Here is a 42,112-nt window from a genome sequence, read left to right as displayed (position 1 = left end):
GATCGGACGATTTTTTTTTGATCCCCCCCCCCGTCGTTGTAGTAGTTGTGGGGGGCGCGGGTGCCGGGCCGCGGGGGGCCCCCCCCCCGGGCGGGGTCAGCCGCAGCGGGTGCCCCCGGCCGGCATGGTGCCGTCGGTCAGGTAGGCGGCCATGGCCTGGTCGATGCAGGTGTTGCCCTTGCCGAAGGCGCCGTGGCCCTCGCCCACCCGGGTGAGCAGGGTGGCCTTGGCGAAGCCCTGGGCCAGCTTCTCGGCGGAGGAGTACGGGGTGGCCGGGTCCCCGGTGGTGCCGACCACCAGGATCGGGGCGGCGCCCTCGGCGCGGATGGTGTGCGGCTTCTCCTGGGTCTTGAACGGCCAGTAGGCGCAGCCGGGCTCGGCGTAGTCGTCCACCGTGACGCCCTTGGAGAGCAGCGGTGCCTCGGCGAGCAGCCGGTCGACCGCCTGCCGGGCGTGTTCGGGGGTCGGCGCGGGGCGGGCCGCGTCGGCGCAGCTGATCGCGCCGTTGGCCTCGTCCATCGGGCTGTAGTGGCCGTTCTCGTCGCGACCGTTGTAGTCGTCGGCGAAGGCCATCAGGTAGTCGCCCTTGCCGCGCTTCATCGCCCAGCCGAGGCTGTTCCGCAGGTACTGCCAGGAGGTCTTCTCGTCGCCGTAGAGCAGCGAGACGACGCCGGTCCAGGCCAGGTCGCGGCCGAGCTCGCGGCCGTCCTTGGCGGTCAGCGGCTCGTCGTGGAGGCCGTCCAGGAAGTCGGCGGCCTTCTTGGCGGCCTTGGTCCGGTCGGTGCCGAGCGGGCACTCGTCGGCGTGGTTGTCCACGCAGTCGGCGGCGAAGCGCTCGAAGGACTTCTCGAAGCCGACCTGCTGGTCGACGCCGTGGTCGAGGGTGTCCTGGGCCGGGTCGACGGCGCCGTCCAGGATCAGTCGGCCGGTGTTCTGCGGGAACTCCTCGGCGTACAGGGCGCCGAGGTAGGTGCCGTAGGAGATGCCCAGGTAGTTGAGCTTCCGGTCGCCGACGACGGCGCGCAGCACGTCCAGGTCGCGGGCGGTGTTGCGGGTGCCGACGAAGGGCAGCAGCCTGCCGGACTTGGCCTGGCAGGCGGCGGCGTGGTCGGTGGACTGCTTGACGTGGGCGGCCTTGCGCTCGGCGGGGTCGTCCGGGGAGTCCAGCTGGTTGACGGCGTCGAGCTGCTTGTCGTCGTAGCAGACCACGGGGGAGCTGTCGCCGGTGCCGCGCGGGTCGAAGCCGATCACGTCGAAGCGGTCGTGCAGGGTGCCGGCGAAGTCCTTGGCGCCGTACTTCACCATCTCGACGCCGGAGGCGCCGGGGCCGCCGGGGTTGACCATCAGCGAGCCGATCCGCTGGCTCCGGTCGCCGGCCCGGTACTTGATCAGTGCCAGGTCGATCGCGTCTGCGGCGGGGGCGGCGTAGTCGAGCGGGACGTGCAGCTTGCCGCACTGCATGCCGGAGGTGTCGATCTTCGCCTGCTCGGCCTTGGGGTCGGCCGGGCAGTCCGCCCAGGTGATCTGCTGGCCGTAGAAGGCCTTGAGCGCCGGGTCGGCCTCGCCCTTGGGCTTCGGGGCCGGGGTGGCCGTGGGGCTCGCGGGGGCGGGCGCGGTGTTGCCGGAGGCCTTGTCCTGGGCCGTCGTGGCGGTCTCGTCGCAGGCGGAGGTGAGCAGGAGGGCGCCTGCCGCCACGGCGGTCAGCAGGACCCGTGGGCGGGCGGCCCGGAAGATCGTCATCGCATGTGTGTACCACTCGTGTACGACACGTGTTCGATCGGGGTGCCGGGCCGCTCCGCCGCGACGGCCGCCGGATCAGCCGCGGTGGACCTTGTGGTTGGCGGCCTGGGCCCGGGGGCGGACCACCAGCAGGTCGATGTTCACGTGCGAGGGCCGGGTGACCGCCCACGCCACGGTGTCCGCGATGTCCTCCGAGGTCAGCGGCTCGGCCACGCCCGCGTAGACGGCGGCGGCCTTCTCCTCGTCACCGCGGAAGCGGGTGACCGCGAAGCCCTCGGACTTCACCATCCCGGGCGCGATCTCGATCACCCGGATCGACTCCCCGCACAGCTCCAGCCGCAGCGTCGCCGCGATGGTGTGCGCGGCGTGCTTGGCCGCGACGTAGCCGCCGCCGCCCTCGTACGCGGCCATGGCGGCGGTCGAGGAGAGCACCAGCACGGTGCCGTCGCCGGTCGCGCGCAGGGCGGGCAGCAGCGCCTGGGTCACGTGCAGCACGCCGAGCACGTTCACCTCGTACATGGCCCGCCAGTCGGCCGGGTCGCCGTGCTCGACGGTCTCCGCGCCGATCGCGCCGCCGGCGTTGTTCACCAGGACGTCCACCCGGCCGACCTCGGCCGCGAAGGCGTCCACGGCGGCCCGGTCGGTGACGTCCAGGGTGACCGCTCTCGCTGAACCGCCGCGCCCGCCGATCTCCTTGGCCAGCGCCTCGATCCGCTCGGTCCGGCGGGCGGTCAGCACCACCTCGAAGCCCTCGGCGGCCAGCCGGCGGGCGGTCGCCGCGCCGATTCCGCTGCTGGCACCGGTGACCACGGCCACCTTCTGCTCGGTCATTGCCACTCCCTGGGGGCTCATCCGGTCGTTCACCCGATCATCTCAACCGCCTCCGCGCGCCCGCCGCCCGGTCCGGCCCTAGATTGCGAGGACCGACTTCCTGCGAGGACCGACTTCCTGCGAGGACCGACTCCCGCAAGAGAGGCCCCCGCCCGCCGACCCCGTGGAGAGAGCCATGGCTGCCGCAGAATCCGGTTTCGGGATCGAACCGCTGTACGGCCCCGAGGCGCTGGCCGGGTGGGACCCGGCGGCCCGGCTGGGCCGGCCGGGGGAGTACCCGTACACCCGGGGCGTCCACCCGACGATGTACACCGGCCGGCCGTGGACGATGCGCCAGTACGCGGGCTTCGGCACCGCCGCCGAGTCCAACGCCCGCTACCGCCGGCTGATCGAGGGCGGCGGCACCGGCCTCTCGGTGGCCTTCGACCTGCCCACCCAGATGGGTTACGACTCGGACGCGCCGCTCGCCGCCGGGGAGGTCGGCAAGGTGGGCGTGGCGGTGGACGGCGTCGAGGACATGGCGGTGCTCTTCGACGGCATCCCGCTCGGCGCGGTGTCCACCTCGATGACCATCAACGCGCCCGCCGCCGTACTCCTGCTGCTGTACCAACTGGTCGGCGAGGCGCAGGGGGTGGCGCCCGCGGCGCTCACCGGCACGGTGCAGAACGACGTGCTGAAGGAGTACATCGCCCGGGGCGCGTACATCTTCCCGCCGGAGCCCTCGCTGCGGTTGGCCGCCGACGTGTTCCGGTACTGCCGGGCCGAGATCCCGCGCTGGAACACCATCTCCGTCTCCGGCTACCACATGGCCGAGGCCGGGGCCGATCCGGCGCAGGAGGTCGCCTTCACCCTGGCCAACGGGATCGCCTACGTCCGGACCGCGCTCGCCGCCGGGATGGCCGTGGACGACTTCGCGCCCCGGCTCTCCTTCTTCTTCGTGGCCCGCACCACGCTGCTCGAGGAGGTCGCCAAGTTCCGTGCCGCACGGCGGATCTGGGCCAGGATCATGCGCGAGGAGTTCGGCGCGAAGGACCCCCGTTCGCAGATGCTGCGCTTCCACACCCAGACCGCCGGGGTGCAGCTCACCGCCCAGCAGCCCGAGGTGAACCTGGTCCGGGTCTCGGTGCAGGCGCTGGCCGCGGTGCTCGGCGGCACCCAGTCGCTGCACACCAACAGCTTCGACGAGGCGATCGCGCTGCCCACCGAGAAGGCCGCCCGGCTCGCCCTGCGCACCCAGCAGGTGCTCGCCCACGAGACCGACGTGACCGCCACGATCGACCCCTTCGCCGGCTCCTACACGGTCGAGTCGCTGACCGACGCCGTCGAGGAGGCCGTGCTGGCGCTGCTGGCCCGGGTCGAGGAGCAGGGCGGGGCGGTGGCCGCGATCGAACGGGGCTTCCAGAAGGGCGAGATCGAGCGCAGCGCCTACCGGATCCAGCAGCAGACCGACTCCGGCGAGCGCACGGTGGTCGGCGTCAACCGCTTCCGGCTGGACGAGGAGGAGCCGTACCAGCCGCTGCGGGTGGACCCGGCGATCGAGCGGCAGCAGGCCGCCCGGCTGGCCCGGCTGCGGGCCGAGCGCTCCGGCTCGGCCGTCACCCGGGGGCTGGACGCGCTGCGCCGTGCGGCGGAGGGCTCGGCGAACGTGTTGTACCCGATGAAGGAGGCGCTGGCCGCCCGGGCCACCGTCGGCGAAGTCTGTGACGCGCTGCGCGGGGTCTGGGGCACGTACGTTCCGGTGGAGCGTTTCTGAACCGGTCGCACGAGACGAACGAGACGAACGGGTGGAGCTGGTGGACCCGGCTGAACCGGAGCGCGGAATTGACGAACTGAGCTGACGCCAGGGCGGATCGGCCGTCAAGGCGGTGGGGGCCGTGACCACCGGCGCGGGTGATCGTTGCACAGGGCAAGCAATCCGGGGAAGGCGGCAGAAACGAGATGTCATACCCACCTGTCCGGCCGGTATGCACCCATCCGGGGACTAATTTTCCGGAAGTCGGGCCAAATCCCCCCAACGGGCCTATTCTTGGGGAGATGAACCGTCCTGAGCCCGCTCAGCCGGGCGCCACTCTCGCCGTCGCACGCCCCGCCGCCGAACTGCGCGACCGGGTCCGGACGCTGGAGCCCGAGCTGATCGCCTTCCGCCGTGACCTGCACCGGCACCCGGAGCTCGGCCGCCAGGAGTTCCGCACCACCGACCTGCTGCGCGACCGGCTGGTGGCGGCGGGCCTGGAGCCGCGGGTGCTGCCCGGCGGCACCGGCCTGCTGGTCGACATCGTCCCGGCCGGCACCGCCCCGGGGACGGAGTTCCTGGCCTTCCGCGCCGACATCGACGCGCTGCCCATCGACGACGCCAAGACCGACGTGCCGTACCGCTCGACCGTCCCCGGCCGGGCCCACGCCTGCGGTCACGACGTGCACACCTCGGTGGTGCTCGGCACCGGCCTGGTGCTGGCCGAGGCCGTCCGCTCCGGTGAGCTGCGCCGCCCGGTCCGGCTGGTGTTCCAGCCGGCCGAGGAGGTCATGCCGGGCGGGGCGCTGGACGTCATCAACGCCGGGGGGATGGACGGCGTCGGCCGGATCTTCGCGGTGCACTGCGACCCGAAGGTGGAGGTCGGCCGGATCGCCCTGCGGGTCGGGGCGATCACCTCGGCCTGCGACCGGCTGGTGCTGCACCTGGACGGCCCCGGCGGGCACACCGCCCGCCCGCACCTGACCACCGACCTGGTGACCGCGATCGCGCGGATGGCCGCCGACCTCCCGGCCGCGCTGGCCCGCCGGATGGACCCGCGCTGGGGCGTCAGCCTGGTCTGGGGCCGGATCGCCTCCGGCTCCGCGCCCAACGTCATCCCGCAGCACGCCGAGCTGGAGGGCACCGTCCGCTGCCTGGAGCTGGACGGCTGGCGGGAGGCACCGGACCTGCTGCACGAGTTGATCGCCAAGGTCGCCGAGACCTACCGGGCCAAGTGGACGCTGGACTACCACCGCGGGGTGCCGCCGGTGGTCAACGAGGCGGTCTCGGTCGCGCGGCTGGAGGAGACGATGACCGCCCGGTTCGGACAGGGCGGTGCCCAGGTGGTGGAGGGGACCGAACAGAGCCTGGGCGGCGAGGACTTCTCCTGGTACCTGGAGCACGCCCCGGGCGCACTGGCCCGGCTGGGCGTCCGCACCCCCGGTGACGTCACCGTCCGTGACCTGCATCAGGGCCGATTCGACGTGGACGAGCGGGCGATCGGCGTGGGCGTGGAACTCTTCGCGGCGCTGGCCCTGGAGGACGACCGAATCTGACCGATTCCTGGGGGTATGTGGCCCTCCTGTGATCGGGTCGTTGAGATCCGGGGTTACGAACCGTTCCGTAAACTGGGCCGGACCAATCTCGGATCACCGTCCGCGTACGGGAAATGGAGCCTTCGGAAGGCCTTCAGACCACGGTTTGATAACAACCCGAATGCTCTGGCACCCCGTAACACAACCGTGTTCTACGCGCGTTACGGTGGCGTCCGACCACGCTAAACGGGTGCGTGTGAGAAGGAGATACTCCCTTGCGCCGTTCAATGAAGCTCGCCGCGGTTGTGCTCTCGGGTTCCCTGGGCATGGCCTCGCTCGCCGCTTGCGGCGCAAAGAGCACTGACAGTAACGCTTCTTCGGGTTCGTCCGATGCCCTCAAGGTCGGCATGGCCTACGACATCGGCGGCCGTGGAGACCAGTCCTTCAACGACTCCGCCGCGCGTGGTCTCGACAAGGCCAAGTCCGACCTGGGCGTCGCCGTCACCGAGGCCGAGGCCAAGCCGGGCGAGGCCGAGGCCGACAAGGAGACCCGGCTCAAGAACCTGGTCGACGCCGGCTACAAGACCGTCATCGCGGTCGGCTTCGTCTACCAGCCGGCGGTCAACAAGGTCGCCAAGGACAACCCGAACGTCAAGTTCGCGATCATCGACTCGAACGACAAGGACCAGCCGTCCAACGTCACCTCGCTGCTCTTCGCCGAGCAGGAGGGTTCGTACCTGGCCGGTGTCGCCGCGGCGAACAAGTCGAAGAGCCACCACATCGGCTTCATCGGTGGTGTCCAGTCCGAGCTGATCAAGAAGTTCGAGGCCGGTTACAAGGCGGGCGCCAAGTTCGCCGACCCGAACATCCAGGTCGAGACCACCTACCTGACCACGCCGCCGGACTTCACCGGCTTCAGCGCGCCCGACAAGGGCAAGGAAGCCGCGCAGGGTCAGCTCGACAAGGGCGCGGACGTCATCTACTCCGCCGCCGGCTCCTCCGGCGCCGGTGCCATCGAGGCCGTCGCCAACGCGGGCAAGTACGCCATCGGCGTCGACTCCGACCAGGCCGCCCAGCCGGCCCTGTCGAAGTTCAAGAACAGCATCCTGACCTCGATGGTCAAGAACGTCGACACCGCGGTGTACTCGTACATCGACTCGGTCAAGAAGGGCACGCCGTTCACCGGCATCAAGCTCTTCGACCTGAAGGCCAACGGTGTCTCGCTCGCCACCACCGGCGGCAAGATCGACGACATCCAGGACAAGCTGAAGGCCGCCGCCGACTCCATCACCAGCGGTGCCACCACCATCCCGACCGCGCCGGCCCAGTAAGGCCCGCGCGTCTCGGACGCGACCTGCGCCCGCCGCCTGCCCGGCCGGGCGATGATCGAGACAGTTCACGGGAGGGGCCCGGAAGGGTGCGCTCAACGCGTACCCCCGGGCCCCGTTCCGTCTCCCCGTTTCCCCCCTTGGCCCTCCGAGCGCAACGACGCGCCTCCAGACCACCAGGAGACCGCCATCACCGCATCAGACCCCGTCCCCCTGCGCAAGGACGGCACCCCCAGCGCGGGGACGGCGACACCGGCCGTCGAACTGCGCGGCATCACCAAGCGCTTCCCCGGAGTCGTGGCCAACCACGACATCAACCTCACCGTCCGCACCGGCACCGTGCACGCCCTGATGGGCGAGAACGGCGCCGGCAAGTCGACGCTGATGAAGATCCTCTACGGCATGCAGAAGCCGGACGAGGGCACCATCGCGATCAACGGCGAGGTGTGCGAGTTCAACACCCCGGGCGACGCCATCGCCCGCGGCATCGGCATGGTGCACCAGCACTTCATGCTCGCCGACAACCTCACCGTGCTGGAGAACGTCGTCCTCGGCGGCGAGAAGCTCCACGGCATCGGGGCCAAGGCGAAGGCGAAGATCAAGGAGATCTCCGACCAGTACGGCCTGGGCGTGCGCCCGGACGTGTTGGTCGAGGACCTCGGCGTCGCCGACCGCCAGCGCGTCGAGATCCTCAAGGTGCTGTACCGCGGCGCCAAGATCCTGATCCTCGACGAGCCCACGGCCGTGCTCGTCCCGCAGGAGGTCGACGCGCTGTTCGACAACCTGCGCGACCTCAAGGCCGAGGGCGTCACCGTCATCTTCATCTCGCACAAGCTGCACGAGGTGCTCGCGGTGGCCGACGCGATCAGCGTCATCCGGCGCGGCACCACGGTCGGCGACGCCGACCCGAAGGCCGTCACCGCGCGCCAGCTGGCCGAGCTGATGGTCGGCGCCGAGCTGCCCTCCCCGGAGAGCCGCGAGTCGACCGTCACCACCGCCGAGATGCTCGACGTCAAGGACCTGCGGATCGCCAAGACCGACTCCGAGGGCATCGAGCGCGTCGTCCTGGACGACATCTCGCTGCGGATCCACAAGGGCGAGATCCTCGGCATCGCCGGGGTCGAGGGCAACGGCCAGGCCGAACTGGTCGAGGCCATCATGGGCATGCTGCCGCTGGACGGCGGCACCGTCGTCCTGGACGGCAAGGACCTCTCCGGCACCCTGACCCGGGCCCGCCGCGAGGCCGGCATCGGCTACATCCCCGAGGACCGCCACAAGCACGGCCTGCTGCTGGAGGCCCCGCTCTGGGAGAACCGGATCCTCGGCCACGTCACCGAGGCGCCCAACTCCAGCGGTGTGCTGCTCAAGCCGGCCGCCGCCCGCGAGGACACCTGGCGGATCGTCGAGCAGTACGACGTCCGCACCCCCGGCATCGAGGTCACCGCGGCCTCGCTCTCCGGCGGCAACCAGCAGAAGCTGATCATCGGCCGCGAGATGAGCCACCAGCCCAAGCTGCTGATCGCCGCCCACCCGACCCGCGGGGTGGACGTCGGTGCGCAGGCGCAGATCTGGGAGCACATCCGGACCGCCCAGCGCGAGGGCCTGGCCGTCCTGCTGATCTCGGCCGACCTGGACGAGCTGATCGGTCTCTCCGACACCATCCGGGTCATCTACCGCGGCCGCCTGGTCGCCGACGCCGACCCGGCCACCGTCACCGCCGAGGACCTCGGCACCGCGATGACCGGTGCCGCCGCCGGCCACCTGGAGTCCGCTCCGGAGGACGTCGCCGAGGCACAGGCGATCGCCGCCGAGGGCACCGAGGCCGAGGCCGAGCACCCGCACACCGACACCGCCGACGACCCGCAGGCGGGGGAGTAACCCATGACCAGTCCCAACCCCGCCGCCAAGCGCAGCCTGGCGCAGCGGATCAGCGGTGAGCGGATCGTGCTCGCCCTGGCGGCGCCCGTGCTCGCCGTCCTGCTCTCGGTCGCGATCTGTTCCGTCCTGCTGGCGACCTCGGGCAAGAACCCGTTCGACGCGTGGAACGTGATGCTCACGTTCGCCAGCAAGTCGGACGGCCAGGTGAACATCCTCAACCGGACCACCACCTACTACCTGGCCGCCGCGGCCGCCGCGTTCGGGTTCCGGATGAACCTGTTCAACATCGGCGTCGAGGGCCAGTACAAGGTCGCGGCGCTGTTCGCGGCCTACATCGGCGCCCAGGTCGACCTGCCGTCGTTCATCCAGATCCCGCTGCTGCTGGTCACCGCCATGCTGGTCGGCGGTCTGTACGCGAGCATCGCCGGTCTGCTGAAGGTCTTCCGCGGTGTCAGTGAGGTCATCTCGACCATCATGCTGAACTCGATCGCGCTCGCGATCATCGGCCTGCTGCTCGTCCCCGGCGTCTTCGCCCCGAAGGTCAGCGGCACCAGCAACTCGATCCAGACCAACCCGGTCTCGCAGTCCAGCCACTTCTTCAGCCTCGACACGGCGGGTGGCCCGCTCTGGGGCTTCATCTTCGTCGCCGTCCTGGTCGGCGTGGTCTTCCAGTTCGTGCTGACCCGCACCCGGTTCGGCTTCGACCTGCGCGCCACCGGCCGCTCGGAGTCCGCCGCGACGGCCTCCGGCGTGAACGTCAAGAAGATGGTGATCATCTCGATGGCGGTCTCCGGCGCGATCGCCGGTCTGATCGGTCTGCCCGAGCTGCTGCAGAACTCGTACTACTTCGGCCAGACCTTCCAGCAGAACCTGGGCTTCCTGGGCATCTCGATCGCCCTGCTCGGCCGCAACAGCCCGATCGGCATGGCCTTCGCGGCGCTGCTGTTCGCCTTCCTGGACGTCACCGGTTCGGTGCTGCCGCTGCAGGGCGGCTTCCCGTTCGAGATCGTCACGGTCATGCAGGGCACCATCGTCATCTGCGTCGTCGTGGCGTACGAGCTCGTGCGCCGGTACGGCCTGAAGCGCCAGCAGCAGAAGGTCGGCGCGCAGCTCGCCGCCCAGCTCGCGGCCACTGAGAAGAAGGAGGTGTCGGCATGAGTACGGCCACCGCCGCTCGTCCGAAGGCGCCGGGCGCGCCCGCGAAGAAGCGCAAGCTGTCCTGGCCGGTCGTCCTGCTCCTGATCGCGGGCGCCCTGGTCCTGTTCTCCGCCGTGGGCATGGCCACCGGCAACCACTCGCTGACCTCCTCCGGGCAGATCACCGCCGCGCTCAGCGCCGCCGTTCCGATCGGCATGGCCGGTCTGGGCGGTCTCTGGTCCGAGCGGGCCGGCGTGGTCAACATCGGCCTCGAAGGCATGATGGTCGCCGGCACCTTCTGCGGTGCCTGGGCGGGCTACCTGGTCAACCCGTGGGTCGGTCTGCTGGCCGGCATGGCCGGCGGTGCGCTCGGCGGTCTGCTGCACGCGATCATCACCGTCACCTTCGGCGTCGACCACATCGTCTCCGGCGTCGGCATCAACCTGCTGATCCCCGGCATCTGCGCGTACGTCAACCGGATCTACTACAAGGACTACATCTCGGCCGGTGCCGGCCAGAACCAGTCCCCGCCGGCGGACCCGCTGCCGTACATCACCGTGCCGGGGCTGTCCTCGGGCCTGAAGAGCATCGAGAACCACCACTGGTTCCTGGTCTCCGACATCGCGGGCGTGCTCGGCGGCCTGGTGACCAACCTGTCGGTGGTCGTGGTGCTGGCCGCCGCGCTGATCGTGGCCAGCTACTTCCTGCTCTGGCGCACGGTGTTCGGCCTGCGGCTGCGCTCCTGCGGTGAGAACCCGACCGCCGCCGAGTCGCTGGGCGTCAACGTCTACAAGTACAAGTACCTGGCGGTCATCGCCTCGGGCGCCTTCGCGGGCCTCGGCGGTGCGTACCTCTCGCTGGTCGCCGCGCACTTCTACAAGGACGGCCAGACCCTGGGCCGCGGCTTCATCGGCCTCGCGGCGATGATCTTCGGCAACTGGATGCCCGGTGGCCTCGCCGTCGGCGCCGGCCTGTTCGGCTTCACCGACAGCCTCCAGCTGCGGGACCCGGAGTCGGTGCACGTGCTGATCCTGATCATCGCGATCGCGATGGCGCTGCTCGCCCTGTGGCAGCTGTACCGTCGCAAGTTCACCGCGACGGTGATCTCCTTCGTGGTGGCCGGCGGTCTGGGCGCCTGGTACGCGCTGACCGACCAGGTGCAGCGTCCGCTGATCGTCGCCACGCCGTACCTGATCACCCTGGTGGTGCTCGCGCTGGCCTCGCAGCGACTGCGGATGCCCAAGGCCGACGGCCAGATCTACCGCAAGGGCCAGGGCAAATGACGGCCTCCGCGGGCTCGGCGGCCTCCGCGATCGACTGGGAGCGGCTGCGCGCGGCGGCACGCGAGGCGATGGGCCACGCGTACGCCCCGTACAGCAGGTTCCCGGTCGGAGCGGCGGCGCTGGTGGACGACGGCCGGCTGGTCAGCGGCTGCAACGTGGAGAACGCCTCGTACGGGCTCGGGCTGTGCGCCGAGTGCGGGCTGGTGTCCGCGCTGCACGCCTCCGGCGGCGGCCGGCTGGTCGCCTTCACCTGCGTCGACGGCGCGGGCGAGCTGCTGATGCCGTGCGGGCGCTGCCGCCAGCTGCTGTACGAGCACGGAGGGCCCGGGCTGCTGGTCGACCTGGCCTCCGGCGTGAAGCCGATGAGCGAGGTCCTGCCCGAGGCGTTCGGGCCGGAGCGGCTCTAGCATCTGCTTTTGTTACGCGCGTAGAGTGTCGCGAGTGGGCCGGAACCCGGTCATCTCGCGGCACTCTACGCTTTTTGACGCATCTGAAACCCCTCTTGGAGCACGCATGGACGCCATCTCCGTCATCAGGACCAAGCGCGACCGCGGAGAGCTGAGCGACGCTCAGATCGACTGGGTCATCGACGCCTACACCCGCGGCGAGGTCGCCGACGAGCAGATGTCCGCGCTGGCCATGGCGATCCTGCTGAACGGCATGAAGCCGCACGAGATCAGCCGCTGGACCGACGCCATGATCCGCTCCGGCGTCCGGATGGACTTCTCCTCGCTGCCGCTGCCCACCAGCGACAAGCACTCCACCGGTGGCGTCGGCGACAAGATCACCCTCCCGCTCGCCCCGCTGGTCGCCGCCTGCGGTGCCGCCGTCCCGCAGCTGTCCGGCCGCGGTCTCGGCCACACCGGCGGCACCCTGGACAAGCTGGAGTCCATTCCCGGCTGGCGCGCCCTGCTCTCCAACGACGAGATGATGGACGTCCTGCGCGACGCCGGCGCCGTCATCTGCGCGGCCGGCGACGGCCTCGCCCCCGCCGACAAGAAGCTGTACGCGCTGCGCGACGTCACCGGCACCGTCGAGGCCATCCCGCTGATCGCCTCCTCGATCATGTCGAAGAAGATCGCCGAGGGCACCGGCGCGCTGGTGCTCGACGTCAAGGTCGGCTCCGGCGCCTTCATGAAGAACCTGGACGACGCCCGCGAACTCGCCCGCACCATGGTCGGCCTGGGCACCACCGCCGGGGTCAACACCGTCGCCCTGCTCACCGACATGTCCACCCCGCTCGGCCTCACCGCGGGCAACGCGCTGGAGGTCCGCGAGTCCGTCGAGGTGCTGGCCGGCGGCGGCCCGGCCGACGTCGTCGAGCTCACCCTCGCGCTGGCCCGCGAGATGCTCGCCGCGGCCGGCGTGCACGGCAAGGACCCGGCCGACGCCCTGCGCGACGGCTCCGCGATGGACCACTGGCGCCGCATGATCGCCGCCCAGGGCGGCGACGTCGACGCCCCGCTCCCGGTCGCCCGCGAGCAGCACGTCATCCCCGCGCCCGCCTCCGGCGTGCTCACCGAGCTGGACGCCTACGCGATCGGCGTCTGCGCCTGGCGCCTGGGCGCCGGCCGCGCCCGCAAGGAGGACCCGGTCCAGGCCGGCGCCGGCGTCGAGATGCACGCCAAGCCCGGTGACGCCGTCGTGGCCGGCCAGCCCCTGCTGACCCTCCACACCGACACCCCGGAGCGCTACGACTACGCCATCGAGGCCCTGAAGGACGGCATCACGGTCGCCCCCGAGGGCACGGCGTTCACTCCGAACCCGATCGTTCTCGACCGCATCGCGTAGTCATCCGATTGCTCCATGTGCGGCAGCGTGGTTTGCGCTGCCGCACATGGGAGTTGACCGAGCCGGCACCGTGTCCACCTTGCTGCTGTTGGCGCGGTTGGCGGGCGCGCTGGAGTCGTCGCTTCACATCCACGTCGCGCCCGAGGTGGAGCCCACCATCCGCTTCCGTGCGCCGCCTGTCCGAGGCGACGAGGAGGAGTCCGTACCCGGCGGTCGGGTACGGACTCCTTTCGCGTACTCAGGCGTACGTGAGCAGACCGCTGGTGTCGAGGGTCCAGGGGCCGACGGTGATCTTGTCGCCGAAGACGAACTTCTCCCGGGACTCGTAGCCCAGTTCGGAGTGCACGATGCCGGTGCCTGTGCGGGGATCGACGATCAGGTAGAACGGGATGCCCATCGCCGCGTAGTCGTGGACCTTGTTGTGGTAGTCGTTCTCGGGGTTGGAGTGGGAGACGATCTCCACCACGAGCAGTACCTCGTGCGGGAGCACCGCTCGCTGCTCGCCCTCCAGGGTCGCCTCGGGGAAGACCATCAGGTCCGGGTTTCGCAGCTGACCGAGGCCGGCATCCTGCAAGTCCGCGCCGTGGTAAGCGATGTGGCCCGGGTGAGTGGTCGGCAGTTGGGCGTTGAGCTGTCGGGCGATGCGCAGCACGGCGAGCTCGTGGCGCTTCACCGGCGACATCATCATGACGATCTGACCGTTGGCGATCTCGATCTTCCCTATCCCGGGCACCTTCGGCAGCTGATCCGCGATCTCAAGCAGCCTGGTGTACACAGCGGGATCGATGCTCATGTCCCTGAGTCTATCGGCGCCCACTGTCAAGCGTCCGCGACCGCTCGCCTCGTGGTATGCGCCTGGTGGGTGGCGTAGAGGGTGACGGCGGCGGCGAGGGTCATGGCGGTGAGGCCGACGGTGGCGGCGCCGGGCCAGCCGGTGGCGTGGTAGGCGTCGGCGCCGAGGGTGCCGCCGAGGCTGTTGCCGAGGTAGTAGGCGATCAGGTAGAGGGCGGAGGCCTGGGCGCGGCCCTCGGTGGCGGTGCGGCTGACGGCGGAGGAGGCGGTGGCGTGGCCGGCGAAGAAGCCGGCGGTGATCAGCACCAGGCCGAGCAGCGCGCAGACCAGGGAGTCGGCGAGCGAGAGCAGCAGGCCGGCGGCGGTGACGCCGATGGCGACGTAGAGGGCGCCGCGGCGGCCGAGCCGGCCGGAGAGGCGGCCGGCCGCGGCGGAGGTGCCGGTGCCGACCAGGTAGACCACGAAGATCGAGGCGGCGATCGACTCCGGCAGGTGGAAGGGCGCGGCGATCAGCCGGTAGCCGACGGTGTTGTAGACCGCGCCGAACACCGCCATGAACAGCATCGCGAGCGCGTACAGCCGCACCAGCAGCGGGTTGCGCAGGTGCCGGCCGACGGTGCGGGCGAGGGCGCGGGCGTCCACCGGGGCCGGGGTGAAGTGCCGGGCGGCGGGGACCAGCAGCCGGAAGGCGAGTGCGGCGAGCAGCGCGAGGGCGGCGGAGGCGGCCAGGCCCCAGCGCCAGCCGAGGGCGGCGGCGGTCCAGCCGGAGACGAGCCGGCCGCCCATGCCGCCGATGCTGTTGCCGGCCACGTACAGGCCCATCGCGGAGGCCAGCGCGCTGGGGTGGACCTCTTCGGCGAGGTAGGCCATCGCGGTGGCGGGGAGTCCGGCGAGGGCGACGCCCTGGAGGACGCGCAGCGCCACCAGGGTGGTCAGGCCGGGGGCGAAGGGCAGGGCGGCGGCGAGGGCGGAGGCGGCGAGGACGGAGGCCGTCATCACCGCGGTGCGGCCGTACTTGTCGGAGAGCGCGCTGGCGGGGAGCAGCCCGAGGGCGAGGCCGAGGGTGGCGGCGGAGGCCGTCCAGCTGGCCTGGCCGGGGGTGAGGTCGAGGTCGGCCGAGAGGACCGGCAGCAGGCCCTGGGTGGAGTAGAGCAGGACGAAGGTGGCGACCCCGGCGGCGAACAGGGCGAGGTTGGCGCGGCGGAAGCCGGGCCGGCCGGGGCGGTGGCGGTCGTCCTGGTCGAGGGTGTGCGCGGTCGAGGCATCCGGGGCGGGCACGGATGCCCTGGTATCGGAGGGCTGCATGGCATCGACGGTAGGCCCGGCGCGCTTGATGCGTCCAATGCATGAAGAGTGGATGATCGATGCACTGACGTATGAGTCGAGGTGGGACGGGATGACCGTGGCGGATCTGCCGGACGGAGCCGAGCAGCGTTACCGGGCAGCCGAGTTGGGGCCGGAGGCGCCGGCCGTCCGGCTGGCGCCCAGGCTGGCGCAGTTCGCCGCGGTGGCCCGGCTGGAGCACGTGACCCAGGCGGCGGCGCTGCTCGGGGTGCCGCAGCCGACGCTGTCGCGCGCGGTGGCCCGGCTGGAGGAGGAGCTGGGGGTGGACCTGCTGGCCCGTCAGGGCCGGACGGTCCGGCTGACCAGGGCGGGCCGACTGCTGCTGGCCTCGGTGGAGCGGGCGTTGGCGGAGCTGGAGCGCGGCGCGGAGGCGGCCCGGGCGGAGGCGGATCCGGCGGTGGGGCGGGTGGCCTTCGGCTTCCTGCACACGATGGGTCCGGACGCCGTACCGGCGCTGCTGCGCGGCTTCCGGGCGGCGCACCCGCAGGTGCGGTTCCAGCTGGTGCAGGACTACGGCATGGCGATGCTGGAGCGGCTGCGGGCGGGCGAGCTGGACCTCTGCCTGGTCGCGCCGCTGCCGGACGACCCGGCCTTCGCGGCCCGTCCGCTGGACGAGCAGCGGCTGCACCTGGCCGTGCCGGCCGACCACCGGCTGGCCGGGCGGCGGCGGATCCGGCTGGCGGAGGTGGCCGAGGAGCCCTTCGTCGGGCTGGAGGACGGGTACGGGCTGCGCATGATCACGGACGGCTTCTGCGCGCAGGCCGGGTTCGTGCCCCGGCTGGCCTTCGAGGGGGAGGAGACCGAGACCCTGCGCGGGCTGGTGGCGGCCGGGCTGGGGGTGGCGCTGCTGCCGCCGGCGCTGGTGCCGCGGCCCGGGGTGGTGGAGCTGGAGGTGACGGCACCGCGGACCCGCCGGGCGATCGGGCTGGCCTGGGCGGCGGGGCGGCCGCTGACGCCGCCGGTGGCGGCGTTCCGGGACTTCGTGCTGTCCCGGCGGGGGCGTCTGCTGCACCACGACTGAGGCCTTGGCCCCACCCTCGGCTCCTTTGGCGGATCCTATGGACCGGGCGGTGGAATTCCAGGTTCGGTTTGGACCATTCGGTGCTGTTACCGGTGGTCGGTCTACGCGCGTAGGGGCTATATTTCCGCAATGGAGAAGCAGATCCCCGTCACCACCGCGGGCACCGGCCCGCGCATTCCCACCCGCGACCAGATCCGCCGCGCGCCGAAGGTCCTGCTGCACGATCACCTCGACGGCGGGCTGCGCCCGGAGACCATCGTCGAGCTCGCCGCCGCGACCGGCTACCAGGGTCTCCCGACCACCGACGCCAAGGAGCTCGGCGAGTGGTTCCGCGAGGCCGCCGACTCCGGCTCGCTGGTCCGCTACCTGGAGACCTTCGCGCACACCTGCGCCGTCATGCAGACCCGCGAGTCCCTGATCAAGGTCGCCGCCGACTGCGCCGAGGACCTGGCCGCCGACGGCGTGGTGTACGCCGAGGTCCGCTTCGCCCCCGAGCAGCACCTGGAGGGCGGCCTGTCCCTGGACGAGGTCGTCGAGGCCGTCCAGGAGGGCTTCCGCCTCGGTGAGGCCAACGCCCGCGCGGCCGGCCACCGGATCCGGGTCGGCACCCTGATCACCGCGATGCGGCACGCCGCCCGCTCGCAGGAGATCGCCGAGCTGGCGAACCGCCACCGCGACCGGGGCGTCGTCGGCTTCGACATCGCGGGCGCCGAGGCCGGCTACCCCCCCACCCGCCACCAGGCCGCCTTCGACTACCTCAAGGGCGAGAACAACCACTTCACCATCCACGCGGGCGAGGCCTTCGGCCTGCCGTCGATCTGGGAGGCCCTGCAGTGCTGCGGCGCCGACCGGCTCGGCCACGGCGTGCGGATCGTCGACGACATCACGGTGAACGAGGACGGCAGCGTCGAGCTGGGCCGGCTGGCCGCGTACGTGCGCGACAAGCGCATCCCGCTGGAGATGTGCCCGACCTCCAACCTCCAGACGGCGGCGGCCACTTCGTACGCCGAGCACCCGATCGGGCTGCTCAGCCGGCTGAAGTTCCGGGTCACCGTGAACACCGACAACCGGCTGATGAGCGGCACCAGCATGAGCCAGGAGTTCGGCCACCTGGTGGACGCCTTCGGCTACACGCTGGGCGACATGGAGTGGTTCACGGTGAACGCGATGAAGTCCGCGTTCCTGCCCTTCGACGAGCGACTGGCGATGATCAGCGACGTGATCAAGCCGGGCTACGCCGAGCTCAAGGCGGAGTGGCTGTTCAGCGCGGGCGCCGGCGGCCGCTGAGTCCGGGCGGCCCCTGCGGTCGGATGAACGCGGCTTCCGGGCAAGGAAGTTGGCGTTCATCCGACTACTCACTCGGGTGAGTGAACGCCCTTTGGATCTCGCGAGCCCCTGTCACTACGGTGTGCCAGTCATTGCTGACAGGCCGGGGCGACGGTCGCCCGTACGCCGCCCCGCGCGATGTCGGCCACCGACGAGGACTCAAGGGGACGAACCATGAAGCAGGCTCTCAAGGCCGCCGGCACCGCGGCGCTCGGCATCGCCATCGCGGCGGTCGGCGCCGGCACCGCCTCCGCGGCGCCCGGCCAGGCGGCCGGCGGCCTCGGGCTGCCCACCGGCGCGGTGACGAACCCCGCGGTGACCGGTGCGGTCACCGACACCGCCGCCAAGCTGCCCGGCGGCGACAAGGTCGCCGGCACCCTCGGCACCCTGGCGCCGACCGCCGGTCAGGCCGCCCCCGCGCCCGCCGCCGACGCCCCGATCGCCGGCGTCACCCAGCAGCGGGCCGGCGCCCTCCCCGGCGTCCCCGGCCTGGACAAGACCCCGGTCGGCGGACTGGCCGGCGCCCTGCCCGGCCTGCCGCTGGGCTGATCCGACCCGCACCGCACGACGACGGGCCGCCCGCCCCCGGAGGAAACCCCGGGAGCGGGCGGCCCGTCGCCGTGCCCGCCCGTACGGCCTCACGGCTCCTGGGGGAGCAGCACCCAGAGCGCGAGGTAGACCAGGAACTGCGGGCCGGGCAGCAGGCAGGAGAGCAGGAAGATCAGGCGGACGGTCCACGGGGTGAGGCCGAAGCGCTCGGCGATCCCGGCGCAGACGCCGGCGATGACGCGGTTGTGGCGGGGGCGGGCGAGACGCGCGCTCATGGGGACTCCTTGGGCCGGTGGCCCGGCCGGGCGGTCCGGCGGGCGTACTTCCATGCTCCGCCGTCGCGGGCCCGAAAACCTCCGCCCACCAGGCGATCCCCGACCCCGTCGGCTCACCGGGAAGGCGGAGACCCGAGTCGGGGTCCCCTCAGGGATGCCCCGGAGGGTGCGAATGCGGAAAACCCGTTCGCGAACCGGTCCCACCAAGGGGATATGATCTCGCGGTCGCTGATGGTGGGGGGCATTCCGGCGGCGCCTTCACGGCCTCAATAGGCCCCTCACGCCTGCGATTTCGCACTTCTATCGGGCTATGTCCGAATTCTCTCCGTGAGGTTCCATTGCGCAATCAGCCCCGCAGACTCCTCGCCGCCGCCGCCGCTGCGGCCCTGGTCTCCGGCGCCGCCCTGGCCTCGGCCCCGGCCGCCCTCGCGGCCCCGACGTCGGGCCCGACGTCGGGCCCCACGGCTCCCGCCCCGCAGGGCCAGGCCTCGCCGGTCGTGGTCACCACCAGCGGCTTCCCCGCCAGCGTGACGGCCGGCAGCACGGTCGAGTTCAGCTCGACCCTCAAGAACACCGCCGACCACCAGATGGACGTCATGACGGACTTCGTCATCGCGACCATCGGCACCGGCGTCAAGGAGACCCAGCTCAAGCTGCAGGTCCAGAAGCCCGGCAGTACGCAGTGGCAGGACGCCAAGCTCCGTCCGGGTTCGAACACCGGCGCCTGGTGGGAGCTCGATCCCTTCGCCACCGAGCTGCACCTGCCGGCCGGCGGCTCGGCCACCTACCAGCTGCGTCTGACCTTCGCCGCCGACGCTCCGGGCGGTCAGGCCACCGGCAGCCTCAACGCGATGGTCACGGACCCGACCCTGCCCCCGGAGCAGCGGCTCAGCCAGGCCTGGGGCCGCACACCGTACTTCACCATCGTCGGAGCCGGTGGCCCGACCACCCCGGCCCGGGCGGGACTGCCGGACGTGAAGGTCGAGAACGTGCCCGCCTCCTTCACCGCCGGGGGCGAGGCGAAGCCGTTCAAGGTGGTGTACACCAACCACACCGGCAAGGACCTCCGGATCGTCCCGGCGGTCATCCTCCAGAACGAGAACGCCTTCCTCCCCGCAGTGGTCAAGCTGGAGTTCCAGACGCAGCAGGGCCAGTGGCTCGCCGGCACGCCGGCGCCGCTCGGGGACCTCGCCAGCACCCAGCTGGGGGTGGACCTTCGCAGCGGCAGCAAGGACGCCGACGTCATCCCGCTGCCCGACGGCGCGAGCCGCACGGTCAACCTGCGGCTCGCCTGGACCAAGGACGCGCCGGTGGGCGGCGGGTCGGTCTTCGCCAACGGGTACAGCCTGCCCGGCCCGGGGGAGCAGGACAACGGCGTCTCCAGCCCCACGGTGGGCTTCAGGGTCGAGGCCGCCGCCGGCTCCACCGGCACCCCGGCTCCGACCTCGCCGGCCACCACCCCGGTCACCACCGACCCGGCCACCACCGACCCGTCCACCGCCGCCGCCGTCCCGGCCGCGCAGGTGACCACCGGCGCGCCGAGCCCGGCCGCCGGCACCACCGGGCAGACCGGCGACGCGGCGCCCGCCGCCGCGGCCCCGCCCGCCGCCACCGAGACCCAGCTGGCCTCCACCGGCGGCGGCTCCTCGGCCGCCCCGATGGCGATCACCGGCGCGACCGCCATAGCCCTCGGCATCGGCACCCTGGTCGTGGCGCGCCGCCGCAAGGGAGCCCAGGGCGCCGGGAACTGACCCCGGACAGCACGAGGCCCGTCCGTCCCCGCTCGAAGGTGGGGGACGGACGGGCCTTCCGGTGTTCCGGGGCTCAGCCGGCCGGCTGCTGCGGCGGCTGTGGCTGGGCGGGCTGGGCGTACGGGTTGTCCGCCACCGGCTGGGCGGGCGCGCCCGGCTGGTACGGCACCGCACCCTGCGGCGGCACCGGCTGGGCGGGCTGTGCGGGCAGACCGGGCTGGGCGGGCTGACCCGGCTGGTCGGACTGCGGCGCGTTCGGGTTGAACCCGGCGGCGTTGGGGTTGTAGGCCGCGTTGGGGTTGTACGGCGCGTTCGGGTTGAACGCCCCGGCCGGCGGGGTCGGCTGGTTCTTCGCGTTGCTGCGCTCGACGACCGCCTTCACGGTGGCGACGATCATCGCGACCGGCAGGATCAGCGCCTGGAAGAAGATCCGGTAGGTGCCGCCCTCGAAGACGAACGCGAGGTAGTAGGCGTAGCCGATGAACGCGACGCCGACCACGCCGTTGAGGATGCGCAGGCCGACCTTCAGCCCGGCGAGCGGCAGCACGCCGAGGACCACCATGATGAGGCCGCTGAGCGCCAGCAGGACGACGTACCAGGAGAAAAGGGGCTCGGCGCTGAAGTCGAGATTGTTCAAGGGGGTTTCCTGTGGGAGGAGAAAAAACGACGGGAACCGTCCGGGACGAAAGCGCACAGTACTGGAGGCGACCGACATCCGTCCTCGCCTTTTCATCACGGTGTCGTTGCGCTGTGTCGGCGCCGCGCCGGAGCGGTAATTGACGAGGTGGAAAATGACTGGCTATGAGGTGCTGCGGGTCTTTTGCGGACCGGACGGGTGGCACGGGAACGAGCTCGGCGTGGTGCGCGACGGCGCCGCCCTGCCGGAGCGGGCGGACCGGCAGGCCCTCGCCCGGGAACTCGGTTTCAGCGAGACGGTGTTCGTCGACGACCCGGAGCGCGGGGAGATCGACATCTACACCCCGAGCGTGCGCCTGCCCTTCGCCGGCCACCCGTGCGTGGGTGCCGCCTGGCTGCTCGGCGCGGACCGGCTGGTCACCGCGGCCGGGACGGTGGCGGTGCGGCGCGAGGACGGGCTGACCCTGATCGGCGCCCGGCCCGAGTGGGCCCCGGGCCGGACCTTGCGGCAGTACGGTTCGGCGGCCGAGGTGGAGGCCTTGGAGGTGCCGCCGCCGGGGGAGTGGATCTACGCCTGGGCCTGGCAGGACGAGGCGGCCGGTACGGTCCGGGCGCGGGCCTTCCCGGGCCGGGGCGACGGGATCGACGAGGACGAGGCGACCGGCGCGGCGGCCCTGCTGTTGGCCGCGCGGCTCGGACGGGCGCTGACCGTCACCCAGGGCCGGGGTTCGCAGCTGCTGGCCGGCCCGCGTCCGGACGGGCTGGTCGAGGTCGGCGGCCGGGTGGTGCCGGTGGCGGGTCAGCGGCCGGGCGGGGTCGGTTCCGCGTAGGCGCGCGGACGGGCCGTAGGCGCCACCGTCACCGTCGGGGTGACGGTGGCGGCCACCGCCGGGACGGTCAGGACGGCGATCCGCGGGCTCCGGGGCTCGGCGCGGTGGTCCCGCAGCAGTCGGCGCAGGGCGGGGACGAGGGCGAGGTGGGTGGCCACCACGCCGAGCACGGCGAACAGTATGTGGTCCACGTTGAGCACGTGTCCGGGTGTCCAGGAGGAGAGGAACTCCAGGCCGGTCGCCAGCAGCGCGGAGACGCCGGTGGTGCGCAGGAAGGACGGCAGCCAGGGAGCCCGGAGCCGGCCGCCGGCCAGCGGGAGCAGCAGGCCGAGCGGGGCGAGCAGCAGGAACTCGCCGACCACCTGCCAGGGGGTGGAGGAGCGGAGCGAGGCCAGCGGCGTCAGGTTGGCGTCGTACACCCAGGCCACCGGCAGCGGTCTGAGCACCAGCCACAGCACCAGCGTCAAGTGGAGGGCCAGGCCCGCCAGTCCGGCCAGCCGGAAGGGACGGTGGACGCCCGCCGCCGGCCTGGTCTGGGTCCGTGCGCCGGAACGCTCGTCGCGTGTCCTGGTGCCATCTCGCTGCACGGGGGGAAGGACGTGGGCCGGTGGCGCGGCGGTTCCCCACCGGGCGTGAACATTCCGGACCACGCCCCCGTTCCCTCTCGCCCCACCGGCCCGGACCCGTCCCAGCGGCCCGGGTCCGCCCCACCGGCCCGGACCCGTCTCAGCGGCAGGGCGAGGGCGTCGGCACCGCGCTGAACGCGTTGTTCGGCGGTGGCGAGCCCGGCGCCACCGGCGTGGGCGAGGGGCTCGGGCTCGCGGCGGTCTTGGCCGCGCCGCGGGCCGGGGTGACGGCCGGGGCCGGTCCGGGCGGGGTGACCAGCGCGGTCGGTATGTGCGGGGTGCTCGGGCAGGCCGTCCGGCTGGCGGGCGCGCCGGCGTCGACCGGTACGGCGGTCGGCCGGATGCCGCAGCCGGAGGCCAGTGCGAGCAGCAGCAGTACGCCGGCGGTGCGGCGCAGGGTGGTGCGGGTGGGGGAGGTCACGTGGCGTCCTTGTGCTCGTCGTCGCGGGCCGGGCCGTGCTCGGCCCCGCCCGCGGACGGCGGCGGCGGTGGGGTCAGCGGCAGGGTCAGGGTGAACACCGCGCCGACCTCCCCGTTCGCCGCCGTGATCGTCCCCCCGTGGATCTGGGCGTTGGCCATCGCGATGGACAGCCCCAGGCCGCTGCCTTCGGAGCGGGCCCGCCCGCGGTCGGCCTTGTAGAAGCGGTCGAAGACGTGCGGCAGGACGTCCTCGGGGATGCCGGGGCCGCTGTCGGAGACCTCGATCACGACCGAGTCCTCGGTCTGCCGGACCTTGACCCGCACCGGCGAGCCGCCGTGCTTGAGGGCGTTGCCGATCAGGTTGGCGAAGACCACGTCGAGCCGGCGCGGGTCGACCACGGCCAGGATGCCGCGCGGGGCGTCCAGTTCGACCGCGTCGTACCAGGCCCGGCCGTCGATGCAGGACATGATCAGGTCGGCGACGTCCACCTCGTCGGCGACCAGCTTGGCGGTCCCGGCGTCGAAGCGGGTGACCTCCATCAGGTTCTCCACCAGGTCGGACAGCCGCCGGGTCTCGCTCACCACGAGCCGGACGGCCGGCTCGATCATCGGGTCCAGCGACTCGGCCTCGTCCTCCAGGATGTCGGTCACCGCGGTCATCGCGGTCAGCGGGGTGCGCAGCTCGTGGGACATGTCGGCGACGAACCGCCGGCTCTGCGCCTCGCGCGCGCTCAGCTCCTCGACCTGTTCGTGCAGCGATTCCGCGGCCCGGTTGAAGGTCCGTGCCAGGTCGGCGAGTTCGTCCGAGCCGTCGACCTCCAGCCGGGTGTCCAGGTGGCCCTCGCCGAGCCGCTTGGCGGCCTCGCCGAGCCGCTTGACCGGCCGCAGCACGGTCGCCGAGGCGGCCTGGGCGAGCAGGGCCGAGCCGATCAGCGCGAGCAGGGTCGCGATGGCCAGTGACCAGCCCAGGGTGTTGAGGTCGGCCCGCTCGTTCTCCAGCGACTTGAACATGTACGCCGTCGGACCGTTGGGCAGCACCTTGGTGCCGCCGATCACGAACGGTCGGCCGGCCAGGTTCTGCCGCTGCCAGTACAGGTGGTACGGGTACGGGTTGCTCTCGGTGACCTCGCGCGGCTTGGCGACGGTGGACTGCAGCGGCGCCGGGACGTCGGCCAGGGTGAACTTCGTCGGGTCGGAGGAGGCCGGGCACTCGGGGTGCGCCGGGTCGACCACGACCACGTCGTAACTCAGCCCGGAACTCGCCACATTGGCGGCCAGCGCGGCGAGGTCCGGACAACTGGCGTTCAGTGGCAGGTCGGAGACGTTGCGGCTGAGCGAGACCCGGAAGTCGTTCAGCGCGGTGCCCTGGGCGCGCTTGAGCACCGCGTCGCGGTTCAGCCAGTACGCGATGCCGGAGGCCGAGACGGCGGCGAGCAGCGCGACGGCCGCGAACACCGCGATCAGCCGCACCCGCAGGGAGCGCAGCCGCCGCCACGGGCCGGACGAGAACCGCCGGGCAGTCTGCTGATGGTCAGTCACAAGAGCCTGTCGTGATACGGGAGTTCAGGGACAAAGCGGGCAACGGGCCGGGTTCAGGCAGGCGGGTCCAGCCGGTAGCCCACGCCTCGGACGGTGCGGATCAGGGTCGGTGCGGACGGCACGTCCTCGACCTTGGCCCGCAGCCGCTGCACACAGGCGTCCACCAGGCGGGAGTCGCCGAGGTAGTCGTGCTCCCAGACCAGCCGCAGCAGCTGCTGGCGGGAGAGCGCCTGGCCGGGGCGGCGGCTGAGTTCCAGCAGCAGCCGCAGCTCGGTCGGGGTGAGCTGGAGGTCCTGGCCGTCCTTGGTGACGGTCATGGCGGCCCGGTCGATCACCACGCTGCCGTAGGCGGAGGAGTCCGAGCTCTCCCGTTCGCCGCGCCGCAGCACGGCGCGGATCCGGGCGTCCAGGACACGCGGCTGGACCGGCTTCACCACGTAGTCGTCCGCTCCGGACTCCAGACCGACCACCACGTCGATGTCGTCCGAGCGCGCGGTGAGCAGGATGATCGGCAGCTGGTCGGTGCGGCGGATCCGACGGCAGACCTCGAAACCGTCGATTCCGGGCAGCATCACGTCCAGCACGATCAGGTCGGGCCGCTGCTCCTTGAAGAGCCTCAGTCCGTCTTCGCCGGAGGCAGCGGTGGCCACACGGTGGCCCTGGCGGGTGAGGGCGAGTTCGAGGCCGGTCCGGATGGCGTCGTCGTCCTCGATCAATAGGAGGAAAGGCACGGCCCCATTTTGGCCCACCGGGAGCGTCGAATCACCCCCCGGACCGGTCACCGCCCGTATGGGAACCGGAAGGAGGGCCCCCGGCGTCCGGTACGGAGGGAGGCGGACCGGGTCGTACGGCCCGCCCCTGTGACACCCCTGTGACAGTCGGCGGACAGCGCCATCACAACCGGCGGGCAGGATTTTCCATGTCGCCGCAGGACAGCGGGCCGCAAGGGCCGGCTGGAGGGCGGCAACAGGAACCGCTCGTACCGAACCAAGGGGGCGCACGATGAACGCCATGCTTCAGACCCGGACCAACCCGGCTGTCCGCACCGCGCGTTCCTCAGCCGCCACCCACCGGACCCGGTACGAGATCAGGACCGACGAGAACTCCGGTGCCGTGACCGTACGGGGGTGCGCGCACAGCACCGGTGGAAACCCTGTCGCCCGCCGGGTGAGCGGCGGCGGCAGGACGGGGGAGCTGTACGGGATCGGCCGACTGGGGAGTGCGGTCGACTCCGCCACCACCCTCACGCTGCGGGGGATCCTCCCCGTCCGCGTCGAGGGCACGGACGCCCGGGGGGGCGACCGGGGCAACAACGGCCTGCGGACGGTCGGTTCGGGGGAACAGACCGGCCGCGAGGCCGCCGGTGCGACGCTGCTGCGGCTGAACCCCGCACCGGCCCGCACCACCGAGGCGGGACAGGGAGACGCGCAGGGGGAGCACCCGGCCGTCGCGGAGGACCACATCACGGAGTTCACCGCGTACGTGCGCGAGCGCCGCGCCTCCCTGTACGCCACGGCGTACCACCTCACCGGTGACCGCTACGAGGCCGAGGACCTGCTGCAGAGCGCGCTCTTCAGCACCTACCGCGCCTGGGGCCGGATCACCGACAAGGCGGCGGTGGGGGGCTACCTCCGCCGCACCATGACCAACCTGCACATCTCCGCCTGGCGGCGCCGCAAGGTCAACGAGTACCCGACCGAGGAGCTGCCGGAGACGGCCGGCGACACCGACGCGATGGGCGGCACCGAGCTGCGCGCCGTGCTCTGGCAGGCGCTGGCGAAGCTGCCGGAGAACCAGCGGACCATGCTGGTGCTGCGGTACTACGAGGGCAAGACCGACCCGGAGATCGCCGACGTGCTGGGGATCAGCGTCGGCACGGTCAAGAGCAGCATCTGGCGCGCGCTGCGCCGGCTGCGCGACGACGAGCACCTGAACAAGTCGGGCGACACCGCCCGGGCGTTCGGCGAGCTGGTCGCGTAGGGAGCGGGGACAGGACTCCCGTCGGGGGACGGGTAGCGGACGGTTGTGGTTCGGGGGCGCCGGCTCGGGGGAGCAGCGCCTGTGGGGAGCCGAGGCCGTTCGGAAGGCGACGGGCCCGGTGCGGGGGAGACGCACCGGGCCCGTCGTCGTTCGTCCGTTCCGGGGCGGCTCAGGCCGCCGACAGCTCCCGGGGGCCGGCCGCCGCGCGGACCCGCCGCTCGGCCTCCGCCCCGGCGCACGGGTGCGAGCCCAGCTCGACCTGCCGCTCGACGATGGCGCGCTCGGCCCGCATCAGCCGCAGACCCCGGCGCAGCAGCACCGGCAGCGACTTGCGGCCCTCGCGGACGTCCCGGCGCAGCCGGCGCCAGGCGGTGGTGAGCGCGCCGTTGCGCAGGCACAGGGCGTCGCCGAGCAGGCCCTCGGCGGCGCACTGGGCGACGATCTCGGCGGCGAAGATGCCCTCGGCGATGAACGCGCCGGCGCCGTCCAGGTCCAGGGTGCGGGTGGAGATCCGGCCGTTGTCCGGGATCGAGTACACCGGCACGTCGGTGCGCCCCCGCCCGTGGAGCGCGCGGATGGCGGCGACGGCCTGGTCGCGGTGCCAGGCGAGCGGGGAGTCCCAGTCCACGGCGCCGTCCGGCAGCCGGGGGAGGGTGGGGTCGTCCCCGTCCTTGTAGAAGTCGTCCAGCTGGAGCACCGGCAGGCCGCTGCGTTCGGCCAGCGAGGACTTCCCCGATCCGGAGGGCCCGGAGAGCAGGATCACTCGGGCGTGGGCCGTCGGCACGGGATTCATGGGGGAGTCACTCACGGGACACCAGTCTGACGCATCCCGGCCGGTTGCCGAAACCGGTCGGCTCACACCTTCTGGGAGTCGGGGTCGGCGAGGGCGACGTGGATCATCGGCAGGTAGCGGGTGTCGACCTGGAGGTACACCTGGCGGCCGCCGCCGGGCGGCTGGTAGCCGGTGGCGGCCCAGTCCTGGGAGTGCCAGGTTTCGGGCTCGGGCTCGTGGAAGGTGCCCCCGGTCGGCAGCTCGACCGGGTCGGCCCCGCGGGTGCGGAAGGTGACGGTGGCGGAGCCCGGAGTGATGCCCAACTTCCCGTTGACGTAGGCGCGTTGCCAACCGGGCCGGTCCGACCGGGCGGAACAGGGCACCCGTACGGCCTTCCCGGCGGCCAGCCGCCGGCGGACCCGGGCCACGTGCCACCTGCGGACGAAGCCGTCCGCGAACAGTGGCATCAGCTCGGCGATCAAGTCTCCCACGGCGCCCCCTCGGTGGTGTCGGTACCGGGATTCTGGTCCGGACGCATACGCACGGCGAGCGCCGAAAGTCGGCGGGGGCGGTGACGAAAGTCGACGGACCCGCGCCAGGGGGGGGAGAGGCGCGGGTCCGTCCAATGACCGTCCGGGCCCTGGGGGGGAGAGGGCACTGGGGACGGCCAGTCTGTGGAGTTGTTACTCGGTGGTGACGGAGGATCAGATCCCCATCGGGTGCCAGACCGTCTTCGTCTCCAGGAAGGAGAGTAGCCGGTTGGTACCGGGCGCATCGGTCCAGTCCCGGGCGAACGGGTCCAGCTCCGGACGGATCACTCGCTTGAGAGTATCCGCGGCGGCGGCCTCCAGGGCGGGCGCCGCGCCGGGGCCGTCGGCGGCGATGGCACCGGTGAGGTCCAGCGCGTTGACGTCCTGGTGCGAGGCCAGGGTGGGGGCGATGTCCGCGGTCTTCCCCGAGATGATGTTGACCACGCCGCCGGGGACGTCCGAGGTGGCCAGCACCTCGCCCAGGGACAGTGCGGGCAGCGGGGCGTCCGCGGCGGCCGCGACCACGACCGTGTTGCCGGTGGCGATCGCCGGGGCGATCACCGAGACCAGGCCGAGCAGCGAGTGCCCGTACCCGGCCTGCGGGGCGACGATCCCGACCACGCCGGTCGGCTCCGGGGTGGAGAGGTTGAAGTACGGCCCGGCGACCGGGTTGGCGCCGCCCGCGATCTGGGCGACCTTGTCCGTCCAGCCCGCGTACCAGACCCAGCGGTCGATCGCGGCGTCCACCAGCGCGGCGGCCTTCTTCGGGCCGATGCCCTCGGAGAGGGACACCTCGGCGGCGAACTGCTCGCGCCGGCCCTGGAGCATCTCGGCCACCCGGTACAGCACCTGGCCGCGGTTGTACGCGGTGGTGCCGGCCCAGCCCTTGACCGCCGCGCGGGCGGCCAGGACGGCGTCACGGGTGTCCTTGCGGGTGCCCAGCGGGGCGTTGGCGAGCCACTCGCCCTTCGAGTCGGTCACCTCGTACACCCGTCCGCTCTCGGAGCGCGGGAACTTCCCGCCGACGTACAGCTTGTAGGTCTTGAGGACGTCAAGACGCGTTGCGACATCAGACATCTCGGGCCTCGACATTCAGGTAGGGCTCCAGACCGTGGCGGCCACCCTCGCGGCCGTAACCCGACTCCTTGAAGCCGCCGAACGGCGAGGTCGGGTCGAACTTGTTGAAGGTGTTGGCCCAGACCACGCCGGCCTTGAGCCGGTTGGCCATCCAGAGGATGCGCGAGCCCTTCTCCGTCCAGATGCCGGCGGAGAGGCCGTACGGGGTGTTGTTGGCCTTCTGGACCGCCTCTTCGGGGGTCCGGAAGGTCAGCACCGACAGCACCGGGCCGAAGATCTCCTCCTGGGCGATCCGGTGGGCCTGGCTGACGCCGGTGAACAGGGTCGGCTTGAACCAGAAGCCGGTGCCGGGGAGTTCGCACTCCGGCGACCAGCGGTCCGCGCCCTCGGCCTCGCCGGCGTCGGTCAGCTCGGTGATCCGGGCCAGCTGGGCGGCCGAGTTGATCGCGCCGATGTCGGTGTTCTTGTCCAGCGGGTCGCCGACCCGCAGGGTGGCCATCCGGCGCTTCAGGGCGTCCAGCACCTCGTCCTGGACGGACTCCTGGACCAGCAGGCGCGAACCGGCGCAGCAGACGTGGCCCTGGTTGAAGAAGATGCCGTTGACGATGCCCTCGACCGCCTGGTCGATCGGCGCGTCGTCGAAGACGATGTTGGCGGCCTTGCCGCCCAGCTCCAGTGACAGCTTCTTGCGGCTGCCGGCGAGCTGCTTGGCGATCGCCCGGCCGACCGGGGTGGAGCCGGTAAAGGCGACCTTGTTGACGTCCGGGTGCGCGGTGAGCGCCGCGCCGGTGCGGCCGTCGCCGGTGACGATGTTGACGACGCCCTTCGGCAGACCGGCCTGGCGGCAGATCTCGGCGAAGCGCAGCGCGGTCAGCGGGGTGGTCTCGGCCGGCTTCAGGACGACCGTGTTGCCGGTCGCCAGCGCGGGCGCGATCTTCCACGCCAGCATCATCAGCGGGAAGTTCCAGGGGATGATCTGGCCGGCCACGCCCAGCGGGCGCGGGTTGGCGCCGAAGCCGGCGTAGTCCAGCTTGTCCGCCCAGCCCGCGTAGTAGAAGAACCACGCGGCGACGGTCGGGATGTCGAAGTCGCGGGTCTCGCGGATCGGCTTGCCGTTGTCCATCGACTCCAGCACGGCCAGCTCGCGGGCGCGCTCCTGGATGATCCGGGCGATCCGGAACAGGTACTTGGCGCGCTCGCTGCCCGGCAGCGCCGACCAGTCGGCGAAGGCCTTGCGGGCGGCGGCGACGGCGCGGTCCACGTCCTCGTCGGTGCCCTGGGCGAACTCGGCGAGCACCTGCTCGGTGGCCGGGTTGACCGTCTTCAGGGCCTCGCTGCCGGAGGAGTCGACGAACTCGCCGCCGATGAAGTGGCCGTACGAGGTGGCGATGTCGCCCGCGGCGGCGGGGGACTCCGGGGCCGGGGCGTAGCTGAAGAGGCCTCCGGCCGGCTTGGCCGCGGGCTCCTCGGTGTTCTTCTTCTTGGCCATGGTGATCAGTCCACCGTCACGTAGTCGGGGCCGGAGTAGCGGCCGGTGGCCAGCTTCTGGCGCTGCATCAGCAGGTCGTTGAGCAGGCTGGAGGCGCCGAAGCGGAACCAGTGCGGGGTCAGCCAGTCGTCGCCGAGCGTCTCGTTGACCATCACCAGGTACTTCATGGCGTCCTTGGTGGTCTTGATGCCACCGGCGGGCTTCACGCCGACCTGGACGCCGGTGGCGGCGCGGAAGTCGCGGACCGCCTCCAGCATCAGCAGGGTGACCGGCGGGGTCGCGTTGACGGCGACCTTGCCGGTGGAGGTCTTGATGAAGTCGGCGCCGGCCAGCATCGCCAGCCAGGAGACCCGGCGGACGTTGTCGTAGGTCTGCAGCTCGCCGGTCTCGAAGATCACCTTGAGGTGGGCGTAGCTGCCGTCGGCGCGCTTGCACGCCTCCTTGACGGCGACGATCTCGTTGTAGACGTCGAAGTAGCGGCCGGAGAGGAAGGCGCCGCGGTCGATCACCATGTCGATCTCGTCGGCGCCCGCGGCCACCGCGTCGGCGGTGTCGGCGAGCTTGACCGGGAGGGCGGCGCGGCCGGCCGGGAAGGCGGTGGCGACCGAGGCGACCTGGATGTCGGTGCCGCGCAGGGCGTCCTTCGCGGTGGCGACCATGTCCGGGTAGACACAGATGGCGGCGACGCGCGGGGTGGTCGGGTCGGTCGGGTCGGGGGTCCTGCCCTTGGCGCACAGGGCGCGCACCTTGCCGACCGTGTCCGCGCCTTCCAGCGTGGTCAGGTCGATCATGGAGATCGCCAGGTCGATGGCGTAGGCCTTCGCCGTGGTCTTGATCGAGCGGGTACCGAGGGTGGCGGCTCGCGCCTCAAGGCCGACCTGGTCGACGCCGGGCAGGCCGTGCAGGAAGCGGCGGAGCGAGGCCTCGGACGCCGCAACGTCCGCGAGGCCGCTGCCCGCAACGCCGGGGGCATTGGCTGCAACAGTGGACATAGTCACCAGACCAGCATATCTACGCGCGTAGCCGACCGCTAGAGCGCCCACCTTTCCGGCCCGCTTTCGTGGCCGGACCGATACCTGGGGCACCGCCGGCCCGCCGGTCCCGCCGGGGCCCGCCATTCGTGGCCGGACCGAGACCCGCTGGTGAGGGGTGCATGGGGCAGAATCGACGCCATGACCGAATCCGACGGCAAGCCCCACCAGGGCCCGGCCGCCCCCGGCGGGGAGCCCGAGTACGCGGACCGCGTGTACCGCTCCGTCCCCGGCGTGATCTCCGGAGTGTTCCTGCTGGCCGTCGCCGGCTGGCTGATCGGCGACGCGGTGGTGACCGGCACCGGCAAGACCCCGTACGTCGCGCTCGCGGCGGTGCCGGTGTTCGCCTTCCCGGTGATCGCCTACACGCTGCGCCCGGCGGTCTTCGCCGGCCGCGGCCGCCTGGTCGTCCGCAACCCGTGGCGCACCGTCACCGCCCCCTGGGCCTCGGTCGACGCGCTGCGCGCGGGCTACTCGGTCGAGCTGCTGTCCGGCGAGAAGAAGTACCAGGTGTGGGCCGTCCCGGTGTCGCTGCGCCAGCGCAAGCGCGCCACCCGGGCGCAGAGCCGCGGCAACGCCGAGCACGCCTCCCGGACCGGCCTGGGAATGGGCCTGGCCGCCCGGACCAACCCGGTCGTCCAGGGCTCCCCGGACCCGACCCGCGCCTGGTCCGACCAGGTGACCGACGTCCTCCAGGAGATGGCCGAGCGCAACCGCACCAGCCCGGACGCGGCCGGCCCGGTGGTCGTCCGCTGGTGCTGGTGGGTCATCGCCCCCGCCCTGGCCGGCCTCGTCGCCCTGATCACGGTGATCGCGGTCTGAGCCCGGAGCACGCGCTCCGCTCCCGACCCGGGAGACACGCACGAGGGCCCGCCGGTCACGAACCGGCGGGCCCTGTCACGTACGGCGGCGGGGTCAGATGCCCGCGGCCTCGGCGAGGTCGCGCTTGACGGCGGCGAGCAGCTCGGCGGCGCGCTCGCGGGCGCCGGCCAGGTCGGCGGCGCTGGCGACCGGGAGGACGACCTCCAGGTAGCACTTGAGCTTGGGCTCGGTGCCGGAGGGGCGGACCACGATCCGGGCCGAGCGGACGGCCTCGCCGGCCAGGTAGTAGCGCAGGCCGTCGGTGGGCGGCAGCTCGGCGGAGCCGGCCGCGAGGTCGTCGGCGCGGGTGACGGTCAGCCCGGCCAGCACGGTCGGCGGCTGCTCGCGCAGCCGGCGCATGGCGTCGGCGATCAGCGAGAGGTCCTGCACCCGGACGGACAGCTGGTCGGTGGCGTGCAGGCCGTGCTCCAGCGCCAGGTCGTCCAGCAGGTCGCTGAGCGTGCGGCCGGACCGCTTGAGCGTGGCCGCGAGTTCGGCGACCAGCAGGGCGGCGGTGATGCCGTCCTTGTCGCGGACGCCCTGCGGGTCGACGCAGTAGCCGAGCGCCTCCTCGTAGCCGTAGCGCAGGCCCTCGGCGCGGGAGATCCACTTGAAGCCGGTCAGCGTCTCCTCGTAGCCCAGGCCCGCGGCCTCGGCGATCCGGCCGAGCAGGGTGGCGGAGACGATGGTGGTGGCGAAGGTGCCCTCGGCCTTCTTGGCGACCAGCGCGGAGCCCAGCAGCGCGCCGACCTCGTCGCCGCGCAGCATCCGCCAGCCGGAGGTGCCGTTGCCGCTGCCCGCCGCGTTCCCGTGGACCGGGACGGCCACCGCGCAGCGGTCCGCGTCCGGGTCGTTGGCGATCACGATGTCCGGGCCGGCCGCGGCGGCGGTGCGGAAGGCGAGGTCCATCGCCCCCGGCTCCTCCGGGTTGGGGAAGGCCACGGTCGGGAAGTCCGGGTCGGGCTCGGCCTGCTCGGCGACCACGGTCGGCGCGGGGAAGCCGGCCCGGCGGAAGGCGGCGACCAGGGTGTCGCGGCCGACGCCGTGCATCGGGGTGTACACCACGTCCAGCTCGCGCGGGCTGTGCGCGTCGAGGATGCTGACGGCGCGGTCCAGGTAGGCCTCGATGACGTCCTCGCCGAGCACCTCCCAGCCCTCCTCGGCGCGCGGGACGTCGTCCAGCGAGCCGATCGCGTCGATCTCGGCGGCGATCCCGGCGTCGGCCGGCGGGACGATCTGCGAGCCGTCGCCCAGGTAGACCTTGTAGCCGTTGTCCTGCGGCGGGTTGTGGCTGGCGGTGACGGTCACGCCGGCGGCCGCGCCCAGGTGGCGGATCGCGAAGGCGAGCACCGGGGTGGGCAGCGGGCGCGGCAGCAGCGCGGCGCGCAGGCCGGCCCCGACCACGACGGCGGCGGTGTCCCTGGCGAAGTCGTACGACTTGTGCCGGGCGTCGTAGCCGATCACCACGAGGTCGCCGAGGCCCTGCTCCTTCACGTACGCGACCAGGCCGGCGGCGGCCCGGATCACCACGGCGCGGTTCATCCGCATCGGGCCGGCGCCGAGTTCGCCGCGCAGGCCGGCGGTGCCGAACTGGAGGCGGTCGGCGAAGCGCTCGGCGAGGTCCGACCAGGCGAGCTTGCTGTCCGTCTCGGCGTCCGGGCCCTCGGCCAGGGCCAGCAGGGCGGTCAGCTCCTCGCGGGTCTGCGGGTCGGGGTCCTCGGCCAGCCAGGTCCGGGCCCGGGCGAGGAGGTCGGGGTTGAGTGCCTGCGTCATGTTGGCTGCTCCATCGGGAGTGCGTCGGGGTGTCGGCCGGAGGGTTCCGCGCGAAGGGGGTGGAGAAGGGGTGCGCACATGCGGACGGGACCCGCCGGAGGGCGTGATCAGCGGATCACGCCGCCCGTGGGCCCCGTCGTTCATGATTCTGTGCCGGCAGGCGTCAGATCCGCTCCAGGACCTTCGCCAGCAGCTCGCCCATGCGCTCGGCGGAGGCCTTGCCGGCCTCCAGGACCTCTTCGTGGTTGAGCGGCTCGCCGGTCATGCCGGCGGCCAGGTTGGTGACCAGGGAGATGCCGAGCACCTCGGAGCCGGCCTCGCGGGCGGCGATGGCCTCCAGGGTGGTGGACATGCCGACCAGCTCGCCGCCGATCACCCGGGCCATGTGGACCTCGGCCGGGGTCTCGTAGTGCGGGCCGCGGAACTGGACGTAGACGGCCTCGTCCAGGCTCGGGTCGACCTCGCGGCACAGCTCGCGCAGGCGCTTGGAGTAGAGGTCGGTGAGGTCGACGAAGTTCGCGCCGACGATCGGGGAGTCCGCGGTCAGGTTGATGTGGTCGCTGATCAGGACCGGCTGGCCCGGGGTCCAGCCCTGGCGCAGACCACCGCAGCCGTTGGTCAGGACGATGATGCCGCAGCCGGCCGCGGCGGCGGTGCGCACGCCGTGGACGACGGTGGCCACGCCGTGGCCCTCGTAGTAGTGGTTGCGGCCCAGGAAGATCAGGGCGCGCTTGTCGCCGATCTTCACCGAGCGGATCTTGCCGGCGTGGCCGGCCACGGCGGGGGCGGGGAAGCCCGGGAGGTCGGTGACCGGGAACTCGGCCACGGTCTCGCCCAGGGCGTCGGCGGCCGGCACCCAGCCGGAGCCCATCACCAGGGCGACGTCGTGCCGCTCGGCACCGGTCAGCTCGCGCAGGCGCTCGGCGGCGGCCTGGGCGGCGGCGTAGGGGTCGGCGGAGACGACCGACTGAGGAGAAGCGTTCACGGGTCCGAGGATAGACGGGTTTCGGCTACGCGCGTAGAAATTCAGCTGCGGCGTGCCGGATCGTTACCCGGTTGACCCGAAAACACAGCTCGGTGGCCCTCTTCGGGCGACCGGCTTTGTTGATACGTACGGAAATCAGGTCGGTGATCAGCACGGCCGGCGGCGCAGGTCCATCACGTAGTCGTGCGGGGCCCCGGCGCTCTCGGCGGCGTCGGCGATCAGACCGAGGTAGCGCGCCGCCGGCAGGCCGCCCTCGTAGTCGTTGAGCACGTACGTCCAGACCTGGATGTCGCCGTCCAGGGTCTGCGCCCGCAGCTTGATCTTGCGGTAGATGCCGAGCTGGACCCCCTCCCAGCGGTCCAGGCCCTCCTCGTCCATCGGCGCGACGTCGTAGAGGGAGACGAAGACCTGCTCCTTCTCGTCCTCGACGACCGTGGCCAGCGAGCCCTCCCAACCGAGTTGCTCGCCACCGAAGGTGAGCCGCCAGCCGTCCAGCCACCCCGTGCCGCGGTGCGGGGAGTGCGGGGCTCGGCGGGTCATCTGCCGGGCATCGAGGTTGGTGGCATACGCGGCGTAAAGGGGCATGGGTGCAGAGTAGCCCGGTCGGCGCACGGGGCGGGGCCAGTGGACGAAGCTACGAGCGTGGACCCCGTTGTGGCGCCGCTCCCGGCGTGCGGGACAATGGGGTACGTGACTCGGATCGTGATCATCGGTGGCGGACCCGGCGGCTACGAGGCGGCCCTGGTGGCCGCTCAGCTCGGCGCGGAGGTGACCGTCGTCGACCGCGACGGTCTGGGCGGATCGGCGGTGCTCACGGACTGCGTTCCGTCGAAGACCCTGATCGCGACCGCGGAGGTGATGACCACCTTCGACAGCTCGTACGAGGAGCTGGGCATCACGGTCGACCAGGAGGGCGTCGCCGAGGACCGGAAGGTCATCGGGGTGGACCTGGGCAAGGTCAACCGCCGTGTGAAGCGCCTGGCGATCGCGCAGTCCCACGACATCACCCAGTCCGTCACCCGCGCCGGGGTCACCGTGCTGCGCGGCCGGGGCCGGCTCGGTTCCGGCGGGCAGGCCGTGGACGGCTCCCGCGAGGTGCTGGTGGACGCCCCCGACGGCAGCGTGCAGTCGCTGCGCGCCGACGCGGTGCTGATCGCCACCGGCGCCCACCCGCGCGAGGTGCCGGACGCCCAGCCGGACGGCGAGCGGATCCTCACCTGGACCCAGGTGTACGACCTGGAGGAGCTGCCCCGCGAGCTGATCGTGGTCGGCTCCGGCGTCACCGGCGCCGAGTTCGCCGGCGCGTACCAGGCGCTCGGCTCCAAGGTCACCCTGGTCTCCAGCCGCGACCGGGTGCTGCCGGGCGAGGACCCGGACGCCGCCGAGGTGCTGGAGGACGTCTTCCGCCGCCGCGGCATGAACGTGATGAGCCGGACGCGGGCCGAGAGCGCCAAGCGGATCGGCGACCGGGTCGAGGTGACCCTCTCCGACGGCAGGGTGATCGGGGGCACCCACTGCCTGATGGCGGTCGGCTCGATCCCCAACACCGCGGAGATGGGCCTGGAGGAGGCCGGGGTCAAGCTCAACGACTGGGGCCAGATCCAGGTCGACCGGGTCTCCCGCACCAGCGCCCCCGGCGTCTACGCGGCCGGCGACTGCACCGGCGTCTTCATGCTCGCCTCGGTGGCGGCCATGCAGGGCCGGATCGCGATGTACCACGCGCTCGGCGACGCGGTGCAGCCGCTGAACCTCAAGACCGTGGCCTCCAACGTCTTCACCGACCCGGAGATCGCCACCGTCGGCTACACCGCCGCCGACGTGGAGTGCGGCAAGATGGACGCCGTCGTGGTCAAGCTGCCGCTGCGCGGCAACCCGCGGGCGAAGATGCAGGGCATCCGGGACGGCTTCGTGAAGCTGTTCTGCCGCCCCGGCACCGGCATCGTGGTCGGCGGCGTGGTCGTCGCCCCCCGGGCCAGCGAACTGATCCACCCGATCGCGCTCGCGGTGGACGCCAATCTGACGGTCGAACAGGTGGCCAGCGCGTTCACCGTCTACCCGTCCGTCTCCGGCTCGACCGCCGAGGCCGCCCGGCAGCTGCACATCCGCAAGCGGGTCGACGGCGAATCCTGAGCTCAAGCGCACAGTTGAGGGCGGCTGCCGATCGGCGGCCGCCCTTCGCGCAGGCATGATCGTCACCCGGACGGCGGGCGCAGTTCCGGGTTGTTGACGGCGCGTATTGTACGGTCACGCGCCGCTCTTGCGTGAGCAATTCCCGCTACCAGCTGCAAACGCCTGAAAGCAGACGGTCACGCAGGTTACCGTCGGTTCTGTGTTTGCAGCAGAACGTCGCCAGTTGATCCTCGAAATGGTGCGCGCCAACGGAGCGGTCTCGCTCCGGGAGTTGGCCCGCGTCGTCCAGACCTCCGAAGTGACCGTGCGCCGGGACGTGCGGGCGCTGGAGGCAGAAGGGCTCCTCGACCGCCGGCACGGCGGCGCGGTGCTCCCCGGCGGCTTCAGCCGCGAACCCGGCTACCCGCAGAAGACCCACCTGTCCGCGGCGGAGAAGAGCGCCATCGCGGACCTCGCCGCCGGCCTGGTGGAGGAGGGCGACGCGGTGGTGGTCGGCGCCGGCACCACCACCCAGGAACTGGCCCGCCGGCTGGCCCGGGTGCCCGGGCTGACGGTGGTCACCAACTCCCTGCTGGTCGCCCAGGCGCTGGCGCACGCCAACCGGGTCGAGGTGGTGATGACCGGCGGCACCCTGCGCGGCTCCAACTACGCCCTGGTGGGCAGTGGTGCGGAGCAGTCGCTGCAGGGGCTGCGGGTCACCAAGGCCTTCATCTCCGGCAGTGGGCTGACCTCCGAGCGCGGGCTGTCGACCGCGAACATGCTGTCCGCGAGCGTGGACCGGGCAATGGTGCTGGCGGCCGCCGAGGTCATCGTCCTCGCCGACCACACCAAGCTCGGCGCGGCCGGCATGTTCCAGACCGTCGCCACCGAGACCATCACCCGGCTGGTCACCGACGAGCAGGCCGCCGCCGACGACGCCACCGCCCGCGAGCTGGACGCGCTCGCCGACTGCGGGGTGCAGATCGACCTGGCGCCGCTCGGGGCCGCACCCGGCGGGGACGCCCCGGTGCACGGCACCGGCAGCGGCCCGGTGCACCAGACCCAGCCCGGCCCGCTGGGCCGCCGTCCCGCCCCGCCGGGCGGTGCCCCGCTGCCCGGCCAGCGCCGCCCCGGGACGCACGGCGGGCCGGTCGGCCCGGGCGGGATGCCGGTCCGGCTGGCCGAGATGGGCCTGCCGCGCGGGCGCTGAGCCCGGCGTCGAACCACAGCGGGCGAGCAAACCCTGGAAACACGACCGGTCCGCACCCCCCGAAGGGAGTACGGACCGGTCGAGGATTGACGGACCCGGCGTCAGCCGCCGGTCCGGATCAGTCCTTGATCTCGCACAGCGCGGCGCCGCTGCTGACGCTCGCGCCCACCTCGGCCTTGAGGCCGACCACGGTGCCCGCCTTGTGGGCGTTCAGCGGCTGCTCCATCTTCATCGCCTCCAGGACCACGATCAGCTCGCCCTCGGCGACGACCTGGCCCTCCTCGACGGCGACCTTGACGATGGTGCCCTGCATCGGCGAGGCCAGGGTGTCACCGCTGACGGCCGAACCGGCCTTCTTGGCGCCCACCCGGCGCTTGGCCTTCGCGGCGCCCGTCGCACCGGCCGCCGGGGCCGTCGCGACGCCCAGCGAGGACGGCAGCGAGACCTCGATCCGCTTGCCGCCGACCTCGACGACCACGGTCTCCCGGGTCTCGGCCTCCTCGGCCTCGCCGGCCGAGCCCGCGAACGGCGGGATGGTGTTGTCGAAGTCGGTCTCGATCCAGCGGGTGTAGATCGTGAACGGCTCGTCGCTGCCGTGCACCTCGGGCGCGAACGCCGGGTCGGTGACGACCGCTCGGTGGAACGGGATGGCGGTGGCCATGCCCTCGACCCTGAACTCGCTCAGCGCGCGCCGGGCCCGCTCCAGCGCCTGCTTGCGGTCGCGGCCGGAGACGATCAGCTTGGCCAGCAGGGAGTCCCAGGCCGGGCCGATGACCGATCCGGTCTCCACGCCGGAGTCCAGGCGCACACCCGGGCCGGACGGCGGGGCGAACAGCGTCACGGTGCCGGGCGCGGGCAGGAAGTTGCGGCCCGGGTCCTCGCCGTTGATGCGGAACTCGAAGGAGTGGCCGCGGACCTCGGGGTCGCCGTAGCCGAGCTCCTCGCCGTCGGCGATCCGGAACATCTCGCGGACCAGGTCGATCCCGGTGACCTCCTCGGTGACCGGGTGCTCCACCTGCAGACGGGTGTTGACCTCCAGGAAGGAGATCGTGCCGTCCAGCGCGACCAGGAACTCGCAGGTCCCGGCGCCCTCGTAGCCGGCCTCCTTGAGGATGGCCTTGGAGGCGCGGTACAGCTCGGCGTTCTGCTCAGCGGTCAGGAACGGCGCGGGCGCCTCCTCGACCAGCTTCTGGTGCCGGCGCTGCAGCGAGCAGTCACGGGTGGAGACGACCACCACGTTGCCGTGCTTGTCCGCGAGGCACTGGGTCTCCACGTGCCGCGGATTGTCCAGGTAGCGCTCGACGAAGCACTCGCCGCGCCCGAAGGCGGCGACCGCCTCGCGCACCGCGGACTCGTACAGCTCCGGGATCTCCTCCAGGTTGCGGGCGACCTTCAGGCCGCGCCCGCCGCCGCCGAACGCCGCCTTGATGGCGACCGGCAGGCCGTGCTCCCGGGCGAACTCGACGACCTCGTCGGCCCCGGAGACCGGGTCCGGGGTGCCGGCCACCAGCGGGGCGCCGGCGCGCTGGGCGACGTGACGGGCGGTGACCTTGTCACCGAGGTCGCGGATGGCCTGCGGCGGCGGGCCGATCCAGGTCAGGCCCGCGTCGATCACGGCCTGGGCGAACTCGGCGTTCTCCGACAGGAACCCGTAACCGGGGTGGACGGCGTCGGCGCCGGAGTCCTCGGCGGCCTTCAAGACCTTGGCGATGTCCAGGTAACTGGTGCCGGGGGTGTCACCGCCCAGCGCATAAGCCTCGTCGGCCGCGCGGACGTGCAGCGCATCCCGGTCCGGCTCGGCGTAGACGGCGACGCTGGCGATACCGGCGTCCGAGCAGGCCCGGGCGACGCGGACGGCGATTTCCCCGCGGTTGGCGATGAGCACCTTGCGCACTGTGGCTCCCTTCTTGAACCTCGTTGAGTTTATGGATTCCTGGGCGGTACCGGCGAGTAGCCCCAGGTTGTGAACTATCCCACACGCTCGGTGATGGGATTTCGGGCCCGTCCGACGGGGCCGACGGCGACTTCGCAGGTCGCGGCCGGTGCGGTCGTACCGGCCCGGTCGACGGTGGGTGACCGGGGGGCGGCGTGGCGGGTCGGTGGCGTGCAACACACCCTGCCACGGCCCGCTCAAGCCACGGTCGTGCCGGTGGTCGTGCCGGTGGCCGTGCCGGTGGTCGTGCCGGTGGCCGTGCCGGTGGCCGTGCCGGTGGCCGTGCCGGTGGCCGAAGTGGCCGTCGGAGCGGTCTCGGCGGCCGCGGCGGCCGGGGGGCGGCGCAGGGCCTCGGCCGTGACGTCGGCGACCGGCTCGACCATGTCCGGTCCGTACGCCCCCGGGTTGACCACCCGCAGGACCAGCGCGAAGGTGCCGTTGCGGCCGTGCTTGCGGGCGAGTTCGCGGTGGTGCGAGACCAGGTAGCGGACGCCGGCCTGGTTGGCGGTGCCGGTCTGGCCGGAGATCAGGAACACCGGGCGGCCGCCCTCCGGGGTGGCGATCCGGGCCAGCAGGACGTGGGTGCGGTCGGGTTCGACGGCGAACTCCCGGCCGCCCACCGTGAGCACGTTGCTGCCCGGGCCGGGGCCGGAGGTGATCAGCACCCCGGGCAGGCCCCAGGCCAGGTGGGCGGCCATCCGCTCGTTGCTGACCGGACCACCCAGGCACAGCTCGGTCTTGGTGCCCAGGCCGCGGTGCGCGGAGTCGTGGGCGACCAGTTCGGGCCGCGCGCCGCACTCCTCGACCAGCCCGGCCAGCCACATCAGGGCGTAGGCGTCCCGGCGGGTCACGGTGTTGGCGTGCGAGCCCGCCCCGACGCTGCGCGGCACCACGATCAGGCACTCACTGCCGGTCGGCAGTCCGAAGAACCCCCGTACCCGCTCGACCTTCCGGCGCCGCCGCAGGGCCTGGGCCAGCCAGCCGAGTCCGGCGCTGATGGCACTGGCCACCAGGCCGAGCACCACGTTGAGCACGTTGTCGGTCATCGCCGCGTTCCCCTCCCGGTTCGAACGCCGGTCAGCTTAGACCGACTGCCCGCTGCGGCAGGTCAGTTGGCCCACAGGTCCGTGATGCGGACGTCGAGGTCGGCGAGCAGTCGGCGCAGCAGCGGCAGGGAGAGGCCGATGACGTTGCCCGGGTCGCCGTCGATGCCGTCGATGAACGGTGCCGAGCGGCCGTCCAGGGTGAACGCCCCGGCCACGTACAGCGGTTCGCCGGAGGCGACGTAGGCGGCCACCTCCGCGTCGTCCGGGGTGCCGAAGCGGACGGTGGTGGAGGCGGTGGCCGAGGACTGCCGGCCGGTCGCGGTGTCGATCACGCAGTGGCCGGTGCGCAGCACCCCGGCGCGGCCGCGCATGGACTGCCAGCGGGCCAGCGCCTCGGCGGCGTCGGCGGGCTTGCCGAGGGCGAGGCCGTCCAGCTCCAGGACGGAGTCGCAGCCGATCACCAGCTCGCTGCCGGTCAGTTCGACGGCGACGGCCTTCGCCTTGGCCTCGGCCAGGACGAGGGCGAGTTCGCCGGGGGTGGCGGCGGTGATGGCGTCCTCGTCGACGCCGCTGACCACCACGCGCGGGTCGAGCCCCGCCTGGCGCAGCAGTCCGAGGCGGGCGGGGGAGGCGGAGGCGAGGACGAGGGCGCGCTGGTCGGTCATGCCCACCAGGGTAGGGGGTGCTGGTATCCGCCGTTCGGGTGAACGGGTCAGGTGAAGTACCGGGTGACCATGATCAGGACGGAGCCCACCAGCACGATGGCGGCGAGCACCTTGCCGGCCCGCTGCATCCGTTCCTGCATGCGACGGGCTTCGGGCGAGGGCCCGTCCTCGGGGTCTGACCAGAGCACCCGTCCAGAGTGCGGTGCCGGTGGGCCAGGCCGCCTGAGTATCCGTACTCAGGTTTCGGGCACAGCGGGCGGCGGGGCGGGAGGTCGGGTGGGCCGACC

General features: G+C 72.4%; 39 protein-coding genes. 17 read left to right on the top strand and 22 right to left on the bottom strand.

Annotated features, from left to right (window positions below):
* Nucleotides 1–96 precede the first annotated feature (96 nt).
* The gene (locus ACFWIS_RS24965; protein ID WP_380457957.1) at nt 97–1,740 is read right to left on the bottom strand and encodes an alpha/beta hydrolase; all 1,644 of its coding nucleotides are present in this window, start codon (nt 1,738–1,740) and stop codon (nt 97–99) included.
* Nucleotides 1,741–1,815: 75 nt separating this feature from the next.
* Nucleotides 1,816–2,571, bottom strand: a complete 756-nt coding sequence (locus ACFWIS_RS24960) for an SDR family oxidoreductase (protein ID WP_380457959.1) — start codon at nt 2,569–2,571, stop codon at nt 1,816–1,818.
* Nucleotides 2,572–2,746: 175 nt separating this feature from the next.
* On the opposite strand from ACFWIS_RS24960, the gene ACFWIS_RS24955 reads away from it, so the two are divergent.
* From ACFWIS_RS24955 to ACFWIS_RS24920, 8 genes are all read left to right on the top strand, one after another.
* On the top strand, nt 2,747–4,324 hold the full coding sequence (locus ACFWIS_RS24955) for a methylmalonyl-CoA mutase (protein ID WP_380457961.1): 1,578 nt from the start codon (nt 2,747–2,749) through the stop codon (nt 4,322–4,324).
* 281 nt (nt 4,325–4,605) lie between these two features.
* Nucleotides 4,606–5,859 carry an amidohydrolase gene (locus tag ACFWIS_RS24950; RefSeq protein WP_380457963.1) on the top strand — a complete coding sequence of 418 codons (1,254 nt, stop codon included), beginning with the start codon at nt 4,606–4,608 and terminating at the stop codon, nt 5,857–5,859.
* 254 nt (nt 5,860–6,113) lie between these two features.
* Entirely contained in the window at nt 6,114–7,169 is a 1,056-nt protein-coding gene (locus ACFWIS_RS24945; RefSeq protein WP_380457965.1) for a BMP family protein, read from the top strand.
* A gap of 348 nt (nt 7,170–7,517) precedes the next feature.
* On the top strand, nt 7,518–9,044 hold the full coding sequence (locus tag ACFWIS_RS24940; RefSeq protein ID WP_380458023.1) for an ABC transporter ATP-binding protein: 1,527 nt from the start codon (nt 7,518–7,520) through the stop codon (nt 9,042–9,044).
* Nucleotides 9,045–9,047: 3 nt separating this feature from the next.
* Complete coding sequence (locus tag ACFWIS_RS24935) at nt 9,048–10,202, top strand: ABC transporter permease (protein WP_380457967.1); 1,155 nt, start codon at nt 9,048–9,050, stop codon at nt 10,200–10,202.
* Nucleotides 10,199–11,464 (top strand): ABC transporter permease, encoded by a 1,266-nt coding sequence (locus ACFWIS_RS24930; RefSeq protein ID WP_380457969.1) that lies wholly within the window; start codon nt 10,199–10,201, stop codon nt 11,462–11,464. Before ACFWIS_RS24935 ends, ACFWIS_RS24930 begins: the two co-directional genes overlap by 4 nt.
* Complete coding sequence (locus ACFWIS_RS24925) at nt 11,461–11,871, top strand: cytidine deaminase (protein ID WP_380457971.1); 411 nt, start codon at nt 11,461–11,463, stop codon at nt 11,869–11,871. The genes ACFWIS_RS24930 and ACFWIS_RS24925 overlap by 4 nt, the downstream gene beginning before the upstream one ends.
* 106 nt (nt 11,872–11,977) lie before the next feature.
* Complete coding sequence (locus tag ACFWIS_RS24920) at nt 11,978–13,255, top strand: thymidine phosphorylase (RefSeq protein WP_380457972.1); 1,278 nt, start codon at nt 11,978–11,980, stop codon at nt 13,253–13,255.
* A gap of 238 nt (nt 13,256–13,493) precedes the next feature.
* Here ACFWIS_RS24920 and ACFWIS_RS24915 read toward each other — a convergent pair whose 3' ends face one another.
* Together ACFWIS_RS24915 and ACFWIS_RS24910 are read right to left on the bottom strand one after the other, a co-directional pair.
* Nucleotides 13,494–14,048, bottom strand: coding sequence for a Uma2 family endonuclease (locus ACFWIS_RS24915; protein ID WP_380457974.1), 555 nt, complete (start codon nt 14,046–14,048; stop codon nt 13,494–13,496).
* A 26-nt stretch (nt 14,049–14,074) separates the two neighbouring features.
* Nucleotides 14,075–15,352, bottom strand: coding sequence for an MFS transporter (locus ACFWIS_RS24910; RefSeq protein ID WP_380457976.1), 1,278 nt, complete (start codon nt 15,350–15,352; stop codon nt 14,075–14,077).
* Between the two features lie 91 nt (nt 15,353–15,443).
* Here ACFWIS_RS24910 and ACFWIS_RS24905 point away from each other — a divergent pair, with 91 nt between their 5' ends.
* The 3 genes from ACFWIS_RS24905 (at nt 15,444) to ACFWIS_RS24895 (ending at nt 18,287) form a co-directional block, all read left to right on the top strand.
* Complete coding sequence (locus ACFWIS_RS24905; protein WP_380457978.1) at nt 15,444–16,412, top strand: LysR family transcriptional regulator; 969 nt, start codon at nt 15,444–15,446, stop codon at nt 16,410–16,412.
* Between the two features lie 129 nt (nt 16,413–16,541).
* The gene (locus ACFWIS_RS24900; RefSeq protein WP_380457980.1) at nt 16,542–17,699 is read left to right on the top strand and encodes an adenosine deaminase; all 1,158 of its coding nucleotides are present in this window, start codon (nt 16,542–16,544) and stop codon (nt 17,697–17,699) included.
* Nucleotides 17,700–17,912: 213 nt separating this feature from the next.
* Complete coding sequence (locus tag ACFWIS_RS24895) at nt 17,913–18,287, top strand: ATP-binding protein (protein WP_380457982.1); 375 nt, start codon at nt 17,913–17,915, stop codon at nt 18,285–18,287.
* 89 nt (nt 18,288–18,376) lie between these two features.
* Here the strand turns inward: ACFWIS_RS24895 and ACFWIS_RS24890 are convergent, their stop codons facing one another.
* A complete protein-coding gene (locus ACFWIS_RS24890; protein WP_188308551.1) occupies nt 18,377–18,562 on the bottom strand; it encodes a PspC domain-containing protein in 186 nt (61 codons plus the stop codon).
* A gap of 338 nt (nt 18,563–18,900) precedes the next feature.
* Here ACFWIS_RS24890 and ACFWIS_RS24885 point away from each other — a divergent pair, with 338 nt between their 5' ends.
* Nucleotides 18,901–20,313 (top strand): hypothetical protein, encoded by a 1,413-nt coding sequence (locus tag ACFWIS_RS24885; RefSeq protein WP_380457983.1) that lies wholly within the window; start codon nt 18,901–18,903, stop codon nt 20,311–20,313.
* Nucleotides 20,314–20,386: 73 nt separating this feature from the next.
* Here ACFWIS_RS24885 and ACFWIS_RS24880 read toward each other — a convergent pair whose 3' ends face one another.
* Nucleotides 20,387–20,950 carry a hypothetical protein gene (locus ACFWIS_RS24880; RefSeq protein WP_380457985.1) on the bottom strand — a complete coding sequence of 188 codons (564 nt, stop codon included), beginning with the start codon at nt 20,948–20,950 and terminating at the stop codon, nt 20,387–20,389.
* A 154-nt stretch (nt 20,951–21,104) separates the two neighbouring features.
* Between ACFWIS_RS24880 and ACFWIS_RS24875 the strand changes: the two genes are divergently transcribed.
* On the top strand, nt 21,105–21,779 hold the full coding sequence (locus ACFWIS_RS24875; RefSeq protein ID WP_380457987.1) for a PhzF family phenazine biosynthesis protein: 675 nt from the start codon (nt 21,105–21,107) through the stop codon (nt 21,777–21,779).
* On the opposite strand, the gene ACFWIS_RS24870 is transcribed toward ACFWIS_RS24875, so the two are convergent.
* The 4 genes from ACFWIS_RS24870 to ACFWIS_RS24855 all read right to left on the bottom strand — a co-directional run bounded on the left by ACFWIS_RS24870 (nt 21,749) and on the right by ACFWIS_RS24855 (nt 25,095).
* Nucleotides 21,749–22,366, bottom strand: a complete 618-nt coding sequence (locus tag ACFWIS_RS24870) for a VanZ family protein (RefSeq protein ID WP_380457989.1) — start codon at nt 22,364–22,366, stop codon at nt 21,749–21,751. The two genes, ACFWIS_RS24875 and ACFWIS_RS24870, sit on opposite strands and share 31 nt — an antisense overlap.
* Before the next feature lie 139 nt (nt 22,367–22,505).
* Nucleotides 22,506–22,826, bottom strand: coding sequence for a hypothetical protein (locus tag ACFWIS_RS24865; RefSeq protein WP_380457990.1), 321 nt, complete (start codon nt 22,824–22,826; stop codon nt 22,506–22,508).
* Entirely contained in the window at nt 22,823–24,364 is a 1,542-nt protein-coding gene (locus ACFWIS_RS24860; protein WP_380457992.1) for an ATP-binding protein, read from the bottom strand. The genes ACFWIS_RS24865 and ACFWIS_RS24860 overlap by 4 nt, the downstream gene beginning before the upstream one ends.
* A 53-nt stretch (nt 24,365–24,417) precedes the next feature.
* The gene (locus ACFWIS_RS24855) at nt 24,418–25,095 is read right to left on the bottom strand and encodes a response regulator transcription factor (RefSeq protein WP_030257458.1); all 678 of its coding nucleotides are present in this window, start codon (nt 25,093–25,095) and stop codon (nt 24,418–24,420) included.
* Nucleotides 25,096–25,375: 280 nt separating this feature from the next.
* Between ACFWIS_RS24855 and ACFWIS_RS24850 the strand changes: the two genes are divergently transcribed.
* A complete protein-coding gene (locus tag ACFWIS_RS24850) occupies nt 25,376–26,344 on the top strand; it encodes a SigE family RNA polymerase sigma factor (RefSeq protein WP_380458025.1) in 969 nt (322 codons plus the stop codon).
* A 169-nt stretch (nt 26,345–26,513) separates the two neighbouring features.
* Here the strand turns inward: ACFWIS_RS24850 and ACFWIS_RS24845 are convergent, their stop codons facing one another.
* The 5 genes from ACFWIS_RS24845 to deoC form a co-directional block, all read right to left on the bottom strand.
* Nucleotides 26,514–27,152: an ATP-binding protein gene (locus ACFWIS_RS24845; RefSeq protein ID WP_380457994.1), complete on the bottom strand. Its 639-nt coding sequence runs from the start codon at nt 27,150–27,152 to the stop codon at nt 26,514–26,516.
* A gap of 47 nt (nt 27,153–27,199) precedes the next feature.
* Nucleotides 27,200–27,607 (bottom strand): hypothetical protein, encoded by a 408-nt coding sequence (locus tag ACFWIS_RS24840; RefSeq protein WP_380457996.1) that lies wholly within the window; start codon nt 27,605–27,607, stop codon nt 27,200–27,202.
* A gap of 213 nt (nt 27,608–27,820) precedes the next feature.
* Nucleotides 27,821–28,723 (bottom strand): aldehyde dehydrogenase family protein, encoded by a 903-nt coding sequence (locus ACFWIS_RS24835; RefSeq protein WP_380457998.1) that lies wholly within the window; start codon nt 28,721–28,723, stop codon nt 27,821–27,823.
* Entirely contained in the window at nt 28,716–30,212 is a 1,497-nt protein-coding gene (locus ACFWIS_RS24830; RefSeq protein WP_380458000.1) for an aldehyde dehydrogenase family protein, read from the bottom strand. Before ACFWIS_RS24830 ends, ACFWIS_RS24835 begins: the two co-directional genes overlap by 8 nt.
* A gap of 5 nt (nt 30,213–30,217) precedes the next feature.
* Nucleotides 30,218–31,204: a deoxyribose-phosphate aldolase gene (deoC, locus tag ACFWIS_RS24825; RefSeq protein ID WP_380458002.1), complete on the bottom strand. Its 987-nt coding sequence runs from the start codon at nt 31,202–31,204 to the stop codon at nt 30,218–30,220.
* A 180-nt stretch (nt 31,205–31,384) separates the two neighbouring features.
* Here deoC and ACFWIS_RS24820 point away from each other — a divergent pair, with 180 nt between their 5' ends.
* Nucleotides 31,385–32,065 carry a PH domain-containing protein gene (locus ACFWIS_RS24820; RefSeq protein ID WP_380458004.1) on the top strand — a complete coding sequence of 227 codons (681 nt, stop codon included), beginning with the start codon at nt 31,385–31,387 and terminating at the stop codon, nt 32,063–32,065.
* 93 nt (nt 32,066–32,158) lie between these two features.
* Here the strand turns inward: ACFWIS_RS24820 and ACFWIS_RS24815 are convergent, their stop codons facing one another.
* The 3 genes from ACFWIS_RS24815 to ACFWIS_RS24805 form a co-directional block, all read right to left on the bottom strand.
* Complete coding sequence (locus ACFWIS_RS24815) at nt 32,159–33,877, bottom strand: phospho-sugar mutase (RefSeq protein WP_380458006.1); 1,719 nt, start codon at nt 33,875–33,877, stop codon at nt 32,159–32,161.
* Nucleotides 33,878–34,040: 163 nt separating this feature from the next.
* On the bottom strand, nt 34,041–34,862 hold the full coding sequence (locus ACFWIS_RS24810; protein ID WP_380458008.1) for a purine-nucleoside phosphorylase: 822 nt from the start codon (nt 34,860–34,862) through the stop codon (nt 34,041–34,043).
* A gap of 147 nt (nt 34,863–35,009) precedes the next feature.
* Complete coding sequence (locus ACFWIS_RS24805; protein ID WP_380458010.1) at nt 35,010–35,447, bottom strand: gamma-glutamylcyclotransferase; 438 nt, start codon at nt 35,445–35,447, stop codon at nt 35,010–35,012.
* Nucleotides 35,448–35,543: 96 nt separating this feature from the next.
* On the opposite strand from ACFWIS_RS24805, the gene ACFWIS_RS24800 reads away from it, so the two are divergent.
* Both ACFWIS_RS24800 and ACFWIS_RS24795 read left to right on the top strand, forming a co-directional pair.
* Nucleotides 35,544–36,992, top strand: coding sequence for an NAD(P)H-quinone dehydrogenase (locus ACFWIS_RS24800; protein WP_380458012.1), 1,449 nt, complete (start codon nt 35,544–35,546; stop codon nt 36,990–36,992).
* A gap of 235 nt (nt 36,993–37,227) precedes the next feature.
* Entirely contained in the window at nt 37,228–38,181 is a 954-nt protein-coding gene (locus tag ACFWIS_RS24795) for a DeoR/GlpR family DNA-binding transcription regulator (protein WP_380458027.1), read from the top strand.
* A gap of 118 nt (nt 38,182–38,299) precedes the next feature.
* Here ACFWIS_RS24795 and ACFWIS_RS24790 read toward each other — a convergent pair whose 3' ends face one another.
* The 4 genes from ACFWIS_RS24790 to mmpB form a co-directional block, all read right to left on the bottom strand.
* Complete coding sequence (locus tag ACFWIS_RS24790) at nt 38,300–40,075, bottom strand: acetyl/propionyl/methylcrotonyl-CoA carboxylase subunit alpha (protein WP_380458014.1); 1,776 nt, start codon at nt 40,073–40,075, stop codon at nt 38,300–38,302.
* Nucleotides 40,076–40,311: 236 nt separating this feature from the next.
* Nucleotides 40,312–41,160 carry a hypothetical protein gene (locus ACFWIS_RS24785; RefSeq protein WP_380523995.1) on the bottom strand — a complete coding sequence of 283 codons (849 nt, stop codon included), beginning with the start codon at nt 41,158–41,160 and terminating at the stop codon, nt 40,312–40,314.
* 62 nt (nt 41,161–41,222) lie between these two features.
* Complete coding sequence (locus ACFWIS_RS24780; protein ID WP_380458017.1) at nt 41,223–41,825, bottom strand: nucleoside triphosphate pyrophosphatase; 603 nt, start codon at nt 41,823–41,825, stop codon at nt 41,223–41,225.
* Between the two features lie 47 nt (nt 41,826–41,872).
* A complete protein-coding gene (gene mmpB / locus ACFWIS_RS24775) occupies nt 41,873–42,013 on the bottom strand; it encodes a morphogenic membrane protein MmpB (protein ID WP_380458019.1) in 141 nt (46 codons plus the stop codon).
* Between the last annotated feature and the right edge of the window lie 99 nt (nt 42,014–42,112).

This window comes from Kitasatospora sp. NPDC127060, assembly GCF_042724935.1.
GTDB lineage: Bacteria > Actinomycetota > Actinomycetes > Streptomycetales > Streptomycetaceae > Kitasatospora.
Note: the sequence above shows the minus strand (reverse complement) of the source record. Positions and strands in the feature narration are given on the sequence as shown.

Coding starts and splice junctions, on each gene's coding strand:
- ACFWIS_RS24815 (WP_380458006.1), bottom strand. CDS start 33,877: ATGACGCAGGCACTCAACCCCGACCTCCTCGCCCGGGCCCGGACCTGG.
- ACFWIS_RS24850 (WP_380458025.1), top strand. CDS start 25,376: ATGCTTCAGACCCGGACCAACCCGGCTGTCCGCACCGCGCGTTCCTCA.
- ACFWIS_RS24935 (WP_380457967.1), top strand. CDS start 9,048: ATGACCAGTCCCAACCCCGCCGCCAAGCGCAGCCTGGCGCAGCGGATC.
- ACFWIS_RS24795 (WP_380458027.1), top strand. CDS start 37,228: ATGGTGCGCGCCAACGGAGCGGTCTCGCTCCGGGAGTTGGCCCGCGTC.
- ACFWIS_RS24905 (WP_380457978.1), top strand. CDS start 15,444: ATGACCGTGGCGGATCTGCCGGACGGAGCCGAGCAGCGTTACCGGGCA.
- deoC (WP_380458002.1), bottom strand. CDS start 31,204: ATGTCCACTGTTGCAGCCAATGCCCCCGGCGTTGCGGGCAGCGGCCTC.
- ACFWIS_RS24805 (WP_380458010.1), bottom strand. CDS start 35,447: ATGCCCCTTTACGCCGCGTATGCCACCAACCTCGATGCCCGGCAGATG.
- ACFWIS_RS24800 (WP_380458012.1), top strand. CDS start 35,544: ATGGGGTACGTGACTCGGATCGTGATCATCGGTGGCGGACCCGGCGGC.
- ACFWIS_RS24925 (WP_380457971.1), top strand. CDS start 11,461: ATGACGGCCTCCGCGGGCTCGGCGGCCTCCGCGATCGACTGGGAGCGG.
- ACFWIS_RS24960 (WP_380457959.1), bottom strand. CDS start 2,571: ATGACCGAGCAGAAGGTGGCCGTGGTCACCGGTGCCAGCAGCGGAATC.
- ACFWIS_RS24915 (WP_380457974.1), bottom strand. CDS start 14,048: ATGAGCATCGATCCCGCTGTGTACACCAGGCTGCTTGAGATCGCGGAT.
- ACFWIS_RS24950 (WP_380457963.1), top strand. CDS start 4,606: ATGAACCGTCCTGAGCCCGCTCAGCCGGGCGCCACTCTCGCCGTCGCA.
- ACFWIS_RS24890 (WP_188308551.1), bottom strand. CDS start 18,562: ATGAGCGCGCGTCTCGCCCGCCCCCGCCACAACCGCGTCATCGCCGGC.
- ACFWIS_RS24940 (WP_380458023.1), top strand. CDS start 7,518: ATGGGCGAGAACGGCGCCGGCAAGTCGACGCTGATGAAGATCCTCTAC.
- ACFWIS_RS24930 (WP_380457969.1), top strand. CDS start 10,199: ATGAGTACGGCCACCGCCGCTCGTCCGAAGGCGCCGGGCGCGCCCGCG.
- ACFWIS_RS24780 (WP_380458017.1), bottom strand. CDS start 41,825: ATGACCGACCAGCGCGCCCTCGTCCTCGCCTCCGCCTCCCCCGCCCGC.
- ACFWIS_RS24965 (WP_380457957.1), bottom strand. CDS start 1,740: ATGACGATCTTCCGGGCCGCCCGCCCACGGGTCCTGCTGACCGCCGTG.
- ACFWIS_RS24900 (WP_380457980.1), top strand. CDS start 16,542: ATGGAGAAGCAGATCCCCGTCACCACCGCGGGCACCGGCCCGCGCATT.
- ACFWIS_RS24875 (WP_380457987.1), top strand. CDS start 21,105: ATGACTGGCTATGAGGTGCTGCGGGTCTTTTGCGGACCGGACGGGTGG.
- ACFWIS_RS24830 (WP_380458000.1), bottom strand. CDS start 30,212: ATGGCCAAGAAGAAGAACACCGAGGAGCCCGCGGCCAAGCCGGCCGGA.
- ACFWIS_RS24820 (WP_380458004.1), top strand. CDS start 31,385: ATGACCGAATCCGACGGCAAGCCCCACCAGGGCCCGGCCGCCCCCGGC.
- ACFWIS_RS24835 (WP_380457998.1), bottom strand. CDS start 28,723: ATGTCTGATGTCGCAACGCGTCTTGACGTCCTCAAGACCTACAAGCTG.
- ACFWIS_RS24895 (WP_380457982.1), top strand. CDS start 17,913: ATGAAGCAGGCTCTCAAGGCCGCCGGCACCGCGGCGCTCGGCATCGCC.
- ACFWIS_RS24920 (WP_380457972.1), top strand. CDS start 11,978: ATGGACGCCATCTCCGTCATCAGGACCAAGCGCGACCGCGGAGAGCTG.
- ACFWIS_RS24955 (WP_380457961.1), top strand. CDS start 2,747: ATGGCTGCCGCAGAATCCGGTTTCGGGATCGAACCGCTGTACGGCCCC.
- ACFWIS_RS24785 (WP_380523995.1), bottom strand. CDS start 41,160: ATGACCGACAACGTGCTCAACGTGGTGCTCGGCCTGGTGGCCAGTGCC.
- ACFWIS_RS24910 (WP_380457976.1), bottom strand. CDS start 15,352: ATGCAGCCCTCCGATACCAGGGCATCCGTGCCCGCCCCGGATGCCTCG.